Source organism: Streptomyces sp. NPDC059900, assembly GCF_050270335.1.
Lineage (GTDB): Bacteria > Actinomycetota > Actinomycetes > Streptomycetales > Streptomycetaceae > Streptomyces.
In genome coordinates this window covers 1-41103 of record NZ_JBNNJZ010000018.1, presented here as the reverse complement: position 1 = coordinate 41103, position 41103 = coordinate 1, and the positions used below count along the sequence as shown (strand labels likewise).

39 protein-coding genes and 1 tRNA gene are annotated in these 41103 nt (G+C 71.4%); 29 read left to right on the top strand and 11 right to left on the bottom strand.

Annotated elements, in window-relative coordinates:
- A partial coding sequence (locus ACQKIP_RS05445; RefSeq protein ID WP_427742229.1) for an SRPBCC family protein occupies positions 1 to 487 on the bottom strand: 487 nt, incomplete at its 3' end.
- 124 nt (positions 488 to 611) lie between these two features.
- Positions 612 to 1109, bottom strand: a complete 498-nt coding sequence (locus ACQKIP_RS05440; RefSeq protein ID WP_365855478.1) for a winged helix-turn-helix transcriptional regulator — start codon at positions 1107 to 1109, stop codon at positions 612 to 614.
- Between the two features lie 217 nt (positions 1110 to 1326).
- Here ACQKIP_RS05440 and ACQKIP_RS05435 point away from each other — a divergent pair, with 217 nt between their 5' ends.
- From ACQKIP_RS05435 to ACQKIP_RS05425, 3 genes are all read left to right on the top strand, one after another.
- Positions 1327 to 2187 (top strand): AAA family ATPase, encoded by an 861-nt coding sequence (locus ACQKIP_RS05435; protein ID WP_365855480.1) that lies wholly within the window; start codon positions 1327 to 1329, stop codon positions 2185 to 2187.
- The gene (locus tag ACQKIP_RS05430; protein ID WP_365855482.1) at positions 2184 to 3584 is read left to right on the top strand and encodes a vWA domain-containing protein; all 1401 of its coding nucleotides are present in this window, start codon (positions 2184 to 2186) and stop codon (positions 3582 to 3584) included. Before ACQKIP_RS05435 ends, ACQKIP_RS05430 begins: the two co-directional genes overlap by 4 nt.
- Positions 3585 to 3649: 65 nt before the next feature.
- Entirely contained in the window at positions 3650 to 4780 is a 1131-nt protein-coding gene (locus tag ACQKIP_RS05425) for an amidohydrolase (RefSeq protein ID WP_365855484.1), read from the top strand.
- Here the strand turns inward: ACQKIP_RS05425 and ACQKIP_RS05420 are convergent.
- Genes ACQKIP_RS05420 through ACQKIP_RS05410 form a run of 3 tightly spaced genes read right to left on the bottom strand, consistent with a single transcriptional unit; the run spans position 4764 to position 7716 of the window.
- A complete protein-coding gene (locus tag ACQKIP_RS05420) occupies positions 4764 to 5585 on the bottom strand; it encodes an ABC transporter ATP-binding protein (protein ID WP_365855486.1) in 822 nt (273 codons plus the stop codon). The two genes, ACQKIP_RS05425 and ACQKIP_RS05420, sit on opposite strands and share 17 nt — an antisense overlap.
- A 5-nt stretch (positions 5586 to 5590) precedes the next feature.
- Positions 5591 to 6700 carry a FecCD family ABC transporter permease gene (locus ACQKIP_RS05415; protein ID WP_365855488.1) on the bottom strand — a complete coding sequence of 370 codons (1110 nt, stop codon included), beginning with the start codon at positions 6698 to 6700 and terminating at the stop codon, positions 5591 to 5593.
- Entirely contained in the window at positions 6697 to 7716 is a 1020-nt protein-coding gene (locus tag ACQKIP_RS05410) for a FecCD family ABC transporter permease (RefSeq protein WP_365855815.1), read from the bottom strand. The genes ACQKIP_RS05415 and ACQKIP_RS05410 overlap by 4 nt, the downstream gene beginning before the upstream one ends.
- Positions 7717 to 7942: 226 nt before the next feature.
- On the opposite strand from ACQKIP_RS05410, the gene ACQKIP_RS05405 reads away from it, so the two are divergent.
- From ACQKIP_RS05405 to ACQKIP_RS05365, 9 genes are all read left to right on the top strand, one after another.
- A complete protein-coding gene (locus ACQKIP_RS05405; RefSeq protein ID WP_365855490.1) occupies positions 7943 to 8926 on the top strand; it encodes an iron-siderophore ABC transporter substrate-binding protein in 984 nt (327 codons plus the stop codon).
- Positions 8923 to 9768, top strand: coding sequence for a 2,3-dihydro-2,3-dihydroxybenzoate dehydrogenase (locus ACQKIP_RS05400; protein WP_365855492.1), 846 nt, complete (start codon positions 8923 to 8925; stop codon positions 9766 to 9768). Before ACQKIP_RS05405 ends, ACQKIP_RS05400 begins: the two co-directional genes overlap by 4 nt.
- A gap of 39 nt (positions 9769 to 9807) precedes the next feature.
- A complete protein-coding gene (gene dhbC, locus ACQKIP_RS05395; RefSeq protein WP_365855494.1) occupies positions 9808 to 11028 on the top strand; it encodes an isochorismate synthase DhbC in 1221 nt (406 codons plus the stop codon).
- A complete protein-coding gene (locus ACQKIP_RS05390) occupies positions 11025 to 12650 on the top strand; it encodes a (2,3-dihydroxybenzoyl)adenylate synthase (RefSeq protein WP_365855496.1) in 1626 nt (541 codons plus the stop codon). The genes dhbC and ACQKIP_RS05390 overlap by 4 nt, the downstream gene beginning before the upstream one ends.
- A gap of 108 nt (positions 12651 to 12758) precedes the next feature.
- Positions 12759 to 13391 (top strand): isochorismatase family protein, encoded by a 633-nt coding sequence (locus ACQKIP_RS05385; RefSeq protein ID WP_365855498.1) that lies wholly within the window; start codon positions 12759 to 12761, stop codon positions 13389 to 13391.
- A 1-nt stretch (position 13392) separates the two neighbouring features.
- Entirely contained in the window at positions 13393 to 13623 is a 231-nt protein-coding gene (locus tag ACQKIP_RS05380; RefSeq protein ID WP_365855500.1) for a phosphopantetheine-binding protein, read from the top strand.
- Positions 13620 to 17507 (top strand): amino acid adenylation domain-containing protein, encoded by a 3888-nt coding sequence (locus tag ACQKIP_RS05375; RefSeq protein ID WP_365855502.1) that lies wholly within the window; start codon positions 13620 to 13622, stop codon positions 17505 to 17507. Before ACQKIP_RS05380 ends, ACQKIP_RS05375 begins: the two co-directional genes overlap by 4 nt.
- Positions 17504 to 17698, top strand: a complete 195-nt coding sequence (locus ACQKIP_RS05370; RefSeq protein WP_365855504.1) for an MbtH family NRPS accessory protein — start codon at positions 17504 to 17506, stop codon at positions 17696 to 17698. Before ACQKIP_RS05375 ends, ACQKIP_RS05370 begins: the two co-directional genes overlap by 4 nt.
- Positions 17695 to 18360 (top strand): 4'-phosphopantetheinyl transferase family protein, encoded by a 666-nt coding sequence (locus tag ACQKIP_RS05365; RefSeq protein WP_365855506.1) that lies wholly within the window; start codon positions 17695 to 17697, stop codon positions 18358 to 18360. Before ACQKIP_RS05370 ends, ACQKIP_RS05365 begins: the two co-directional genes overlap by 4 nt.
- Here the strand turns inward: ACQKIP_RS05365 and fes are convergent.
- The gene (gene fes / locus ACQKIP_RS05360; protein ID WP_365855508.1) at positions 18276 to 19556 is read right to left on the bottom strand and encodes an enterochelin esterase; all 1281 of its coding nucleotides are present in this window, start codon (positions 19554 to 19556) and stop codon (positions 18276 to 18278) included. The genes ACQKIP_RS05365 and fes overlap by 85 nt on opposite strands.
- A gap of 127 nt (positions 19557 to 19683) precedes the next feature.
- On the opposite strand from fes, the gene ACQKIP_RS05355 reads away from it, so the two are divergent.
- A complete protein-coding gene (locus ACQKIP_RS05355) occupies positions 19684 to 20565 on the top strand; it encodes a hypothetical protein (protein WP_365855510.1) in 882 nt (293 codons plus the stop codon).
- Positions 20566 to 20592: 27 nt separating this feature from the next.
- On the opposite strand, the gene ACQKIP_RS05350 is transcribed toward ACQKIP_RS05355, so the two are convergent.
- Positions 20593 to 21090, bottom strand: coding sequence for a MarR family winged helix-turn-helix transcriptional regulator (locus tag ACQKIP_RS05350; protein WP_365855512.1), 498 nt, complete (start codon positions 21088 to 21090; stop codon positions 20593 to 20595).
- A 280-nt stretch (positions 21091 to 21370) separates the two neighbouring features.
- Between ACQKIP_RS05350 and ACQKIP_RS05345 the strand changes: the two genes are divergently transcribed.
- The 5 genes from ACQKIP_RS05345 to ACQKIP_RS05325 all read left to right on the top strand — a co-directional run bounded on the left by ACQKIP_RS05345 (position 21371) and on the right by ACQKIP_RS05325 (position 27163).
- Entirely contained in the window at positions 21371 to 22993 is a 1623-nt protein-coding gene (locus tag ACQKIP_RS05345; protein ID WP_365855514.1) for an MmgE/PrpD family protein, read from the top strand.
- Positions 22990 to 23868 carry an HAD family hydrolase gene (locus ACQKIP_RS05340; protein ID WP_365855516.1) on the top strand — a complete coding sequence of 293 codons (879 nt, stop codon included), beginning with the start codon at positions 22990 to 22992 and terminating at the stop codon, positions 23866 to 23868. Before ACQKIP_RS05345 ends, ACQKIP_RS05340 begins: the two co-directional genes overlap by 4 nt.
- Complete coding sequence (locus ACQKIP_RS05335; protein ID WP_365855518.1) at positions 23865 to 24500, top strand: GDSL-type esterase/lipase family protein; 636 nt, start codon at positions 23865 to 23867, stop codon at positions 24498 to 24500. Before ACQKIP_RS05340 ends, ACQKIP_RS05335 begins: the two co-directional genes overlap by 4 nt.
- Positions 24501 to 24597: 97 nt before the next feature.
- A complete protein-coding gene (locus tag ACQKIP_RS05330) occupies positions 24598 to 26178 on the top strand; it encodes an acyl-CoA carboxylase subunit beta (RefSeq protein ID WP_365855520.1) in 1581 nt (526 codons plus the stop codon).
- Positions 26179 to 26203: 25 nt separating this feature from the next.
- The gene (locus ACQKIP_RS05325) at positions 26204 to 27163 is read left to right on the top strand and encodes an AfsR/SARP family transcriptional regulator (protein ID WP_365855522.1); all 960 of its coding nucleotides are present in this window, start codon (positions 26204 to 26206) and stop codon (positions 27161 to 27163) included.
- On the opposite strand, the gene ACQKIP_RS05320 is transcribed toward ACQKIP_RS05325, so the two are convergent.
- The gene (locus ACQKIP_RS05320; RefSeq protein ID WP_427742218.1) at positions 27119 to 28120 is read right to left on the bottom strand and encodes a bifunctional lysylphosphatidylglycerol flippase/synthetase MprF; all 1002 of its coding nucleotides are present in this window, start codon (positions 28118 to 28120) and stop codon (positions 27119 to 27121) included. The genes ACQKIP_RS05325 and ACQKIP_RS05320 overlap by 45 nt on opposite strands.
- A gap of 182 nt (positions 28121 to 28302) precedes the next feature.
- On the opposite strand from ACQKIP_RS05320, the gene ACQKIP_RS05315 reads away from it, so the two are divergent.
- The 11 genes from ACQKIP_RS05315 (at position 28303) to ACQKIP_RS05265 (ending at position 38725) form a co-directional block, all read left to right on the top strand.
- Positions 28303 to 30009 (top strand): aldehyde dehydrogenase family protein, encoded by a 1707-nt coding sequence (locus ACQKIP_RS05315; protein WP_427742216.1) that lies wholly within the window; start codon positions 28303 to 28305, stop codon positions 30007 to 30009.
- Positions 29997 to 31133 carry an acyl-CoA dehydrogenase family protein gene (locus ACQKIP_RS05310; protein ID WP_365855526.1) on the top strand — a complete coding sequence of 379 codons (1137 nt, stop codon included), beginning with the start codon at positions 29997 to 29999 and terminating at the stop codon, positions 31131 to 31133. Before ACQKIP_RS05315 ends, ACQKIP_RS05310 begins: the two co-directional genes overlap by 13 nt.
- 8 nt (positions 31134 to 31141) lie before the next feature.
- Positions 31142 to 32482 carry an aspartate aminotransferase family protein gene (locus ACQKIP_RS05305; protein WP_365855528.1) on the top strand — a complete coding sequence of 447 codons (1341 nt, stop codon included), beginning with the start codon at positions 31142 to 31144 and terminating at the stop codon, positions 32480 to 32482.
- Positions 32469 to 32987: a type II toxin-antitoxin system RatA family toxin gene (locus tag ACQKIP_RS05300; RefSeq protein ID WP_365855530.1), complete on the top strand. Its 519-nt coding sequence runs from the start codon at positions 32469 to 32471 to the stop codon at positions 32985 to 32987. Before ACQKIP_RS05305 ends, ACQKIP_RS05300 begins: the two co-directional genes overlap by 14 nt.
- Positions 32987 to 33484, top strand: a complete 498-nt coding sequence (locus ACQKIP_RS05295; RefSeq protein WP_365855532.1) for a hypothetical protein — start codon at positions 32987 to 32989, stop codon at positions 33482 to 33484. The genes ACQKIP_RS05300 and ACQKIP_RS05295 overlap by 1 nt, the downstream gene beginning before the upstream one ends.
- Complete coding sequence (locus tag ACQKIP_RS05290) at positions 33475 to 34140, top strand: flavin reductase family protein (protein WP_365855534.1); 666 nt, start codon at positions 33475 to 33477, stop codon at positions 34138 to 34140. Before ACQKIP_RS05295 ends, ACQKIP_RS05290 begins: the two co-directional genes overlap by 10 nt.
- A complete protein-coding gene (locus ACQKIP_RS05285; RefSeq protein WP_365855536.1) occupies positions 34137 to 35114 on the top strand; it encodes a VlmB-like protein in 978 nt (325 codons plus the stop codon). Before ACQKIP_RS05290 ends, ACQKIP_RS05285 begins: the two co-directional genes overlap by 4 nt.
- Positions 35111 to 36142 carry a fatty acid desaturase family protein gene (locus ACQKIP_RS05280; RefSeq protein ID WP_365855538.1) on the top strand — a complete coding sequence of 344 codons (1032 nt, stop codon included), beginning with the start codon at positions 35111 to 35113 and terminating at the stop codon, positions 36140 to 36142. Before ACQKIP_RS05285 ends, ACQKIP_RS05280 begins: the two co-directional genes overlap by 4 nt.
- The gene (locus ACQKIP_RS05275; protein WP_365855540.1) at positions 36139 to 37185 is read left to right on the top strand and encodes a beta-ketoacyl-ACP synthase III; all 1047 of its coding nucleotides are present in this window, start codon (positions 36139 to 36141) and stop codon (positions 37183 to 37185) included. Before ACQKIP_RS05280 ends, ACQKIP_RS05275 begins: the two co-directional genes overlap by 4 nt.
- 62 nt (positions 37186 to 37247) lie before the next feature.
- Positions 37248 to 37490, top strand: coding sequence for an acyl carrier protein (locus tag ACQKIP_RS05270; protein ID WP_365855542.1), 243 nt, complete (start codon positions 37248 to 37250; stop codon positions 37488 to 37490).
- Positions 37487 to 38725, top strand: coding sequence for a beta-ketoacyl-[acyl-carrier-protein] synthase family protein (locus ACQKIP_RS05265; protein ID WP_365855544.1), 1239 nt, complete (start codon positions 37487 to 37489; stop codon positions 38723 to 38725). Before ACQKIP_RS05270 ends, ACQKIP_RS05265 begins: the two co-directional genes overlap by 4 nt.
- 100 nt (positions 38726 to 38825) lie before the next feature.
- Here the strand turns inward: ACQKIP_RS05265 and ACQKIP_RS05260 are convergent, their stop codons facing one another.
- The 3 genes from ACQKIP_RS05260 to ACQKIP_RS05250 form a co-directional block, all read right to left on the bottom strand.
- Positions 38826 to 39992 (bottom strand): ferritin-like domain-containing protein, encoded by a 1167-nt coding sequence (locus tag ACQKIP_RS05260; protein WP_427742210.1) that lies wholly within the window; start codon positions 39990 to 39992, stop codon positions 38826 to 38828.
- Positions 39993 to 40033: 41 nt separating this feature from the next.
- Positions 40034 to 40960 (bottom strand): diacylglycerol/lipid kinase family protein, encoded by a 927-nt coding sequence (locus tag ACQKIP_RS05255; RefSeq protein ID WP_365855546.1) that lies wholly within the window; start codon positions 40958 to 40960, stop codon positions 40034 to 40036.
- A gap of 39 nt (positions 40961 to 40999) precedes the next feature.
- Positions 41000 to 41090, bottom strand: a tRNA-OTHER gene (locus tag ACQKIP_RS05250).
- Between the last annotated feature and the right edge of the window lie 13 nt (positions 41091 to 41103).

Below are 41103 nucleotides of genomic sequence, written 5' to 3'. Positions count from 1 at the left end.
TCGCGTCCAGCGTGGCCGTCATGTTCTGCTCGAACTCCCGCATCCGTACGTACACGATCTTCTGTTCCTTCTCCGGCATCCGGTCGATCGCCTGCGAGAGGCCCGAGCGTCCTGGACCCATCTGCACCCACTGGGTCAGCTCCGTACAGCCGTCGTCCGCCGCCGCGAGGCTGAACCGCCAGACGGCGCTGGGCCGTTCGGGGTCCTCGACCGCCCAGGCGAAGACACGCGGGGCCTCGCACTGAACGACGTACGACGTGGTCTGCCACGCGCCGAACGACGCGTGCTCGCTGCGGCCGGCGAACCGGGCGCCGAGCGCGGGGCCGGCCGCCCCGTCCAGCCATTCGACGGACCGGAGCTCCGCGCTCAGCTTGGGCATCAGGCCGATGTCGGAGACGAGTTCCCACACGTGTTCCGGTGACGCGGCGATCCGTGTGCGCACCTCGACCGTCGGTTTGTCCGCGTAGCGCGCGCCTGTCCACTCCATCGTGGGTCGCCTCTCTCCGGCAGCATCAGCCGCCTCTGTCACAGCTCGTATGGTGGCTGACCACGAGAGTTGCGTAGATAGACTCACTCGTCAAGGGTGAAAGAACCGACAGCGGGACAAGGGTTCAGCGGGTGAAGCGCTCCCTGATGTCCGGCCGTTCGGCAAGACGCGCGGGGTAGCCGGGGCCGATGCGCGGGTGGGTGTCCGCGGCCGACATCGGCTCCTTGCAGTGACCGCAGACCACCTCGGGCTCGCTCTCGTGCCCGCAGCGGTCGTGCTCGAAGACGACCGGCGCCCCTTCGTCGCCGCTCAGCCAGCGGTTTCCCCAGCTGTTCATCACGGCGAGCACGCCGAAGAAGTCACGGCCCTTCTCGGTGAGCACGTAGTCGTAGCGCACGGGCTCGCTCTGATAGGCGCGCTTCTCCATCAGGCCCTCGTCGACCAGGCGGCGAAGCCGGTCGGTCAGGGTGTTGCGCGCGATGCCCAGCTGCTGCTGGAAGACGTCGAACCGCTTGATCCCGTAGAACGCCTCGCGCAGCACGAGCGGCGTCCACCAGTCGCCCAGCAGATCCATGGTGCGGGCGATGGAGCAGGGCCAGTCGGCAAAGGAGGTCCGCCTCATGCCGCAAGGATACGAGAAGGAACCATGGATCCCGGTGGGTCTCGGTACCGGACTCAGCAGACCGCGGCGGGTGCGGACGCCCTCACGTGACGTTCGACGCAAACGCGCCGCCCCCGTTGTGGAGCGGCCCGGCGGCCTGATCAGGTGGCGGAAGCCGCACACCGCCCCAGCCGCCCACCGCCCCAGCCGTACAAGCCCGCACAAGCCGGAGGCCCCGTTGCTCTTCTCATCCGTGGACGATGTCGCCGCGCGGCTCGCCGAGACGGGCTATCTGGCCTCGACGGCAGTCGCCACCACCGTCTTCCTGGCCGACCGCCTGGGCAAGCCGCTGCTCGTGGAGGGTCCGGCGGGGGTCGGCAAGACCGAACTCGCCAAGGCGGTCGCCGAGGTGGCAAACGCGCGCCTGGTCCGCCTCCAGTGCTACGAGGGCGTGGACGAGTCCCGCGCGCTCTACGAGTGGAACCACGCCAAACAGCTCCTGCGCATCACCGCGGGCCGCGACGAGTCCTGGGACGAGACGCGCACGGACATCTTCAGCGAGGAGTTCCTGCTCCCGCGCCCGCTGCTCACCGCGATCCGCGGCAGCGACCGCAAGGTGCTCCTGATCGACGAGACCGACAAGGCGGACGTCGAGGTGGAGGGTCTTCTCCTGGAGGTCCTGAGCGACTTCCAGGTCACCGTCCCCGAGCTGGGCACCATCACGGCGGAGAACCGCCCCTTCACCGTCCTCACCTCGAACGCGAGCCGCGAGCTCTCCGAGGCGCTGCGCCGCCGCTGTCTCTTCCTCCACATCGGCTTCCCCGACGAGGAGTTGGAGCGCCGCATCGTGCGCCTGAAGGTGCCCGGACTCGACGAGGCGCTCGCGCGGTCCGTCGTGCGCGTGGTCGGTGCGCTGCGCGCGATGGACCTGCGCAAGGTGCCGTCGGTCGCGGAGACCATCGACTGGGCCCGCACGCTCCTCGCGCTGGGCGCCGACTCGCTCGACGAGGACGTCGTACGCGACAGTCTCGGCGTCGTGCTCAAGCACCAGGACGACGTGCTGAAGGCGGCGGCCAAACTGGACCTGGACGCCGTATGAACCCTTCGGCCACCGGGGTCCCGGAGCGGCTCACCGCGCTCGTGCAGGCGCTGCGCTCGCACGGCATCCGGATCGGTACGGGCGAGACGGTGGACGCCGGGCAGGCGCTCGATGCCCTGGGCCTCGACGACCGGGAGCGGATACGGGAGGGCCTGGCCGCCGCGCTGCTGCACGGCGAGGGGCAGCGGCCGGTGTTCGACCCGGTCTTCGACCTGTACTTTCCGCGCGGGGTCGGCGCTCCGGACCTGCTCGACGACTCCGGCTCGGAGCGGGAGTTCGACAGGGACGACCTGCGTGACCGTCTTGCCGCCGCGCTCGCCGCCGACGACCAGGCGCTGCTCGCCCGGCTGGCGGCCGAGGCGGTCGACGGCATGGGCGGGTACGGAACGCGGCCCGGGTCCGGCGGCAGCGGCGGTTCGGACGGCTGGTCGTCGCACCAGACCCTGTCGCGGCTCCGCCCGGAGACGCTGCTTGCCCGCATCCTGGCCGGTATCCGCGAGGGAACGGCCGAAGGCGAATTCACCGACCGGCTAACCGCCGACGAGATCCGCCGCCGCATCGAGAACTTCCGCGGCCAGGTGGGCGCCGAAGCGCGCCGCCGGGTCGCCGAGCGGCGCGGCGCGGACGTGATCGCGCGGCGTGCCATCGCTCCGACCGCCGACCGGGCCGACTTCCTCCTCGCGGGCCGCGCGCAGCTCGACGAACTGCGCCGCACCGTCCAGCCGCTGGCCCGCAAGCTTGCGACGCGCCTGGCCGCGCGCCGCCGCCGGGCGGCCCGCGGCCACATCGACCTGCGCAGAACGCTGCGTGGCTCCCTCTCGACGGGCGGTGTGCCGATGCGCCCGGTCCTGCGCCGGCGCCGTCCCGCGCGCCCCGAACTGGTCCTCCTGTGCGACGTGTCCGGCTCTGTGGCGGGCTTCGCCAACTTCACGATGCTGCTCGTCCAGGCGCTGCACGACCAGTTCAGCAAGGTGCGGGTGTTCGCCTTCGTCAACCGCGTCGACGAGGTGACCGGTCTGATCGCGCGGGGCACGGCCGACCCCGAGGGCCTGGGCAGCCGCATCATCTCGGGAGCGGCGGTCACCGGCTACCACGGCAGCAGCGACTACGGCACCTCCCTGGGCGAGTTCGCCGAGCGGTACGCCGCGGCGGTCACGTCGCGCTCCACGGTCTTCGTGCTCGGAGACGCCCGCACGAACATGAGCGACCCGAACGTCCCCGCGCTGCGCGCGATCGCCTCCCGCGCCCGCAAGCTGTACTGGCTCAACCCGGAGGGCCGCGCCCAGTGGCAGACGGGCGACTCGGCGGCCGGTACCTACGCGGAGTTCGTGGAGATGTACGAGTGCCGCAACGCCCGGCAGCTCAGCGCGCTGATCGGACGGCTGCTGCCGGTCTGAGGCCCGGCGGACGGCCGACCGTAAGCTGTCCGGGCGGGGGCCGGCGGCAGTGGCGAGGAGGACGTGTGGCAGGCGACGGGCTCAAGGAGGAGATCCGGGCTCGGATCGGTGAGGTGCGAGGCGAGCTCGTCGGGCTCAGCCGGCGGATCCACGCCCATCCGGAGATCGCCTTCGAGGAGCGGCAGGCCGCCGGGTGGTGCGCGGACGTGCTGCGCGGTCACGGCTTCGCGGTCACCGCCGGGGCATACGGGCTGGACACCGCCTTCGCGGCGACCCTGGGGTCGGGTCCCGTGACCGTCGCGTTGACTTGTGAGTACGACGCGCTGCCCGGCATGGGGCATGCCTGCGGGCACAATCTGATCGCGGCGGCGGGCGTGGGGGCCGCGCTCGGACTCGCGCCGTTCGTGGACCAACTGGGGCTCACCGTGCGCGTCTTGGGCACTCCGGCCGAGGAGAGCGGCGCGGGGAAGGCGCTGCTGCTCGATGCCGGGGCCTTCGAGGGGGTCGACGCGGCGATGATGGTGCATCCGTGTCCGTTCGAGGTGGCCGACTTCCACTCGTACGCGATGGGGGCGCTCTCGGTGACGTACACGGGCAAGTCCGCGCACGCCGCGCTCAACCCGCAGGACGGGCGGAACGCGGCCGACGCGCTGACGGTGGCGCAGGTCGCTCTCGGGCTGCTCAGGCAGCAGTTGCCCGGCGAGTGGAAGGTGCACGGGATCACCACGGAGGCCGGGACGGCGCTGAACGCGATCCCGGAGCGGGCGAGCGCCGCGTACGCGCTGCGGACTCCGTCGGTGGAGGAACTGCGGGAGCTGCGGGAGCGGGTGGCCGACTGCTTCCGGGCGGGGGCGCTCGCGGCCGGGTGCGCGGTGGAGCTGGAGCAGCCCGCGCCCGACTATCTCGACTTCCGCTCCGATGCCGGTCTCCTCGCGCTGTGGGAGGCGAACGCGCGCGCCGTGGGACGCCCCGAACCGCAGCGGCGCGGGCCCTTCGCCTCCACGGACATGGGCAACGTCTCGCACGTCGTGCCCTCCATCCACCCCGTGCTCGACATCAGCGGGGGCGGCTGCGGCCCGCACCAGCCGGAGTTCGCCGCCGCGGCGGCCACCCCGGCCGCCGAGCAGACCATGGTCGACGGGGCGGTGGGGCTCGCGTGGACGGCTGCGGACTTCGCGGTCAGCCGGACTGCTTGACCGTCTTCGCCGGAGCGTGCACGGTCGTCGCCTTTGCCGACGGTACGACCACCGGGGAGCCGTCGCCCGGCGCCCGCAGGATGTCCGCGTCGATCCCGTACAGCTCCTTGACGAGATCGGCGGTCACCACTTCGCGGGCCGGGCCGTTGGCGACGACTTTGCCCGCGTTCATGGCGATGACGGTGTCGGCGTAACGGGCGGCGCTCGCCAGGTCGTGCAGGACCATGACGACGGTGCGGCCCGCGGCGGCCACCTCCCGTACCAGGGAGAGGACTTCGACGGCGTGCCCGAGGTCCAGGGCGCTGGTCGGCTCGTCGAGGAGCACGATCGGCGTCTGCTGCGCGAGGACCATCGCGAGCCAGCAGCGCTGGCGCTGACCGCCGGAGAGGTGGTCGAGGCGGCGCGTGGCGAGGTCCGTGGTGCCGGTGGCTTCGAGGGCCTCGCGTACGGCGGCCTCGTCCTCGCGGGACCACTGGCGGAACAGGCCCTGGTGGGGGTGGCGGCCGTAGCGGACGAGTCCGGCGACGGTGACAGCCTCGGGGGCCTGCGGGGACTGGGCGAGCAGCGCGATGCGGTGGGCGGCTCGGCGCTGGGTGAGCTGCCACACGTCCTCGTCCCCGGCCCGCACCGTGCCCGAACTCGGCTTGTGCAGGCGGGATATGGAGCGCAGGAGCGTCGACTTGCCGCAGCCGTTGGGGCCGACGATGGCGGCGACCTGCCCGCTGGGGATGGTCAGGTCGACGCCGTCCACGGCGGCGGTGTGGCCGGGGTATCCGGAGGTGAGCGCCTCGACGGTCAGTTGCACGGGGGTCAGGCCTTTCCGGTCTGCTGCTCGGAATTCTTGCCGAAGAGGACCCAGAGGAGGAAGGGTCCGCCGAGGACGCTGGTGATGACGCCGACCGGGATCTCCACGGGGGCGACGACGCGGCCCAGTGCGTCGGCGGCGCCCACGAGGGCCGCGCCGACCAGGGCCGAGCCGATGACCGGGACCCGGGTCGGGCCGCTGAGCCGGCCTGCCACGACGGGCGCGGCGAGCGCGACGAAGGCGATGGGGCCGCCGATGCCGACGGCGACGCCGGACAGGGCCACGGCGAGCGCGAGGGTCACGGCGCGCACGCGGCGGACGTTGACGCCGAGTGTGGCCGCCATGTCGTCGTCGAAGCGCAGGAGTTGCAGGCGGCTGCCCGCGACGAGGGCGAGCGGGACGAGGACGAGCAGGAGGAAGGACAGGGGCGTGCCCACGCTCCAGTCGCGGCCGCTGAGCGAGCCGACGGTCCAGAGGAAGACGCCACCCGCGGTGTTGTCGTTCTCGCGGGACATGACGAGGTCGGTGACGGCGCCGATGACGGTGGAGACGCCGATGCCGACCACGAGGATGCGGTATCCCCCGCTGCCGGCGCCGCCCGCGCAGGCGACGACGACCATGGCCGCGGCAGCGGCGCCGAGCGGCCCGAGCCACCAGTCGCCGATCATGCCGGTGGACGAGCCGACGACGGAGGCGACGACGGCCGCGGTGGCGCCTTCGTTGACGCCGATGATGTCGGGGGTGGCGAGGCGGTTGCCCGCGAGCGTCTGGGTCAGGCATCCGGCGATGCCGAGCGCGGCGCCGACCATGAGCCCGACGGCGATCCGCGGGAGGCGGAAGTCCTGCACCAGCATGACGGTGGCGGAATCGCCCGTTCCGAGCAGTCCGGAGAGGCTGTCGGAGAAGCTCATTCCGGTGGAGCTCGCGAAGGTGGCGAGCGCGACGACCACCCCGATGAGGAGCGTGAGTCCGACGGCGGCGAGGGCGCTGCGGTAGGGGAAGAGCCAGGAGAAGGTCCCGGCGCGGACGGCCTTGGAATCGGGCGGGGTGATGTCGGCCGGCACTGCTTTCGGGGCTTCCGGGGCCCCCGACTCGGATGTCTCTGGAGCGCTCACGAGGCGACTCCCGCCGTGGACATCCGCTGCGAGCGTGCGATCCAGATGAGCAACGGGCCGCCGATGAAGGCGAGAAGCACGCTCACCGGGGTCTCCCAGGGGCGGATCACGATCCTGGCGAGCAGGTCGGCGGCGATCATCACGTTCGCGGCGACCAGCGCGGAGAGGACCAGCTGGCCCGCCATCCGGGGTCCTGTCACGGCGCGGGCGGCGTACGGGGCGAGCAGGCCGAGGAAGGCGATGGGTCCCGCGAGGGCGACCGCCGAGCCCGCGAGGAGCGTCACGGCCCCCGCGACGATCAGGCGGATGCGCCCCGGGTGGTGGCCCAGGGAGCGTGCGCTGTCGTCGCCGAGCGCGAGCGCGGCCAGCGGACGTACGCAGCAGAAGGCGATCAGGAGACCGGCCGCGATCAGCGGGATCAGGGGGTAGGTCTCCGACGTCTTGATGCCGGCCAGTGAACCGATGGTCCAGTAGCGGTAGGTGTCGAAGGTGGCCTGCTCGCCCAGCAGGACGTACGAGGTCATGCCGTGGAAGGTGGCGCCGAGCGCCGACCCGGCGAGCACGAGCCGCAGCGGCGAGCCCGCGGCCCGCCCGGAAGCGGCGAGCAGCAGCACCACCGCGCTCGCGGCCATGCCGCCGACCAGGGCCCACACCAACACGCCGTAGGCCGAGGTCACTTCGAAGTAGGTGAGGCCGATCACCACGCCGAGCGCGGCCCCGGAGTTGACCCCGAGGAGTCCCGTCTCGGCGAGCGGGTTGCGCGTGACGGCCTGGAGGAGGCAGCCCGCCGCGCCGAGGGCGACGCCGACCAGGACGCCGGCGAGCGTACGCGGGAGGCGTACGTCCATGACGGCCAGCCGGATCTGGGCGTCGGCCCGGGCGGAGGGATCTCCGGTGAGGAAGTCCCAGGCGCGGCCCATCGGCGTCGACCCGGATCCGACCAGGAGCGAAAGCAGGCCGAGCAGCAGAAGCAGGACGACGAGGCCGGCCGCCGCCCACAGCGTGGGGCGATGCATCTTCGCCAAGTCCGGTATCGGAGGTCTGGATCCGGACGTTGGGACCGGCCCCCCTTGCGCAACCAACATGAAGTTAGCCTAACCTAACCTTGACCTGGAGCCCCGAGTCGGGGTGCGGGCGAACTCCCTGTTCCCTCAGGGGGATTTCGTCATGCCCCGACACGGCCAGGGATAACCCTTATGTCCGGTCTGACCCCCGGACTTCAGAAGCATGGAGATCACGGACATGTCCTCGAACCACACCCCGCGTACCCGGTTGACCGCGGTTGCGGCCCTTGCTCTGGCCTCCGCGCTCGCCCTCTCCGCCTGCGGTTCCGACTCGTCCGACGACTCTTCCTCGGGGGACAAGGCCAAAAACGCCGGCAAGAGCGTCACCGTGACCGACGCCTCCGGTGCGGAGGTAAAGGTTCCGGCCAATCCGCAGAAGGTCGTCGCGCTGAGCGAGATGGACCTGGACTCCGCCCTCGCCCTGAAGGTCAAGCCCGTCGGCCTTTCGGCGGGCAGAGGCCAGAAGGGCGCCCCCGAGTACCTGGCCGACCAGGCCAAGGACATCCCGGTGGTGGGCGCGGTCACCGGGCCCGACGTCGAGAAGGTCCTCCAGGCCAAGCCGGACGTCATCCTCGCCGGCCAGCTCGCCGACCAGCAGGTCCTCAAGCAGCTCAAGGCGATAGCCCCGACCGTCGTCACGATCGACAGGACCAAGGACTGGAAGAAGTCCCTGGAGCTCACCGGCAAGGTGCTCGGCAAGTCCGACGAGGCGAGCACCTTCCTCGACGACTACGACACCAAGGCCGCCGACGTGCAGAAGAACCTCGGTGACAACGCCGGCGCGAGCGTCTCCGTGGCGCGCTACTCCGCCAAGGGCACCGCCGTGATGCAGCAGGGCGTCTTCATCTCCGACGTCCTGAAGGACCTCGGCTTCAAGCGGCCCGGCATCCAGAACAAGAAGGGCGAGGGCCACTCGACGCCGCTCAGCGACGAGGACCTGAAGCAGATCGACGCCGACTGGCTGTTCATCGGCACGCTCGGCTCCGCGGGCCCGGACGCCAAGCTCTTCGAGGAGCTCAAGGGCAAGGCCGCCTACAAGCAGCTCGACGCCGTCAAGAAGGACCACACCACCGAGATCGACGGCTCGAAGTGGACCAGCCTGGGCGGCGCGCAGGCCGCCGTCTCCGTCCTCGACGACGTCGAGAAGGCGATGGGCAAGTGACTTCCGGCATAGCCGACTCCGGCGCGGCCGGCCCGGAGCTCGCGGGCCGGGTGGCCCTGGTCACCGGCGCGGGCCGGGGCATCGGACAGGCAGTGGCCCGCGCGCTCGCCGAGCGCGGCGCGCGGGTCGTGGCCGCCGACCGGTCGCCCGACGTCAAGAAGCAGGACGCCGGGCAGCAGGACACCGAGCAGCGGACCGACGGGCAGCGGGCCGGCGGCGGCCTCATCACCGGCCTCGTCCTCGACGTCACCGACGCGGCAGCCGTGGACGCGGCGTTCGAGGAAATCGAGCGCACCGCGGGGCCGTTGGACATCCTCGTCAATGTGGCGGGCATCCTCAGGCCCGCCCCGGTCGTCGAACTCACCGACACCGACTGGGCGGAGACGTTCGCCGTCAACACGAACGGCGTCTTCCACACCTCGCGCGCCGCGGCCCGCCGCATGACCGCGCGGGGCAAAGGGTCCATCGTCACGGTCGGCTCGAACGCCGCGGGCGTGCCCCGTACCCAGATGGCCGCGTACGCCGCGTCCAAAGCCGCGGCCACGATGTTCACCAAATGTCTCGGCCTCGAGGTGGCCCGCGACGGCGTGCGCTGCAACGTCGTGTCGCCCGGCTCCACCCATACCGACATGCAGCGGCAGCTGTGGACGGACGATCACGAGCAGGCCGCGGCCCGCGTCATCGAGGGCGACAGCGCCTCCTACCGGGTCGGCATCCCGCTCGGCCGGATCGCCGACCCCTCCGACATCGCCGAAGCGGTCGCCTTCCTGGTCTCCGACCGGGCCCGGCACATCACCATGCACGACCTGTACGTGGACGGCGGCGCCACCCTGCGCGCCTGAAGACCGCGCCGCCCTCCCCTACTTGACGAGGAGTCATCCGTGACACCCCCCAATGACGTGGTCGCACTCGACGCCCCCACCACCCCCGGGGCCGTCGGCGCGGCGACCGCGCTGCTCGACGCCTACCGACCCGGCGACACCCGGTTCTTCGCGTCGCCCACCCGCACCCTCCTCGCCCACGGCACGGCAGCCGAAGTACCGCACGACGAGCGGCCGTTGGCGGAGCGGGTCGCCGCGACCCTCGACGCCCAGCTGCGCGCGGGCAACCAGGCCCCGGTCGTGGTCGGCTCCATCCCCTTCGACCCCGCCGAGCCCGCGGTGCTCGCCGTGCCCGAAGCGGCACGCTGGGCGCCCGCCCTGCGCACCGACCCGCTCGTCGCGCTGCCCACGCCGCCGCCGGCCACGGCGGGCGGCTGGCAGGTGCGCGAGGTTCCGTCGGGCGACCAGTACGCCGCTTCGGTCGGGGCCGCCGTGGCCCGCATGAAGATCGGCGAGTTCGACAAGGTCGTCCTGGCCCGCACCCTTGAGCTGTCCGCGGACGGCCCGCTCGACCTGCCCGCCATGCTCCAGCGCCTGGCCCGCCGCGACCCGCGCGGCTACTCCTTCGCCGTACCCACGGGCGCGGGCCGCACCCTCCTGGGCGCAAGCCCGGAGCTGCTCGTCTCCCGGCACGGCAACCGGCTCACGGCCAACCCGCTCGCCGGTTCCACGCCCCGCTCGGCCGACCTCGCCGAGGACGTGCGCCGGGCCGCCGCGCTGCTCGAATCGGCGAAGGACCTGCACGAGCACGCCGTCGTGGTGGACGCCGTGCACAAGGCCCTGGCCCCGTTCTGCGGCGACCTCGACGTGCCGGAGCGGCCCACCCTGGTCCGCACCGCCACCATGTGGCACCTGTCGACGACGGTCACCGGCGAGCTCGCAGACCCGGCCACCTCCGCCCTGGACCTGGCCACCGCCCTGCACCCGACTCCGGCCGTCTGCGGTACCCCTACCGGGCACGCCCGTGCCGTCATCGGCGAGCTCGAGCCGTTCGGCCGCGGTCACTACACCGGCATGGTCGGCTGGAGCGACGCACGCGGCGACGGCGAGTGGGTCGTCACGATCCGCTGCGCCGAGGCCGAGCAGACGGAGGACGGCAGCGGACGTCTGCGGCTCTTCGCGGGCGCGGGAGTCGTCGCGGACTCCTCGCCGGAGGCCGAACGCGCCGAGACGGGCGCCAAGTTCCGCACGTTCCTGGACGCGGTGGGGGTCGACCGATGACGACGGCAGACAGCCGCAGAGACGCACCGCGCATCCCCGAGGTCTTCGCCGAGCGGTACCGGGCAGCCGGGTACTGGCGCGGCGAGACGTTCGGCGGCATGCTCCGCGAGCGCGCCGACGCACACCCGGCCCGGGTGGCGGTCACGGACGGCGAGCGGAACTGGACGTACGGCGAACTCGACGTACGCGCGGACCAGTTGGCCGCCGGGTTCGCGGCACGCGGCATCACCAAGGGTGACCGGGTCGTCGTCCAGCTGCCGAACGTCGCCGAGTTCTTCGAGGTGATCTTCGCGCTCTTCCGGATCGGCGCGCTGCCGGTCTTCGCGCTGCCCGCGCACCGCGAGACGGAGATCCACTACTTCTGCGAGTTCACCGAGGCCGTCGCCTACGTCATCCCGGACAAGGCCGGCGGCTTCGACCACCGCGACCTCGCCTCGAAGATCCTCGCCGAAGTGCCCACCCTGCGCGAGGTGTTCGTGGTCGGCGATCCCGGCGAGCACACGGCCCTGGCCGACGTACCGTGCGAGCCGGCGCCGCTCGACGGACCCGAGCCGTCCGACCTGGCGTTCCTCCAGCTGTCCGGCGGCAGCACGGGCGTGCCCAAGCTGATCCCGCGCACCCACGACGACTACATGTACTCGCTGTGGGGCTCGAACGAGATCTGCGGCGTGACGGAGGACTCCGTCTTCCTCGTGGCGCTGCCCGCGGCCCACAACTTCCCGCTCTCGTCGCCCGGTTCGCTCGGACTGCTCTACGCGGGCGGCCGTGTCGTGATGTGCCCGCAGCCCGACCCGGACACCGCGTTCCCCCTCATCGAGCGGGAACGCGTGACGATCACCGGTCTCGTCCCGCCGCTCGCCCTGGTGTGGACCGACGCCGGGCGCACCACGCCGTACGACATCTCCAGCCTGGAGGTGCTTCTGGTGGGCGGCGCGAAGTTCAGCGAGTCGGCGGCCCGGCGGGTCGCCCCGGCCCTGGGCTGCACCCTCCAGCAGGTCTTCGGGATGGCCGAGGGCCTGGTCAACTACACGCGGCTCGACGACCCGGCGGAGACCATCGTCACCACGCAGGGCCGCCCCATATCGCCGGACGACGAGGTCCGCATCGTCGACGACCTCGACGAGGACGTCCCGGAAGGCCAGGCGGGCCATCTGCTGACCCGCGGCCCGTACACCATCCGCGGTTACTGGCGTGCCCCCGAGCACAACGCCCGTTCGTTCACCGCCGACGGCTTCTACCGCACCGGCGACATCGTCAGCCGCACGCCGACCGGGCATCTGGTCGTCGAGGGCCGGGCGAAGGACCAGATCAACCGCGGCGGCGAGAAGATCGCGCCGGAGGAGGTCGAGAACATCATTCTCGCCCACCCGCACGTCCACGACGTGTCGGTCGTCGCCGTCCCCGACGAGTATCTCGGCGAGCGGACCCTCGCCTACGTCATCCTGCGCGCGGACGCCGAGCCGCTGAAGCCCGTGGTGATCAAGAAATTCGTACGGGAGCGGGGGCTCGCCGCCTACAAGGTCCCCGACCGCGTCGAGTTCGTGGCCGCTTTCCCGCAGACCGGCATCGGCAAGATCAGCAAGAAGGACCAGCGGACGACCGCCGCCGCTCCGGGGGCCTGACCTCCGCGCGGCCGACCACCGCGCGGCCGACCACCGCGCGAGGGCCCCTGCCCGGCAGCATCCCCGGTCCACCCCTGCATTCCTGAATTCCCGAAAGGCCCCCACACCATGGCGCTTCCCGCCGTCACGCCGTACCCGATGCCCTCGTCCGACGAGCTGCCCGACAACCGGGTCGCGTGGACCATCGACCCGCAGCGGGCGGTGCTGCTCGTGCACGACCTGCAGAACCACTTCCTGACCGCCTACACCCCCGACACCTCGCCGACCACCGAACTGCTGGCGAATGTGGCCGAGTTGGCGAAGTCGGCGCGGGCGGCCGGCATCCCGGTCCTGTACTCCGCGCAGCCGGGCGGCCAGTCGCCGGCCGAGCGTGGTCTCCAGCAGGACTTCTGGGGACCCGGTCTGCCCGACGACGAGCACGCGAAGGCGATCGCGGGCCCGGTCGCGCCGGAGCCCGGCGACACCGTGCTCACGAAGTGGAAGTACAGCGCGTACGTCCGTACCGACCTCGAGGAGCGCATGCGCGAGGCGGGCCGGGACCAGATCGTCATCGTCGGCGTGTACGCGCACATCGGCGTCCTGATGACGGCCTGCGACGCGTGGATGCGGGACGTGCAGGCGTTCGTCGTCGCGGACGCCGTGGCCGACTTCTCGCGCGAGGACCACGACATGGCGCTGCGCTACGCGGCAGGCCGGTGCGCGGTCGTCACCACCACCGACACGGTTCTGAAGGGGATCTGACATGGCGCTCAGCGTGGAACTGATACGGGCCGACGTCGCCGATGTCCTGGGCGAGGAGCCCGCCGACATCCCTCTCGACGAGAACCTCGTCGACTACGGGCTCGACTCGGTGCGCATCATGTCGCTCATCGAGCGCTGGCGCCGTGAGCACGACATCACCGCGACGTTCGTGGACCTGGCCGAGCAGCCCGCCGTCGAGGCCTGGGCGAAGATCCTTGGAGCCTCGGCATGAGGCTCACCGCTGCCCAGTCGGGCATGTGGTTCGCGCAGGCGCTCGACCCCGGAAGCCCGGCCCAGAACACGGCCGAGTGCCTGGAGATCCACGGTCCCGTCGACCCGTCGCTGTTCGCGCGGACGCTGCGCCAGGTGGTCTCCGAGGCCGATGCGCTGCGCGTACGGATCATCGAAGGGACGGACGGGCCACAGCAGTTGGAGGTCGTCGAGCCGACGCTTCCGCTGAAGGTGCGCGACCTGCGTGCCGCGTCCGATCCGGACGCCGAGGCGCAGGCGTGGATGCGCGAGGACCTGGCCACGCCGTTCGACCTGGCGGCGGGGCCGCTGTTCGCGCACGCCCTGTTCCGCGTCGGCGACGAACGCTGGCTGTGGTACCAGCGGGTGCACCACATCGTGATGGACGGCTTCGGTTACTCGCTGCTCGCCCGCCGCACCGCCGAGGTCTACACCGCGCTCGCCGCGGGCGGGGAACCGGGCGAGAGTCCCTTCGGCCGGCTTGAGGACCTGGTCGCCGAGGACACCGCCTACCGAGCCTCGGAGACGTTCGAGACGGACCGCCGTCACTGGGACGGCGCCTTCGCCGACCGCCCCGACGCCCCCAACCTGGCCGGGCGCACCGCGCTGCCGTCGCGCACCTTCCACCGCCGCAGCGCGCACCTCTCCCCCGGGGCGACGGCCCGGCTGCGCGAGGCGGCGTCCTCGATGCGGGCGACCTGGCCGGAGGTGCTCGTCGCCGCGCAGGCGCTGTACGTCTCGCGGGCCACCGGCTCCGCCGAGGTGGTGCTGGGTCTGCCGATGATGGGCCGGATGGGTTCGGTGGCGCTGCGCGTGCCCGGCATGGTGATGAACGTGCTGCCGCTGCGGCTCACCGTGACCCCGCAGGCGACGTTCGCCGAGCTGACCCGGCAGGTGGTGCTCGGCATCCGCGCCGCCCGCCGCCACCAGCGCTACCGCTACGAGGACATCCGCCGCGACCTGGGCCTCCTGGGCGAGGGCCGGTCCCTGGTGGGGCCGCTGGTCAACGTCATGCCGTTCGACTACGGCCTGACGTTCGCGGGCGCCCGCACACAGGCACGCAACCTGTCGGCGGGCCCGGTCGAGGACCTCACGGTCAACGTCTACGACCGTGCCGACGGCAGCGGTCTGCGCATCGACTACGACGGCAACCCCGCCCTGTACGAGCCGGACGAACTCGGCGCCCACCAGGCGCGGTTCATGGAGCTCCTGGAGCGCATCGCCGAGGCGGAGCCGCACACGCCGCTCGCCGAGCACACCATCGCCCGCCGTGCCGAACTCACCCTGGTGATCGACGAGTTCAACGCCACCGCGCAGCCGGTGCCGCCGACCACGCTGATCGGCCCGATCGAGGGCCAGGCCGTGCGCACCCCGGACGCCACCGCCCTGGTCTTCGGCGACCAGGAGCTGACGTACGCGGAGCTGAACGCCCGCGCCAACCGGCTCGCCCACCACCTCGCCGGGATCGGCGTACGTCCGGGCGCGCTCGCGGCGGTCGCCGTGCCGCGCTCCCTGGACCTGGTGATCACCCTCCTCGCCGTGCTCAAGGCGGGCGGCGCCTATCTGCCCCTGGACCCGGACTATCCGGCGGACCGTCTCGCGTACATGCTGGACGACGCCGGGCCGGCCTGCGTGATCGCCGACCGCGCCGACCGGGTGCCCGCTTCGGGTGTTCCGCTGGTCGCCCTGGACGGCCTGGACACGACGCCCTACGGCTCGTACGACCCGCCGCGCGCGCTCACCCCGCACCATCCCGCGTACGTCATCTACACGTCCGGTTCGACCGGCCGCCCCAAGGGCGTCGTCGTGCCGCACTCGGCGATCGACAACCGGCTGCGCTGGATGCAGGCCCAGTACGAACTCGCGCCCGGCGACCGGGTATTGCAGAAGACCCCGTCCGGGTTCGACGTGTCGGTGTGGGAGTTCTTCTGGGCGCTGCGGGTGGGCGCGACGCTCGTCGTCGCCGAGCCCGGCGGCCACAAGGACCCCGCGTATCTGGCCCGCGTCATCCGCGAACAGGACGTCACCGTCTGCCACTTCGTGCCCTCGATGCTCCAGGTGTTCCTGGCCGAACCGGCCGCCGCCGACTGCAAGGGCCTGCGGCACGTCTTCTGCAGCGGCGAGGCCTTGCCGCGCGAGACGGTCCGGGAGTTCGGGCGCGTCCTCGACGGCGTACCGCTGCACAATCTGTACGGTCCGACCGAGGCCGCCGTCGACGTGACGTACCACCCGTGCGCCACCGACGCGACGGGCCCGGTGCCGATCGGCAAGCCCGTCTGGAACACCCGTCTGTACGTCCTGGACGCGGCGCTCCAGCCGTGCCCGCCCGGCGTCCAGGGCGAGCTGTATCTGGCGGGCACCCAGCTGGCAGCCGAGTACCTGGGCAGGCCCGAGCTGACCGCGGCCAGGTTCGTCGCCGACCCCTACGGCCCGCCCGGCACCCGCATGTACCGCACGGGCGACCTGGCGCGCTGGACCGAGCACGGCGAGATCGAGTATCTGGGCCGCACCGACCACCAGGTGAAGCTGCGCGGCCTGCGCATCGAACTGGGGGAAATCGAGGCCGAGTTGGCGGCCGATGCCGCGGTGGGCGCGGCCAGCGTCCTGGTCCGCGAGGACCGACCGGGCGACCAGCGGCTCGTCGGGTACGTGACGCCCAGCGACACCGGAGCCGTCCCCGCCCCCGAGGAGCTGCGCGCCCGGCTCGCCCGGTCCCTGCCCGACTACATGGTGCCCGGCGCGATCCTCGTCCTCGACGACTTCCCGCTCAGCCCGAACGGCAAGCTGGACCGGCGCGCCCTGCCCGCCCCCTCCTTCGAGGGCTCCGCCGAGGGCGGCCGGGTGCCGAGCGGCCACCGCGAGGAGACGCTGACGCGGCTCTTCGCCGAAATCCTGGGCGTGCCCCAGCTCGGCGTGGACGACGCGTTCTTCGACCTCGGCGGCACCTCGCTCCTTGCGGCACGCCTTGTCTCCCGGATCCGCGACACCCTGGGCGCCAAGCTCACCATCGGCACGCTCTTCACGGCGCAGACCCCGGCGGCGCTCGCCGCCCACCTGGACGCGGACCACAGCGCGGCCGACCAGGCCCTGAACGTGCTGCTCGCACTGCGCGCGGGCGGCGACCGCACCCCGCTGTTCGCGTTCCACCCGGCGGGCGGCATCAGCTGGTGCTACTCGGGGCTGCTCTCGCGGCTCGACCCCGGCCAGCCGGTGTACGGCCTCCAGGCGCGCGGTCTGCACGGCGAGGGCAAACTCCCCGCCACGATGGAGGAGATGGCGGCCGAGTACGTCGACGCGCTGCGCGCGGTGCGGCCGCACGGCCCCTACCGGCTGCTCGGCTGGTCCGTGGGCGGTGTCCTCGCCCACACGGTCGCCGTGCTTCTCCAGGAGGCGGGCGAGGACGTCGAGTTCCTGGCGCTGCTCGACGCCTATCCGTCCGACCAGTGGCGCGACGCCGTGGTCCCGGAGGAGGCGGACGCCCTCACGGCGCTCCTGCGGATGGCCGGCTACGACCGTACGGACGAGCTGACCCGCGAGGATGTCCTCGCCACGCTCCAGCACGAGGGCAGCGCCCTCGCGGGACTGCCGGACCGGACCCTGTCGGCGGTGCTCGACATCGTGGTCAACAACGCCCGTCTGATGCGCGAGCACGAGCACCGCGCCTTCGACGGCGACGCGCTGTTCTTCACGGCGGCAGCGCCGCGCGCCGAGGACTGGCTGACCAGGGAGGCCTGGGCGCCCTACGTCAACGGCTCGATCAGCAACCACGACGTGGACTGCCTGCACCCGGAGCTGACCCAGCCGCACCGCCTCGACGAGGTCTGTGCCGTCATCGCCGCCCGACTCAAGGAGCTGGACCACGCATGACGACCGCACCCGGCCCCTTCGACGCCATCGACTCCGGTGACACCGAGCCGACCCACCTGGTCCTGGAGAACGCGCTCGGCGAGTACTCCCTGTGGCCGCTCTTCCGCCGCGTGCCCGAGGGCTGGCACACGGTGTACGGCCCGCAGACGCACGGTCGCTGTGTGGCCCGCCTCCAGGATCCGCCCGCGTGACGCAGACCGAGCTGGTCCGCCCGGCGCCACTCGACGTGTCGCTCCTCGACGCCGACGAGCGGCGCCGGGCGGCGGCGTTGCGGAACCCGGCGGACCGGGAGCTGTACGCGGCGGCGCACTCGGCGCTGCGCAGGGGCCTCGGCGAGCGTCTCGCCGTCGATCCGGCGGCGGTGGAACTGGTGCGACTTCCGTGCCCGCTGTGCGGCGGCCCGCACGGCCGCCCCGCGGTGGCCTCGGACACGGGCCCGCACTTCTCCCTCTCGCACACGGACGGTCTGGCCCTGCTCGCCTTCGCGGACCGGCCGGTCGGCGCCGACGTGGAGAGGCTGCCGTCCGCGGAGGTCCTTGCCGATGTGGCTGCTTCCCTGCACCCGCGGGAACAGGCGGAGCTGGCCGAACTCCCTGATGCGGACAGGCCCTTGGCCTTTGCCCGCTGCTGGACCCGCAAGGAGGCGGTCCTCAAGGGCACGGGCGAGGGTCTTGCCGGTGGCGGGATGGCGACGCTGCTCGTGGGGACAGGGCCCGCGCCCCTCGCCGTCCGGGGCTGGACGGTGCGGGACGTGGCCGCCCCCGGGGGTTACGCGGCGGCGGTGGCCACCGCGGACCGGTCGCCGAGCAGCCCGACGAGTCCGTCCGCGAGCTCGGTGCGCCAGCACAGGTAGTCGTGCCCGCCGTTGAACTCGCGGTACACGGCGTCGTCGTACCCCTTCTCGCGCAGTGTGGCGCGCAGCCTGCGCATGGCGGGCAGCGCGACCCACTCCTGCTCGCCGGCCGAGATCCAGAACCGCACGGGCAGCCTCTCGCTCGCGGCGATGCGCCCGGTCAGCCACTCGGAGCGTTCGAGGTCGGGGCCGTCGGGCCACCAGAAGGAACCCGACTGCGCGAGGACGCGGCCGAACCGGCCCGGCGCGATCACTCCGGCGTACGCGGCAGTGAGACCGCCGAGGCTCTGGCCCGCGACGACGGTCCGCGCCGGGTCGCCGGTCAGGGAGAGCCGCTCGCCCGCCCAGGGCAGCAGTTCGGTCTCCAGGAAGGTGACGAAGCGTTCGTTGCAGGCGAGTTCCTCCCAGCGCTGGTCGGCGCTGAGGGATTCGGGCAGCAGGGCGGCGAGCGGCGGGATGCGGCCGTCGGCGATGAGGTTGTCCAGGAGGGCCGCGACGTCCAGGCCGGGCTGCCACATCTCGCCGTCCATGAGCACCAGGACCGGCAGGTCGCGCCCGCCGCCCGGCGGCTCGTACAGGTGCACCCGCCGTTCGTTGCCGAGCAGTTCGCTGCGGACGGTGTGCGTGCTGACGGTGCCGCGCGCGACCCCGTCGCGGCGCTGCCAGTCGTCGCCGGTCGGCGCCTGCGGCAGCTCGACGTACGAGACCGGCTCGCCTCCCCAACGCCGGGCGAGGGTACGCGCGTTGAGCGGGTCGGCCCGCTGCTGCTGCCGCAGCCAGGGCCAGTACGCGGCGTCGTCCGCCCGCGGCCCGTCCCCCTCGTCCACGCACAGGCCGTACGTCGCACGCCAGTCGGCGCGCATCCGGACCGACCAGTGCCAGATGTCGGTGCCCGGCACCCGCTCCATCAGATTGCGGGCCAGGTCACGCGGGTCGACGATCTTGTTGGGCATCACCAGGACGGCGCGCGTCGCATCCGTGCCGCGCCACAGGAAGGTGACCACCCGCTGCCCGTCGTCGCCCTGCGGGTCGGGCTCGACGAGCGGCGCTCCGCCCGCGGCCCGCACGGCATCCCAGAAGTCGCCGCGCTCCGCGGCCCGCGCCACCCACGCACTGTCCGCGCGCTCGACGGGCCGCGGCCGCGGGATGCGGGGCGGCCTGCGGGTCGCCCCGTCGGGAGGAGCGGTGTGCGGCATCGGGGAGCCTCCGGGGGTTCACGTCGTACGTACAGCTAAGGGTGACCTTACTTGAGTCGGCCGTCCCTGCGGTGACCAGGGTTGGGCCGCCTCCTCATGCGCGGCGGCCACCGGTACATTGCCGCTTATGTCGATACCGAACCCCCAGCCCAACCAGCCCGGCCAGCCCGGCCAGCCCGGCCAGCCCGGTGTGCCCAACCCGTACCAGCAGACCCCCAACCCCTACCAGCAGCCGCCGGGCGCCGCGGCCCCGCAGGCTTACGGCCAGCCGCCGGGCCCCTACGGCCAGCAGCCCGGGCCCTACGGCCAGCCGCCCGCCCCGCCCGCTCCCCCGGCGGGACCGAGAAAGCCCACGCCGGGCTGGGTGTGGGGCATCGGCGGTGTCGTCCTCGCCTCGGCCCTGTGGGCGGGCGGGCTCTTCGCCACGGGGAACCTCGGCGGCGAGGGCGACGACGCGAAGGCGGACCTCGCCGGATACCAGTACAAGAAGAACCTCTGCGACGTCTCCCCGCTCGACGGCTTCAAGAAGAAGTACGAGATCGACTCGGACTCCACGTCGACCACGCACTACGGCTCGCGGCAGAAGGGGTTCGACATGAGCTACTGCAGCCGCAAGCTCAAGGACCCGGAGGCGGACACCGACTCCTACACGAGCATCTACGTCTACTCCACGGCCCGCTGGCACAAGGCGACCGACCCCGCGGGCGAGTTCGCGTCGGAGCAGAAGGCCTACGAGGACCAGTCCCAGAAGACGTACTCCTACAAGACCAAGGCCGTCAGCGGCATCGGCGACGAGGCGTACCTGGTGACCGACACGAGCGGCACGGACGAGAAGTCCCTCAACGGCATGACACTCGCGGTGCGCGACGGCTGGTTCACCGTCGAGATGCGCTGGAGCTTCTACGGGGGCGGCCCGGACGACAAGGTCGAGCCGCCGACCGCGTCGGAGGTCGAGGAAATGCTCAAGACCGACGTACGCGCGGAGATGGACGGCCTCAAGAAGGGCTGAGCCCCGGCCGGGGGCGCGGCAGATGGTTCAGGGGCGCGGCCACGGGTGTCCCTCCAGGGTCTCGATGTCGCTGTTGAAGCGCTGGAGGAAGCCGGCGAACGTCGCCACGTCTTCCGCCGACCAGGTGTCCATGACCTTCTCCAGGCCCTGGACGTACTCGGAGCGGTCGGCGTCGAGCAGCCGTGCGCCCTCGGCGGAGATGCGGAACTTGCGGGCCATGCCGCCGTCGGGGTCGGGGATGCGCTCGACGAGTCCGGAGCGCATCATCGCGGCGGTCTGCCGGTTGAGGGTGGAGGCGTCGAGGCCGAAGGCTTCGGTGAGCTGGCCGATGGACATCGGGCCGTCCATCTGGATGCGGCTGAGCAGGATGTACGCGCTGCGGTCGAGGCGCCCGCCGGAGGAACGCGTGCGGGGGTTAAAGAGATGCGAGTGCCGGTTGAGCAGCATCGTCTCGAATTCGACCTGGCCGACGGGCTTCTCCGTGCGGCCGGCGGGCTTGTCCTTGGGACGACCGGGCTTGTCCATGTCACCATTCTACGCGGCATATGCATAATGCACTTAACGCGCATAGTACACATCGCGGTCGCGCCGCTCACTCCCCGACGAGGTCGGGCGGTTCCTCTCGTGAGCCGCGTGTCATGTCGGCCGACACCGGCACCCGCGTCAGTCGCGTCTCAGTGCCGTGCCAGCCGCGACTTGAACGATGGGCGCAAGTCAGTCCTCCCTCGGCGAAGGAGCCCGGTGTGATCGTCCTCGGCCACGACGGCTTCACAGACGGCGGCCTGCCCGACAGGGAGCGCGGGGCGTGAACGGGGCGGGCGCGGCGGACCACCGCCGGGACTCCGGCCCGTCCCTGACCCGGCGGCTCGCCGAGTGGGCCGCGGGCCTGCGCCACCCTGACCTGCCCGAACGGATCGAGGCATACGCGACCAGCGAGGTCATGTCGCATCTCGCGGTGCTGCGGGCGAGCCTGGGACACCCCCTGGGGCGCAAGCTCGTCCGGGCGTTCGGCTCACCGCTCTCGCACGACCCCTGCCGGGCGGCGCAGGTGATGGCCGCACTGTCCTCGTGCCTCTACTACGAGGACAGCATGTACGCGGGCCACGTCACGCACGCCTCCGTCGGGGTCCCGCTGGCCTTCCGGCGCTACCAACACCTCGACGGGCGTGCCCTGTTGACTGCGGTCGTCGCCGCGAACGAGTGCGCCGCCCGGGTGACCGCCGCGGGCGCGCTGGGTCCGCTGCGCGGGCAGGGCACCTCGTACACCCAGCTCATGGGCGCCGTGGCGGCCCGCCTGCACGGCGCCGGGTCCCCGGCCGGGCTGTGGACCGACGCGTGGGGTCTGGCCCTCGCGATGCCTCCGTGGCCGCTGCGGCGGGCGCTGCTCGGCAGCGAGGCCAAGGTGCTCTCGGCGGCGGTCCCGGTGCGTACCGCGCTCGACGCCTGCGACGCGGCGGCGGCCGGGCTGCGGGGCGCCGAGGACATCCTGGAGCATCCCGGCGGGCTGCTCGCCAAGTTCTCCCACGTGCCCTCGCCCGAAGCGGTCACCGCCGGACTCGGCACCCGCTGGCACACCGAGACACTGACCTTCAAGATGCGCCCGGCAGGCGCGTACGTGGACGCGGCCGTCGACTGCGCGGCACACCTGCACGCCCGGCTCTCCCCCGAGGACGTCCGCGGCATCACGGAGATCGTGGTCTCGGCGCCCCGGCTGACCATCGCCATGGACCAGGAGGGCGCCGCCTACGTCGACCGGGAACGCTCGGCGATCATGGCGCTCAACGTCTGTGTCGCCTACAACGTGGCCACTGCTCTGATTTCCGGTTCCGTCACCCCCCGCGACCTCGCCGAACCGGCGACCGCGGACCCCCTGCGCTGGTCCCTCGCCGACCGGGTCCGCCTCGCATACGACGCCGGGCTCAGCCGCGAAGTCCTGCGCGCCACCGCCCCGTTGGGCGAGGCACTGCGGCAGGCCGGGGCGCGCGGGCGGCAGTGGCTCGCGGACTTCACGGGAGAGTGCACGGCCGCCGCGGGGGTCGCGGGTCCGCCGAGCAGTACGTTCCGCGATGCCGACAAGGCGGTGGGCGCCAGGCTGCGGGTCACCCTGCGCGACGGCCGGGTGCTCACCGCCTCGTGCGGGCGGCCGGAAGGGGCCGCCGGTCCAGGGACACGGAGTACGCACCGCGAACTGGTCCGGGACAAGCTTGCCTCGTCCGGCACATCGGCCGAGGTGATCGACGGCCTTGACCGTCTCGCCTCGCTGGACGCACGGCAGGTCGACGCCCTGGTGAACAGGGCGCTGTCCGAGCCGCTGTCCGCGACCGAACCGCCGCCCGGTTCCGGTCCGTTGCCCGAGTCCGCTCTGCCGCGACGTCCACGGTTCACCCAGGGGAAGAGCTGCCCGTCGCATGGGGGTGATGGTGCGTGACGCTCCCGTCCCCGGCACCTGCCCCGGTCGCGTTCTTCGACGTCGACGAGACACTGATCTCGGTCAACGGCATGGCCCGGTTCCTGCGCCACCACATGCGCTCCCGCGGCCAGACACGCGCCGCGTTCGAGGACGCGGTGCGCGATCTGCGGGCACTCGGGGCGCGCGGCGCGTCACGGGAGGAGATAGCGCGCGCCTACTACCGCCTCTACGCGGGCTGCGACGAGCGGGAGCTCGCCGCCGAGGGCCGGGAGTGGTTCGCCGCCGAACTGCGCTCCGGGGGCCTGTTCCTGGCGGACAGCGTGGCGGCGTTGCGGGAGCACCGGCGCAGAGCAGAGCCGGTCGTGCTCGTCTCGGGTTCCTTCGCGCCCTGCCTTGATCCCGTCGCCGAACGGCTCGGCGTCGAGGCCGACGCGGTGCTCTGCGCACGGCCGAAGGCGGTCGACGGCGTCCTGACCGGCGCGGTCGACGTCACCATGACCGGCGAGGAGAAGGCCGTCGCGGTGCGCGCCCTGCTCCGGGAGCGCGGCGTCCGCCCGGACGGCTGCCATGCGTACGGCGACCACGCGTCCGACCTGGCGATGCTGCGTGCCGTGGGCCACCCCGTGGTGGTGGGCGCGGATCCGGTGCTGCTCCGGCATGCCGAGGCCGGCGGCTGGCGGCGGCTGCCCGGTGCCGCCTCCGCGGGGCATCGTGGCGCTCCTGCGGGCTCACGGACCCGGGCTTCGCGAGAGTGGCTCGGCTTTCCGCAGCGGCGACGCAGGGGGCCGGGCGCGGACGTCGCCGGAACACCCGCCGGCGGGGATGCCCCGCCTGCGACGGCGGCCGAATCGCCCACCCCGCGCCGACCACCCTTGTTCCGGCGACCGTCGTGAGCGGCTGCGGCCCGCAGGAACCGTACGACTGCCGTCGCGGCGCCGGAAGCGAGGCAAGCGAGGACTCCCCCGCCCTGGTCCGCGTACCGTGGCGGCGGTTCGTCGTCCTGGGTGACGTCGGCGCCGAGTGCCCACAGCCGGGCGACTGTCCCGACTGCGGACCCTGGGCGGACCACGTGGCCGATGCGCTGCGGACCGTCCGCCCGGATCTCGCCTACCTCAACCTGGGCCGGCGTGATCACTCGGCGGCGCAGGTCAGGGCAAGGCAGCTGGGCAAGGCGCTGGCCTTCCGGGGTGATCTGGCCGCGGTCGCCGCCGGGAGCCGCGAAGCCCTGCGCGAGCCCTTCGACGTGGACGCCACCGAGGCGGAGCTGAGCCGCATCGTGGGACCGCTGCGGGATTCCGGCGCCGACGTGCTCGCCCTGGGCCCGTACGGCCCCGGACTCCTGGCGCCGGTGGCCGACGAGCACCGGAGCGGACCGCGGCAGCGGCTGCGGCTCCTTTCCGAGCGCACCCGTGAACTGGCCCTCCGACACGGCGCGTTGTACGTCGACGTATCGGACCGGAGCGTCGCCGCCGCCGTCATCCGCCGCCTCGCGGACCACCTCGACGCGACGGAGTCCGCCGCGTAGCCGCTCGTGTCCGGCCGCTGAGAACCACGTTTCAGCGGGTCACCACTGCGCCGTGGAAGGTTGCGGGCAATGACCGCCGACGGCCGGACGGATCCACATGGCAATTCCAGACGGGGAAGCGGACGGCAACAGCGTCCACGCGAAAGTGACCGAACTCCGGGACTTGGTGAAGCAGCTGGAATCGGGGCCCGACGAGCGGGCGACCCGGGCTCAGCACGCCAAAGGGAAACTCACGGTGCGCGAGCGTATCGACGCGTTCCTCGACCCGGGCACATTCACCGAGATCGAGGCACTGCGAAGGCACCGCGCGACAGGTTTCGGAATGGAGGACAAACGCCCGCACACGGACGGCGTGGTCACCGGCTGGGGAAAGGTGTTCGGCCGGAAAGTCTTCGTGTACGCCCATGACTTCCGCATGTTCGGCGGCGCACTCGGTGAGGCGCACGCCGAGAAGATCCACAAGCTGATGGACCTGGCCGCGGCCACCGGAGCCCCGCTGGTGAGTCTCAACGACGGGGCCGGGGCGCGGATCCAGGAAGGCGTGTCGGCGCTTGCCGGGTACGGCGGAATCTTCCGGCGCAATACCCGGAACTCCGGTGTGATCCCGCAGATCAGCGTGATGCTGGGCCCGTGCGCCGGTGGCGCCGCCTACTCCCCCGCACTGACCGATTTCGTCCTGATGGTGCGCGGCACGTCGCAGATGTTCGTCACGGGCCCGGACGTCGTCCAGGCGGTCACCGGAGCCGACGTCACGCACGACGCGCTCGGCGGCGCCGAGGTGCACGCGACGGCCTCCGGGGTCGCTTCGCTGTCGTACGACGACGAGGAGTCCTGTCTGGAGGATCTCCGTTTCCTGTTGACGCTGCTCCCCTCGAACAACCAGGAGCCGCCCCCGTGGGAGCCTCCGGCCGACCGCGCCGATCGCGGGACGCACCGGCTCCTGGATCTGGTTCCGGCCCACCCCGGTCGCTCGTACGACATGCGTGACGTGCTCGGGGAAATCGTCGACGACGGCGAGTATTTCGAGATCCAGCCCTCCTGGGCCGCCAACGTCATCTGTGCGTTCGCCCGTCTCGACGGACATGTAGTCGGCGTCGTCGGCAATCAGCCCGCCGTCATGGCGGGGGTACTCGACATTCACGCGAGTGAAAAGGCCGGCCGGTTCGTGCAGTTCTGCGACGCCTTCAACATCCCTCTGGTCACCCTGGTCGATGTGCCGGGCTTTCTGCCGGGCGTCGACCAGGAACACCGGGGAATCATCCGGCACGGCGCCAAACTGCTGTACGCCTATTGCAACGCCACCGTCCCCCGCGTCCAGCTGATTCTGCGCAAGGCCTACGGCGGCGCGTACATCGTGATGGATTCCCGCTCGATCGGCGCCGACGTCTCACTGGCCTGGCCGACCAATGAGATCGCGGTGATGGGCGCGGAGGGCGCAGCGAATGTCATCTACCGCCGGGAGATAGCCGCGGCGGCGGACCCCGCGGCTTTCCGGGCGCAGAAGATCAAGGAGTACGAGGGCGAACTGATGCACCCCTACTACGCCGCCGAGCGGGGTCTGGTCGACGAGGTGATCGACCCGGCGGACACGCGAGCGGCGTTGATCCGTTCCCTGGAGATGCTCCGCACCAAGAACGTTCCGCTGCCTTCGCGCAAGCACGGAAACCCCCCGACCTGATCCGGGCTCCCGCGGACCAATCCGGATGCGTCCGGCTGACGAAGAACAGGCGGAAAACATCGCGTCGGCTTCCGACACGTCAAAGAGACGGGGGACTCACATGCAGATCAGGCTGCTCGGGCCGATTCAGCTGATCGAGGAGAACGTTCCCATCCTGCTGCCGGGAGAAAAGCTCAGAACAATCATGGCGGTGCTGGCCCTCACGCCCGGCACCCCGGTACTGGCCGTCGACCTCCTCGACGAGCTCTGGGGCGACAAGCTCCCGAAAACCGCGGGGAACTCCCTGCAGTCGCATGTCGCGCGCCTTCGCCGCATCCTCGCCCAGCAGACCGGGAAGCCCAGCACCCGCGGTCTCGTGCGTACGTCGCACTCCGGGTACGTGCTGAACGTCGACCCGGCGGACGTCGATGCCCTCTGGTTCACCCGGGCCGTGGACACGGCGAGCCGCCACATGGACGCCGATCACGAGCTGGCCGTCAAGCTGCTCACCGATGCGTTCGCCGTCTGGCGCGGCCCCGCACTGCTGGACGCCGGGGACGGCATGATCTGCCGTATCGCCTATGCGCGTCTGGAGGAAACCAGGCTCATCGGCAGGGAGTTGTTCATCGAGGCACATCTGCGGCTCGGCAGGCATCAGCAGGTCGTGCCCGAGCTCGAACAGCTCCTCACGCAGCATCCCTTGCGCGAGCGATTCTGCGAGCAATTGATGACCGCGCTGTACCGCTCGGGGCGGCAGGCGGACGCCATCAGCGCCTATCGCAGGGTCCAGCACAATCTTTCCACGGAACTGGGAATCGATCCGGGCCCCGGAATGCAGCGGAAGTTCAGGGAGGTGCTGCAACAGGAGGAGAATCTCCTGCGCGGTTCATCGGGCGGTACAGCGGCCACCGCGGTCCCGGACACCGCAGCCGCACGGGCGCCGGCCCCAAGCGCCGTACTGTCACATGGATTTGGTCACCCGCAGGATATGCCACACAGCGCGTAAACTGGCCGATCCCTCGAAGGCGAGGTACTCGGGAAGCACCAGCTGCGGACCCCATTTCTCCTTGTACGCGAGCTGGCTTCCGGCCGGATAGTCGGAATCCCCCTTCTCCGCGAGGAACCGCAGGAACCTTTCCGTCAGGGCGCTTCTCGACGCCATGTCGTGGGAGGCGTCCAGGCCGGTGAAGGGGGTGAACCCAAAGTGCAGCCATTCGGCCCGCTCCCGCGAGAAGGTCTGTATGGCGGTGGCGTTGATGGCCTCCATCACTCCGGGCCCGGCGTCCGGCAGGCGCCTGCTGAGATCGTGCAGCCAGCCGGAGCGCGATCCGTAGGCCGGAGAGTAGGAGATGTAGGCCACCGGCCGGCCGTCGAGCTGGCCCAGGAACAGGCGCCGATATCGCTGGACGGGGCCGCCGATCTCTCCGACCAGGAACTCGATCTCCTTGACGTGCCTGCCCTTCGCGCGCAGCCAGGCCGCGTCGATCGCCTCGACTCCGGCCCGGTGATCGGCGAAGGCGACCTCACGGACCTCCAGACCGCTGCGCGCCGCCCGGGAGATCTTGTTGCGCAGCTTCATGAAACGTGAGCCGCGCAGCGTGAATTCGGGCAGGTGCACCGAGTAGGAGGAGCCCACCTGGTTGAGCACAAATCCCGCCGCCTCGTACAACTCGGCGTCGGACCGCTGCAACTGGATTCCGGCGATCGTGCGCCTCCGGTCGCGCGCGTACTTCCTGAATTCACGCAGCACCGCCTCCTGGCGGTTCGCGGGTCCGAAGACTCCGCCGAACTGGATGAAGAACCGGCCCGCTTCCCGGTAGGCGACCAGTTCACCGCCGTCACCGACGAACAGTTCGTTGCCGGCATTGAGGGCCAGAAAGGCACTGGGGTTGTCCGCGTACCTCTGTACGGCGGCCAGTGCGGCCTCTGTGCTCTTCCGCGACGTTTCCGGCACTCGGCTCATGCTGCGCACGCTCGCTCCCCGTCGGCCGACGAAATCCCCGTGCAATGTGCCCCGGTCCCGCCGCATTCGACTGAGGACGACATGTCAGTCGATTCTCAGCGGGCTTTCAGCACGCGCTGTAACGATCGCCGACGTGACCTGCACCGGCCGTCCGGGTCCGGTTGCACTCAGAAGGAGTGAGCGTGGGAAGTACGCATGTGTCCCGAGCGAATTCACGGCGCCGGTTCCAGGACGGCACACATCAGGTTCCCCCGCGCCTGCGTTCCTATCAGTCCTACGTCGACGCGCGACGGATACCCGGCGACGACTGGGTCTACGTCATCGACGCGGATTCCCTCCTCGACGACGTATTCGCGAACCTCACCCTGAAACGGAAACTGGAACAGGGCCGCGCGACGCCTCACGACCTGCCGGCGTCCGTCGTGGGACGGGTCGTCAAGGCCGACCGCGCCACGGTGGAGCGCGCCGTGGACGCCGCGGCTTGCGCGGCGCCCTCCTGGGGCGCCGTCCACCCGCGCATCCGCATCGACACCGTGGGGCGGCTCCTGCACGCGCGCCTCGCCGAACACGCCGAGGACATCGCCGCCATCCTGGTCGAGGAGGGCCACCCGCTGGCCCTTGCCCGGTGGCAGGTGTCCGGCATGCTGGAGTGCTTCGGCCCGGAGTCGATCAGCTTCTACCGCTCCCAGATGCTCCAGGAGTTCCACCGCGACGAGCGCCGCCTCCAGGTGCGCAGGCAGCCCGACGGCGTGGTCTGCCTCAACCCCCCGCAGAACGCGCCCCTCTCCAGCGCCCTGCTCGGCGTGACCGCCCTCATGGGCGGCAACGCGCTGGTGGTGCGGGCGCCGCGCAGCGCGCCGCTCGGCGTCATGTACGTCATGCAGGAGATCGTGGCGCCCGTCCTGGACCAGGTGGGCGCTCCCGCGGGCACCCTGAACGTCGTCTGCGGGGACCCCGCACCGATGCTGAACTGCTGGCTCGGGCATCCCGCGGTGGACGACATCATCTACTTCGGCGGCAGCGACAACGGCCGCAAGTTCGAGGCGCGCTGCATCGCCGCGGGCAAGAAGCCGATCCTGGAGCTCGCGGGCAACGACGTCGTCGTCGTGTGGAAGGACGCCGACATCGCCCTGGCCGCCGAGGCCCTCACGGAGAGCTTCTACGGCTCCGGGCAGCTGTGCATGATCCCCAACCAGGTGCTCGTGCACCCCGACGCGGCGGACGCGCTCGTAGATGCCCTGGTCCAGCAGATCGGCCACATCCGTCCGGGCCGCCCCTGGGAACCCGACGTGCTCCTGACGCCCGTACTGCGCAACGAGAAGTTCTTCGGCTGCCTGAAGGATGCCCGGGCCAAGGGCGCCGATGTGGTCTGCGGCGGACACGCCATGCGGCTCGACGAGACCCGCGACCCGAGCGGCATCTTCCTCGAACCGACCGTGATCAAGGTGCGCGGCGTCGAGGGAGCGCGCGAGCTGGAAGCCGTACGGCACGAGACGTTCTTCCCGCTGCTTCCCCTGATCGTCGCCGAACCCGGTACGGACGCCGCGCTGACGGCGCAGTTCATCGGGTTCGTCAATTCCAACCACTACGGCCTGCGCAACTCGCTGTGGGCCAAGGACCCCGGGGTCATCGACGAGTTCGTCGCGCGCGTGCGCACCGGCGGCCTGTTCAAGGTGAACGACTCGCACATCGGCTTCCTGCCCTATCTGCCCACGCACGGCGGGACCGGGCTCACCGGCGGCGTCTTCGGCGAGGCCAACTACCCCATCCTGCGGACCTCGCACCTCCAGGGCGTGAGCATCAGCCCCGGCTCGCGGCCCAGGGACGCGGTCTTCGGCGCCTGGCAGAACCTGAACGCCCACAAGGAGGCGACGTCATGCGCTCGATGAACACGGCCCGGCGCGCCTGTGAGGAGTTCCTGCCCGGATTGCTGGGCGAGTTGGAGAAGGTCCCGCTCGCCGAACTGGAGCAGCCGGGCAGCCCGGCCGTGGAACTCTTCCGCACGCACGGGGGCCCCGGCCTCGTCATCCCCGGGACCTACTCGGGCAGCGGCGCCACGCCCCTCCAGGCGGTGGCCGTCACGCGCGCCCTCGCCGCCGCCGCCCCGTCCCTCGCGGTGGCCACCACCATGCACCACTTCTCGGTGGCCACGCTGTTCTCGCTCGCCGACAGCCTCCAGAGCGGCGGGGTGGAGTGGGCGCTGCTCGAAGGGATCGTCGAGCAGCGGCTCCTGGTCGCCTCCGGTTTCGCCGAAGGGCGCCCCGGCCGCGGCATCCTCAGCCCCACGGTCGAGGCGCGGCCGACGGAGAAGGGTTACCGCGTCAGCGGCTCGAAGAAGCCGTGCAGCCTCGCGCGTTCCATGGACCTGCTCACCGCGAGCGCCGCCCTGCCCAATGCGGACGGCACGAGCGACATGGCGGTGCTCCTCGTGCCGCGGCAGGCGGAAGGGCTCACCGTGCGGCCGTTCTGGTCGAGCTGGGCGCTGGCCGGGGCCGAGAGCGACGAGGTGCGGCTCAAGGACGTCTTCGTGGACGAGCAGCAGGTGATGCGCACGGAGCTCGGCGACGCGGGCGAACTGGACGAGCTCCAGACGGTCGGCCTGATCTGGTTCGAACTGCTCATCACCGCCTCCTACACCGGCGTGGCGGGCGCCCTGGTCGAGCGTGTCCTGGACGCCGGGCGCGGCACGAACACCGAACGGGCCGAACTGCTCGCCCGCTACGAGACGGCGACCCTCCTCACCGAGGGCACTGCCCGCATGATCATGGCCGGGGCCGCGGGCAACGAAGGGCTCGGGCGGGCCCTGGTCGCCCGGTACGGGGCGCAGGACGCGATCCGTGACGCCGTGGGCCGGGCGGTGGAGCTGCTCGGCGGGATGGCGTTCATCGGCTCCGGCGACATCGCGTATCTCGCCGCGGCCTCGCACGGCCTGTCCTTCCATCCGCCGTCCCGCTCCAGCTTCGCCGAACCCTTCCTCGATCACGTCGACGGCCATCCGCTGCGGCTGGCATGAGGAGCGTCATGACCACTGGTACGAGCGCACGGACCCAGGGCGTGGACGACATCGGCCGTGAACACATCGGCCGGCTCTACCGCACACGCCTGAGCAAAGGCCGCGCCACCCTCGGCGAACTGCTCGGCGGCGAGATCGAGACGGAGTCACAGGGCGCCTGGGTGAGGACGGCGACCGGCCGGCGGCTGCTGAACTGCAGCGGCTACGGCGTCCTCCTCATGGGCGCACGGCACCCCACCGTCGTACGCCACGTCGAGGAGCAGCTGCACCGCAACCCGGTGGCCACCCGCGTCCTGCTCGAACCCCTGACGGCGCTGGCCGCCGACGCCCTGGTGGCCAAAGCCCCGGCGGGACTCGACCGGGTGCACTTCGCCTGCTCGGGCGCGGAGGCCGTGGAAACCGCCATCAAGATCGCCCGCACCCGCGGCAAGGACCGGCTCATCGCGACCCGCGGCGGCTATCACGGCAAGACCATGGGTGCGCTCAGCCTCACCGGCAAGGACCTGTTCCAGGAGCCCTTCCGCCCGCTGCTCCCCGGCACGGCCCATGTGCCCTACGGCGACGCCGGGGCGCTGGCCGAGCAGCTTAAAGCGGCTTCAGGGCGCGCCTGCGTGGTGATCGAGCCGGTCCAGGGCGAGGCGGGCGTGATCGTCCCGCCGGACGGCTATCTGCGCACGGTCCAGACGCTGTGCCGCGCCCACGACGCGCTCTTCGTGCTCGACGAGATCCAGACCGGCCTGGGCCGCCTCGGCTCTTGGTGGGGCGCGGACGAGGAACGGCTGACCCCGGACATGCTCCTCGCCGGGAAGGGCCTGGGCGGCGGCATCATGCCCGTCTCCGCGGTCATCGCGACCCCGGAGGCGTTCGGCGCCTTCGACAGGGACCCGTATCTGCACACCTCGACCTTCTCCGGCATGCCCCTGGCGATGGCCGCGGTGCGCGGCGCCCTCGAAGCCATCGAGGAGGAAGACCTGGTGAGCCGGGCGCGCGATCTGGGCGCCGAACTGCTCGACGGCATCCGCCGGATCGCGAAGGAACAGCTGGGCGATCTCGTACGGGAGGTGCGGGGCCGGGGACTGCTCCTGGGCGTCGAGTTCGCCGAGCCGGGAGTGGCCGGTGACCTGCTCGTCGAACTGATCAGGGAGGGCGTGGTGGCGAACCACTCGCTCAATTCCCACCTGGTGCTCCGCTTCACCCCGCCCGCCGTCCTGCGCCCCTCGGAGGCGCAGTTCCTCCTTGCGGCGTTCGAACGCGCCTGCCGCGTGCAGGCAGCCCGCCATGTCCCGACCTCTGATGTCCCGACCCCTGTCCCGACCCATGAAGGTGGCACCTCCCATGCGCAGCGTTGACGTGACCATCGGTGTACCCGGCATCGCCGCACGAGCGGTGTACGACCGGGTGAAGGAATTCGCCCGCTACCCCGAACTCGCCGACGTGGTCCGCTCGGTCACCGTGCACGGCGTCAGCGAGACGGAGGAGACGAGCTCCTGGGAGGTCTACTTCCGCAACGGCATCCTGCGCTGGACCGAGTCCGACCGCTTCGACGCCCCCGGGCTCGCCATCACCTTCGTCCAGCTCGACGGTGACTTCGAGGTGTTCCGCGGGGCCTGGCAGATCGTCGACACGGGGCACGAGGTGCTGGTCGGTTTCCGCGCGGAGTTCGACTTCGGCATCCCCAGCCTCGCGGGAATCCTGGAGCCGGTCGCCGAGCGGGTCATCAAGGAGACGATCGCCCGCGTGGTGCTCGGCCTGTTCGCCTCGGGCCGGGTGGTGGGCGACGAGGCGCTGGCCCGCGCCGTCGGGACCGTACCCACCGAACCATCGGCACCCGTCTCTCCCGCGCGGGTCGCCTGATGGACACCAAGAACCTGTTCATGACAACGGTGACCGCGCGGCTGGTCCGGGCGGAGTACGGGCTGGGACTCGTCGTGGCCCTCGTCCTGTTCTTCACGCACCTCGGACAGGTGCAATGGCAGACCGCCCTGGTGCTGTTCGTCTACATCGACCTGATCGGCTACCTTCCGGGCGCCGTTCAATACCACCGCCGCAAGGGCCGCATCCACAAGGGCTATTACGTCGCCTACAACGTCATGCACTCCCTGGTCACCCAGGGCCTGCTGGCCATCGGCTGGATCTGGCTGTGGGGTTTCGAGTGGGCGTTGCTCGCGCTGCCTATCCATCTATTCGGCGACAGGGCGCTGTTCGGCAACTATCTCAAGCCGTTCGGCCTGCACTTCGAGCCGCGTACGCACCAGGCGTACCACCGCTTCCGCAGCGAGTTCGCGGCCGCGAGCACGGCGGGCGCCGCCGGACACGATCCCGCCAGCCCGGGCCGGCTGCCATGGCCCTAGCCATCGGACGCACACGTCCGGCGGGCGGCGCCGCGGGCGACACAGCGGCGGGCGGCGTCGCGGGCGACACGGCGGTGGTCACCGCGATGCGTCACTTCGTCGCCGGGGTGACGGTGCTCACCTGCGGGGTGGGCGACGACGCACAGGGCGTGACGGTCAGCACGTTCAGCACCGTGCCGGGCGACCCCCCGATGGCCTGCGTGGCACTGCGCCGCGGCAGTCGGGGGCTGCGGGCCCTGGCGAACTGCCCGGTCTTCGTCGCCAACGGCCTCGCTGCGGCGCAGGAACCGCTGGCCAGGCACTTCGCCCGGCGCGGCAGGCCCCGCGGCCTGGCACAGCTGCCGCCGGAGGCCTGGCTCGGCGACCCGTGCGACGGCGTGCCGCGGCTCAGCGGGGCGGTGGCGTGGCTGGAGTGCAGGCCGGAGCTCACCGTCCCGCTCAGCGATCACGAGCTGGTGGTCGCCGAGGTCGTCTCGGCATGCCACACGGGCGGCACCCCGCTGGTCACCTTCGCCTACGACCTGCGCTCCGGGCCCTGTGCTTCCGGCACCTCCACGGACGCCACGGTCTCCACGGTCTCCACGGTCTCCACCGACTCCACGGGCTCCACGGGCTCCACGGGCTCCACGGGCTCCACGGAAAGGGATTCCTCATGACGACACCACCCACGGCCGCACCGGCGAACATTCCCGCCGAGGCGGACCCCGACAAGGCCCCCTCGCTCCTGGACGGCGCACAGAGCCTCGAACTCACCCCGGCCGTCTGCAATCTGCGGTACTGGCTCCATGCCGTACCGCACGGCACGCTGCGCTCCGGAGTCCTCGGCCACGCGGCGAACGTACGGCCCCTGGACGTGGTCAGGGAGCCGGGGCCGCTCAACAGCGCCCTGACCCGGGAGCTCGCCTACCGCTCGGTCGCCGAGGAGAAGGCCACCCGGGCCATCGGCCACCTGACGGCGCTCGCGCCCGACAACGACTGCATGGAGTTCTACGCCACCCAGCTGATCGACGAGGCACGGCACGCCATGGTGTTCCGCAGCCACCTCCTCGAACTAGGGGTGCAGCACCACGAGTTAACCGACACGGTGGCCCGTCTCGCGGCCACCGACCGGGAGCAGATCCTCGTCCCCCTGGAGAACCTGGGGCTGCGGGTGCTGCGCGACGAGCGCGACTTCATCGGCGGCGTACTGGTCCTCACCGTGCTCGTCGAAGGCGTACTGGCGCCCGCCGCCGAGCTCAGCGAGCGCAAGTGGCGGATCTTCGACCCGGCGGCGGCCGACATCGAGCGGGGCGCCGCCGTCGACGAGATCCGGCATCTGACGGTCGGCAGCGCCATCGTCCGCGATCATCTGCGCGCGAACCCGGGCGACAAGGAACGCCTCCTGGAACTGATCCGGGAGGGATACGCCCTGTGGGCCAAGCTGCCGACCACGGAGCAGCTGACGCGCCGCGAAGACCTCTTCCAGCAGGGCATCGAGCGGCACGGCGATCTCCTGGGCGACTACGAGATCTGGCCCGGCCGCCGCCTTTCGGACACCACCGCGCGCGAGCGCATCGAAACCGGACAGGACTGGGCCGCACGCCTGCAGCGGACCCGCCTCGCCTACATGGGCCTGGAGGAAGCGATATGAGCGCCGATCTGCAGGAGCTCACCCAACTGGTGCGTCGCGAGGGCCTCCTCGACTCCCAGCCCGTCTACTACACGTTCAAGATCGCCACGAATCTGCTGCTCCTCGCCGCCGGCTGGGCCCTGTTCGCGCTCCTCGGCGACAGTTGGTGGCAGCTGGCCGTGGCGGCTTTCCTCGCGGTCTGCTTCGGCCAGACCGACCTCGTCGGGCACGACGCCGGTCACCGGCAGATCTTCCGTACGCGACGGCCCGGCGACCTGATCGGTTACACCCACGGCAATCTGCTCACGGGCGTCAGCTTCGGCTGGTGGGTCGGCCACCACACCAAGCACCACAACTACCCCAATCACCTCTCGCTCGACCCGGACATCCTCCGCCGTCAGGTGATCTTCGATGCCAAGGACCGGACGAAACGCACCGGACCCGTCGGCAGGTTCATCGTGCGGCACCAGGCATGGATGTTCTACGTGCTCATCCTGATGGAAGGGCTGCGCCTGCACGTCTCCGGCTATGTGGCGGCGCGCAAGGGAGTGCTCAAGCGCCACGTGGCTCTCGACCTCGGTCTGCTGACGCTCCATCTGGCGGCGTATCTGACAGCGGTGTTCACCGTTCTCTCGCCTGCGCTCGCCGTGGCTTTCCTCGTCGTCCACCAGGGCCTCTTCGGCTTCTACATGGGAGTGATGTTCGCGCCCAACCACAAGGGACTCCCCGTACGGGACGGCGAGGACGAGCAGCTTGACTGGCTCACGCGGCAGGTGATCACCTCGCGCAATCTGGCACCGGGCCGCATCACGGACTTCTTCTTCGGCGGACTCAACTACCAGATCGAGCACCACCTGTTCCCGTCCATGCCCCGCAGGAATCTGCGCCGCGCCCAGCCGCTGGTCAAGGAGTACCTGGTGCGGGGCGGCCTCCCGTACGCCGAGGAACGGCTGCTGCGCTCCTACCTCAGCGTGGCCGACCACCTCGGCGAGGTCAGCCGGGAGGTCGCCGTCCTCGAGCGCGCCCCGGCCGTCCGGGGGAACCGATGAGCGCCACCGCGGCGGTGCTGTGCGGTCTCGGCACATGGATTCCGCCGCACGCGGTCACCAATGACGACCTGGCGCGGGAACTGGACACCTCCGACGAGTGGATCCGCAGCCGCACGGGCATCGGGACGCGCTTCATCGCCGCCCCGAACACGGCCACGTCGGACCTGGCGGTGGAGGCCGGCCGGCGTGCGCTGAAGTCGGCGCAGACCGATTCCGTGGACGCCGTCGTCCTTGCCACCACCACGCCGGACCACCCCTGCCCGGCCACCGCGCCCCTGGTCGCCGCCCAGCTCGGCCTGGGAACCGTGGCCGCCTTCGACGTGGGCGCGGTCTGCACCGGGTTCCTCTACGCCCTGGCCGCCGGGGCAGGTCTTGTCGCCGCGGGCACGGCGCGCAGCGTCCTTGTCATCGGCGCGGACACGTACTCGCGGATCCTCGACCCGGCCGACCGCTCGACCCGCGCCATCTTCGGCGACGGCGCCGGTGCGGTGGTGCTGCGATCCGGCGGCGCCGGTGAACCCGGTGCGCTCGGCACACCCGTGCTCGGCAGCGACGGCACCGGCAGCGACCTCATCACCGTCCGCTCGGGGGGCTCGCGCGAGCCGTTGCATACGTACGGTTCGGGGGCCGGGGGCGCTGCGGGGGCTGGGCGGCAGGCACAGGCAGGTCAGGCTGACCCGTACTTCCGGATGGCGGGCAGGGCCGTCTTCCGTAACGCCGTCGAGCGCATGGCCGATGCCTCGCTGACCGCGGCGCGGCGGGTCGGCTGGGAGGCGGCCGACATCGACCGGCTGGTCGCGCACCAGGCGAACCTGCGCATCCTGCACGCGGTCGCGGACCGTATGCGGCTGCCGCGCCACCGGTGTCCGGTCCACCTCGACCTGGTCGGCAACACCGCGGCGGCCTCCATCCCGCTGGCCCTCTCGCACGCCGCGGCGACGGGCCGCCTGACACCGGGGCACCGAACCCTGCTCACGGCATTCGGCGGCGGACTCACCTGGGGCGCCTGCGCTCTCCGCTGGCCCGCACTCACCCCCATGTGAGCCCAACCACCGCTCCCTCAGATCTCTTTGCCCACCTGTATTCCCCTACCGAGGAGCACGACATGAGCAGCACGTACGACCGTCTCGTAGGCCTGCTGACCAAGGGATTCGGCGTCGAGGCCGACGAGGTCGCACCGGAGAACACCTTCGAGGACCTGGAACTGGACTCACTGGCGCTCGTGGAGCTGACCCTGGCGGCACAGGAGGAGTTCGGCATCACCCTCACCGACGACGACCTGCATGCCAAGAACACCATGGCCGAGGCTGCCGGTGTACTCGAAGCCAAGCAGGTGACCGTCAAATGACGGCGCCCGGTGGCCGGTTCGACGCGGCGGTCACGGGCATCGGCATGGTGACCCCCGCGGGCCTCGGCACCGCCGCGTCCTGGGACCGCATCACATCCGCGGACGGCACGGCGGCGCAGCGGGTGCCCGCGCTCTCCGGCATCCCCGCCGACATGGGCTGCTGGATACCCGGCTTCGACCCGGCCGCCGCGGTCGGCAAACGCAAGGCCTGGCGCCTGGACCGCAGCAGCCAGTTCGCCGTCGCGGCGGCGGCCGAAGCGCTCGCGGACGCGGGCCTCGACCCGGCGGCCTGGGACGGCGCACGGGTGGGCGTGGTACTCGGCAGCGGCATCGGCGGGGCTTCGACCTGGGAGAAGCAGCACAATGTCCTGCTCGAACAGGGCTCGGAGAGGGTGTCGGCCCTGCTGATCCCGATGCTCGCGGTCAATATGCCGGCGGGCTACGTCGCCATGGAGTTCGGGGCCCGCGGGCCCAACTTCGTGACGGCCACGGCCTGCGCGTCGGGCAGCACGGCCGTGGGCGCGGCACGTGAACTGCTGAGGGGCGGACTCTGCGACGTCGTCATCACGGGCGGCACCGAGGCCTGCCTCATCCCCTCGATCATCTCCGGCTTCCAGCAGATGGGCGCGCTCTCCGGGCGCCGCGACGAACCCATCGCGGCCTCAAGGCCGTTCGACGTCGACCGTGACGGGTTCGTGCCCGCCGAGGGCGCCGCGGTCCTGGTCCTGGAACGCCCGGAGAGCGCACGGGCGCGCGGCGCACGCGTGCGGGCCCACATCAGCGGATACGGGGCATCGGCCGACGCCCACAACGCCACCGCGCCGGAACCCTCGGGCGCCGGGGCGGAGTTGGCGCTGCGGGCGGCCCTCAAGGACGCGGGGGTCGATCCGCGGCTGGTGGACCATGTCAACGCGCACGGCACCTCGACGCCCCTCAACGACCTGATGGAAGCCCGCCTGATCCGCCGGGTCCTCGGCGGCCGGCCCGCCGTGACGTCGGTGAAGGGCGTGACGGGCCACTCTCTCGGCGCCTCGGGAGCCATTGAAGTGGCCGTCGCGGCAATGACGTTGGAGCAAGGGGTCATCCCGCCGACCGCGAACCTGGACAGCCAGGATCCGGAGATCGATCTGGACGTCGTCGCGAAGGTGGCTCGTCCCGCCGACGTGGAGGTGGCCGTCAGCCACTCCTTCGGGTTCGGCGGCCAGAACGCCGTGCTCCTGCTGACCCGCCCCTGAGTCGTGCCGGCGGCTCCTGAGTCGTGCCGGCAGCGGAATGGTGCCGGGCCCCTGAGCGGGGGTCCGGCACCATCTGCTGCCGCGCGTGCTTCGTTCCGGCCTAGCCGCCGCTCCCAGCGCCGGTGTCGTCGTCGGTGTCGTCGCCGATATCGGTCTCGGTCTCCTTCTCGGTGAACTGCCCTTCGGCGATGGCCCGGTGGACCTCGTTCTGCCGCGCCCGGAGTTCGCGGCGCTCGGCGTCGAGCGCCTCGGCCTGCGCCTCGTCCGCTTCCATCAGCTTGAGCAGGTCACGGTCGGCCATCTCAAGGACGCCCATGTCCGCGTATGCCTGCTGGACCCGGGGACCCCACAGTCCGATGTCCTTGACGCAGGGCACGATCCGGGTGAAGAGCCGCGACCGGAAGGCCCGCATACGAGGGCCCCGGTTCATGTACTCCATGCATTCCTTCATGTCGAAGCCGAGCGTCTCCCACACCTCCTGCATGCGCAGCCGGTCACGCATCAGATAGCAGCCTTCGACGATGAAGTCCTCGCGCTCGGCGATCTCCTGGCGGGTCAGCTCCTTGTAGTAGTCCCGCAGCGCGAGCCGCCCGAAGGCCACGTGCCGTGCCTCGTCCTGCATGATGTAGGAGAGGATCTGTTTGGGCAGCGGCTTGTCCGTCCTGTCGCGCAGGATGCCGAACGCCGCGAGTGCGAGCCCCTCGATGAGCACCTGCATCCCGAGATACGGCATGTCCCAGCGCGAGTCGTCGAGAGCATCACCGAGCAGTGACTTCAGATGAGGGCTGATCGGATAACTCATGCCGATCTTGTCGTGCACGAAGCGCGTGAACAGCTCCGCGTGCCGCGCCTCGTCCATGACCTGGGTCGCCGCGTAGAACTTGGAGTCGATGTCCGGCACCGACTCGACGATCCGCGCCGAGCAGATCATCGCGCCCTGCTCCCCGTGCAGGAACTGGCTGAACTCCCAGGCGGCCATGTGCCGTCGCAGCTCCTGCCGCTCCTGCCCGTTCAGCCGTGAGTACTGCCGGGACCCGTACAGGGCGAGGGTGTTCTCCGGCGTGCCGAGGACGTCGTACGGGTCCACTTCCAGGGACCAGTCAATCCGCTTCGTGCTGTCCCACTGCTTGTCCTTGCCCTTTTGGTAGAGGCTCAGCAATCGCTCCCGATCCGTGTCGTACTCCCAGGTGAACGTGTTCCGTCCCCGCATCGGGAACGACCAGGAGGCGCCGGTGTCCGTCTGCTGATTGTCGACGGTTCCGCTCATGAGCACTCCCCTTACGTGGGATTACGTGGGATTACGTGGGCTTACGGGGACAGCACCGGCAGCGCTGCCGCCAGGACGTGCAGTACGTAGCGGGTGCGCCCGCGCTGGACCTCGCCGTCCCGCTCGAAGGTCAGGTGCGCGCCGTCGGTGCGCTCGATCTCGATGCGGCGACCGCGCCGGTAGAGCACCTCGGGTCGTTCGAGATGACGGCCGTCGCGGGTCAGGCCGGGGAGCTCACGGGGGTCGAGCCTTCCGGTCACCACACAGACGTCGAGCAAGCCGTCGTCCAGGACCGAGCGGGGCAGCAGGAGGAAGCCGCCGCCCCGGTAGCGGCCCCCGCCGACGTTGGCGAGGATCACGCTGCCGTCGTGGATCACCTCACCGTCGACGACGACCCTGGCCGGGTGCGGTGCGAAGTCGCGCAGGGTGGCAGCCACGGCCTCCTGGTAGCGGGCCCGGCCGGTGAGCTGCGTGAGACCGGCCGCCGTATCGAGTGCCTCGGCGACCAGACCGGAGCAGGCGCCCAGCAGAACCGTCTCCCGCGTCTCCTCGACGCGCGCCAGGTCCACCTGCCGGATGCGCGGTCGCGCCCCGCCGAGAGCGATGCAAAGCGACTCGCGCCAGGGGCGGTCCTGCCAGATCTCCTTGTAGAAGGAGTTGCCCGTGCCCGCCGGGACACAGAGCAGGGCCGGGCCGACGTGTCGCGGGTCGGCGGTGGCAGCCGCCACGATGCCGCCCGCCACCTCGCTCGCGGTGCCGTCGCCGCCCACGGCGAGCACGACGTCCGCGCCGTCCTGCGTTGCCTGCACGGCGAGCAGCCGGGCGTGCCCCGGGTAGGCGGTCCGCACCACGCTCACCTCTGCGACGAGCCCCCGGCACGCCTCGGCGACGTCCGTGACCGGAACCGAAGCGGAGCCCCCTGCTCGACCGTTCGCCACGATCACTGCGGTGCGCGCCCAGTGGCGCATGCCGTGCCCCCTTCGCCGGGAGGGTGCTGCCGTGATGGGCGGAGAGAGCAGGATTTGAACCTGCGCGGAGCGTGAACCCCTGACCGGAGACGGGCCCCGGCCCCCATTGGGCCGCTATGGGTATCTCTCCTCGCCGGCCCTGT

Coding starts and splice junctions, on each gene's coding strand:
- ACQKIP_RS05370 (WP_365855504.1), top strand. CDS start 17,504: ATGACGACCGCACCCGGCCCCTTCGACGCCATCGACTCCGGTGACACC.
- ACQKIP_RS05295 (WP_365855532.1), top strand. CDS start 32,987: ATGGACACCAAGAACCTGTTCATGACAACGGTGACCGCGCGGCTGGTC.
- ACQKIP_RS05325 (WP_365855522.1), top strand. CDS start 26,204: ATGCGTCCGGCTGACGAAGAACAGGCGGAAAACATCGCGTCGGCTTCC.
- ACQKIP_RS05275 (WP_365855540.1), top strand. CDS start 36,139: ATGAGCGCCACCGCGGCGGTGCTGTGCGGTCTCGGCACATGGATTCCG.
- ACQKIP_RS05270 (WP_365855542.1), top strand. CDS start 37,248: ATGAGCAGCACGTACGACCGTCTCGTAGGCCTGCTGACCAAGGGATTC.
- fes (WP_365855508.1), bottom strand. CDS start 19,556: ATGCCGCACACCGCTCCTCCCGACGGGGCGACCCGCAGGCCGCCCCGC.
- ACQKIP_RS05355 (WP_365855510.1), top strand. CDS start 19,684: ATGTCGATACCGAACCCCCAGCCCAACCAGCCCGGCCAGCCCGGCCAG.
- ACQKIP_RS05285 (WP_365855536.1), top strand. CDS start 34,137: ATGACGACACCACCCACGGCCGCACCGGCGAACATTCCCGCCGAGGCG.
- ACQKIP_RS05320 (WP_427742218.1), bottom strand. CDS start 28,120: ATGAGCCGAGTGCCGGAAACGTCGCGGAAGAGCACAGAGGCCGCACTG.
- ACQKIP_RS05265 (WP_365855544.1), top strand. CDS start 37,487: ATGACGGCGCCCGGTGGCCGGTTCGACGCGGCGGTCACGGGCATCGGC.
- ACQKIP_RS05305 (WP_365855528.1), top strand. CDS start 31,142: ATGACCACTGGTACGAGCGCACGGACCCAGGGCGTGGACGACATCGGC.
- ACQKIP_RS05300 (WP_365855530.1), top strand. CDS start 32,469: ATGCGCAGCGTTGACGTGACCATCGGTGTACCCGGCATCGCCGCACGA.
- ACQKIP_RS05390 (WP_365855496.1), top strand. CDS start 11,025: ATGACGACGGCAGACAGCCGCAGAGACGCACCGCGCATCCCCGAGGTC.
- ACQKIP_RS05380 (WP_365855500.1), top strand. CDS start 13,393: ATGGCGCTCAGCGTGGAACTGATACGGGCCGACGTCGCCGATGTCCTG.
- ACQKIP_RS05375 (WP_365855502.1), top strand. CDS start 13,620: ATGAGGCTCACCGCTGCCCAGTCGGGCATGTGGTTCGCGCAGGCGCTC.
- ACQKIP_RS05440 (WP_365855478.1), bottom strand. CDS start 1,109: ATGAGGCGGACCTCCTTTGCCGACTGGCCCTGCTCCATCGCCCGCACC.
- ACQKIP_RS05350 (WP_365855512.1), bottom strand. CDS start 21,090: ATGGACAAGCCCGGTCGTCCCAAGGACAAGCCCGCCGGCCGCACGGAG.
- ACQKIP_RS05290 (WP_365855534.1), top strand. CDS start 33,475: ATGGCCCTAGCCATCGGACGCACACGTCCGGCGGGCGGCGCCGCGGGC.
- ACQKIP_RS05330 (WP_365855520.1), top strand. CDS start 24,598: ATGGCAATTCCAGACGGGGAAGCGGACGGCAACAGCGTCCACGCGAAA.
- ACQKIP_RS05260 (WP_427742210.1), bottom strand. CDS start 39,992: ATGAGCGGAACCGTCGACAATCAGCAGACGGACACCGGCGCCTCCTGG.
- ACQKIP_RS05280 (WP_365855538.1), top strand. CDS start 35,111: ATGAGCGCCGATCTGCAGGAGCTCACCCAACTGGTGCGTCGCGAGGGC.
- ACQKIP_RS05410 (WP_365855815.1), bottom strand. CDS start 7,716: ATGCATCGCCCCACGCTGTGGGCGGCGGCCGGCCTCGTCGTCCTGCTT.
- ACQKIP_RS05430 (WP_365855482.1), top strand. CDS start 2,184: ATGAACCCTTCGGCCACCGGGGTCCCGGAGCGGCTCACCGCGCTCGTG.
- ACQKIP_RS05255 (WP_365855546.1), bottom strand. CDS start 40,960: ATGCGCCACTGGGCGCGCACCGCAGTGATCGTGGCGAACGGTCGAGCA.
- ACQKIP_RS05385 (WP_365855498.1), top strand. CDS start 12,759: ATGGCGCTTCCCGCCGTCACGCCGTACCCGATGCCCTCGTCCGACGAG.
- ACQKIP_RS05405 (WP_365855490.1), top strand. CDS start 7,943: ATGTCCTCGAACCACACCCCGCGTACCCGGTTGACCGCGGTTGCGGCC.
- ACQKIP_RS05310 (WP_365855526.1), top strand. CDS start 29,997: ATGCGCTCGATGAACACGGCCCGGCGCGCCTGTGAGGAGTTCCTGCCC.